Genomic DNA, 56015 nt, shown 5'->3' with positions numbered 1-56015 from the left:
AATCTCGCTGGTCAGCGCCCAGAATCCGGTGGAGAGGGTGCGCGTGCCCAGTGGAGAGAGCAGCAGCGTGGCGGTCAACTCGTTGCTGACGCCGAGGAACACCAGCGCGGCACCCGCCGCCGCACCCGGCGCGGTCAGCCGCATCGTGACGCTCCAGAGCGCCTTCGCAGGCGTGCTGCCCAGGCTGCGCGCCACGTTCTCCAGCTCAACCGGCGCCTGCGCAATCCCCGCCCGCAGGTTGATGAGCGCACGGGGCATAAACATCAGCAGATAGGCAAGGAACAGGGTAATTTCCGTCTGATAAATGGGGCGGGCGTAATGAATGGTGACCGTGACCAGCGCGAGAGCGGTGACAATCCCAGGCAGCGAGCTGGTGATATAGATACACCCTTCCAGCATCCGGAAGATACGGTGCGGATAGCGGATACCGAGCCACGCGATGGGGATCACGCACGCCGTCGTCAGGAGCGCTCCGCCCACGCCGAGCATCAGCGTCTGGCGCAGCGAGTGCCAGAGATCGGGACTCATCCAGTTTTGCACGCCGCCGAGCCAAATCCAGCGACACAGGACAATTAACGGCACGCCCAGCGCCAGCGCGATCAGCACGATGAAAAACAGCTGCCCCAGCGCGGCAGCCGCAGGCTTCAGCGGCCAGCGTTTTTGCTCGCGCGCGGCCCCGGCGCCAATGCGCGCGTAGCGTGCTTTGCCGCGCGTCACGCCTTCCAGAATCAGGATAGCCAGACAGCACAAGGCCAGCACGCCCGCCAGCATGTTCGCCGCCGGGCCGCTAAAGGTAGACTGGAACTGGTCATAAATTGCCGTGGTGAAGGTATCAAAGCGAATCATCACGTACAGGCCATATTCCGCCAGCAGGTGCAGCGCCACCAGCAGCGCGCCGCCGCAGATAGCGAGCTTAAGCTGGGGCAGTACCACGCGGAAAAAGACCCGCCACGGCGGCGTACCCAGCGAAGCGGCAACATCTTCCAGCGTCGGGTCAAGGCGACGCAGCACCGCCGCAACCGGCATATAGATAAACGGATAGTAGGCAAGAACGGAGAGGAACACGCCCGCGGAGAGCCCATGCATGGACGGGACAACGCTTACCCAGGCATAGCTTTGCACAAACGCCGGGATCGCCAGCGGAGCGACCGCCAGTGCAGACCAGATCCCGCGCCCGGCAAGCCGCGTGCGCTCCGTGAGCCAGGCTATCGCCACGCCCGTCACGATACACAGCGGAACGGCTAAAGCCGTTAACCACAGCGTGTTGCTGAGCAGCTCAGCCACGCGCGGGCGAAACACCAGCGCCTTAATGGTTTCCCAGCCGGTCTCAATGCCAATGGCAATGATAAAACCCAAAGGCAGAAGCGCCATTAATGAAAACAATACAGCTAACGCAACCATCGGCAGTGCAGGACGCCTGCGGGCAGGCTCCTGCACTCTGTTTTTTCCGATGTCGAGACTCAGACCAGACATAAGACGTTCACTTCACTCTCAGGATCACAGCAGGCCGGCTTGCGTCATCAGTTCGATAACTTTTTTACTGTTGAGCGTTGAAGGTTCAACTTTCGGTGCATCAAGATCTTTCAGCGGCACCAGTTTCGGGTTTGAGGCCGCGTTCACGCCCACGGCATACTCAAAGGCGTTGTTGGTACGCAGACTTTCCTGGCCTTCTTTACCGGTAATGTATTTGATGAAGGCCTGCGCCTGCGCTTTGTGTTTGCTGGACGCCAGCACGCCGCCGCCGGAAAAGCTCACAAACGCGCCCGGATCCTGATGTTTGAAGTAGTAGAGCTGGGTGTTTTTGCTGTTTTCACCGGTTTTGGACTGATCGACAAAACGGTAGTAGTGATAAATCACGCCGCCATCAATCTGGCCGGCATTGACCGCTTTCATCACCGTGCTGTTGCCTTTATAGGCAACGAAGTTGGCTTTCATCGCCTTGAGCCATTCCAGGGTAGCCTTTTCGCCTTTCAGAGCCAGCATCGCGCTCACGATGGCCTGGAAATCCGCGCCTGACGGTGATGCCGCCCAGCGGCCTTTCCACTCTGGCTTTGCCAGATCCATCAGCGATTCAGGCAGCTGCTGTTCGTTCAGCTTTTCCGGGTTATACACAAACACCGTGCTGCGGGCGGCAATGCCGATCCAGCGGCCGTGCGCCGGACGATATTCTGCCGGTACCTGCTTCAGGGTATCTGCATCCAGCGGCGCAAACAGGTTTGCATTATCCACCAGCACCATTGAAGGCGAGTTCTCCGTCAGGAATACGTCAGCCGGTGACGCGCTGCCTTCCTGAACCAGCTGATTACCCAGCTCGCTGTCATCGCCGTTACGCAAAGTCACTTTAATGCCGGTTTCTTTGGTAAAACCGTCAACCCACGACTTCACCAGGTTTTCGTGCTGCGCGTTATAAACAACGATACCTTCGTTGTTATCGGCGGCAACCGATTGTGTGGAAAGGAAAAGGGATGAAGACAACAAGGCAAGCGAGAAGCAGGACAGCAGGCGAGAATTCATGAACATATCCTTAATAGACCAACGGGATTAACGACTCATAGCTTTGTGGGACAGGATTAAAGCATACAACAACGCTAATGATAATTAGTATCAATCCAGTTTAGGTGTAAAAGTGTAAAATTTCATTATTGCGGGGTTTGGAATGATAAAAATCCAGATGGGAAAGACAGCTCAATTAAAAATTAAGAAAACCTTAAGACTAGCCGGAAGAAAAATTCATTAGCCTTCTATTTATTATTGCGACATTTAATGCGCAGGTGAACAACTCTCCCGCCAGAGAAGCGGGAGAATGCAATGCAGTGTGTTATTTATCGATTAAATTAAAATCACCTTGGTTATATCTTTCCCCCTGGATATTTTCAGGCGTAAAGATATGCTCAACGAACTTAATATCAGAATCGGAAAGACTCAGGCTGACCGCACCCGCATTATCCTGTAAATGCGCTATTTTTCGAGCCCCGGGAATGGGAACAATGTCCTCTCCTTTGCTCATCACCCACGCGAGAGCCAGCTGCGCGAGGGAACAGCGGTATTTATCCGCGACATCCTGCAGCTGGCCGAGAAGCTGTTGGTTTTTCTGCATCGCTGCTTGCTGGAAGCGAGGCAGGTTTCGCCGAAAATCATCCTCACCGAAGCCGGAACCGTCTGTGATTTTCCCGGTTAAAAACCCGCGTCCCAACGGGCTATAGGGCACAAACCCAACGCCCAGCTCGCGGCAAGCTTTAAGAATGCTTTCCTCCGGCTCGCGAGTCCAGAGCGAATATTCAGTTTGAACGGCGGTAATCGGATAAATTTTGCAGGCCCGGCGTAACGTGTCGGCTGACACCTCTGAAAGCCCGATGTGGCGAATTTTCCCTTCCTTGATTAAATCAGCCATTGTTCCCACAACGTCTTCAACAGGTACCGACGGGTCGACGCGATGCTGATAAAGCAGATCGATAGTCTCGATATTGAGACGTTTAAGAGAACCTTCTACCGCTTCACGAATATGTTCAGGACGGCTGTCAACGCCTGCCATACGCTCCAGCCCCTGCCCGGAGGGAAGGATGCGAAAACCAAATTTAGTCGCAATCTGTACCTTATCGCGCATGCCTTTAATCGCTTTTCCGACCAGGACTTCATTATCATAGGGACCATAGACTTCCGCGGAATCAAGGAAGGTGACGCCCAAATCCACCGCCGCATGAATGGTTTTGATCGCCTCCGATTCTTCGGCGCCACCATAGGCAAAACTCATCCCCATACAGCCCAATCCCAATGCTGACACATGGAATTTATCTTTTCCCAGATAACGTGTTTTCATCTTATATTCCTCTTTTGATAAATCGCAAGAAATATATACTTCCATTCCTGACGGATAACAATTAGTATATTTTTAATGCAGTATTTTATGAGAATTAACAATGAAAAACGCACCAGAGTTGCAACATATAGAAATATTACTTCTTATTGTAAAACATGGAAGTTTTCGTAAAGCCGCAAAAGAATTAAATGTTTCAGCGCCAACGTTAACGGTCACTATAAATAATCTTGAAGAAAAGCTTGGAGTTAGACTTTTAAATCGTTCCACCCGAAGCTTGTCTTTGACTGCCGTCGGTAAAGCGTTTCTTGACGATGTGATACCCGTCCTGAATGACTACAGGCGCGTCATTGATAATCTTAATGATTACAAAGAAAAACCAGAAGGCGTCATCAGAATCAACTTACCCCGGATCGTGGTTGATCTCTTTTTTCAAAGCCACTTCGTTAAGTTCAAAAATGATTTCCCGAATATTAACCTCGCGTTATTCACCACTGACAGAAAAATAAACATCATAGATTCAGGTTTCGACGCTGGAATACGTTATACACAAGATGTCCCTAAAGATATGGTTGCCATTCCATTTGGAGGCAAGATGTCTCTTATTCCCGTCGCCAGCCCTGATTTTCTGAAGAAATCAGGCAAGCCTGACTCACCAAAAGAGCTGGTAAAATTCAGGTGCATAAATCGCTGTTTTCCTGATGGACAGCTGTATCGCTGGGAGTTTATGGATCCACAAGGGGAAACAATGGAAGTATCTGTTCATGGCGATCTGGTTGTAGATTCAGACGCGGCAATGATTCAGGCTGCTGAATATGGGTTAGGAATTGCGTTTGTTTATGAGAATCTGGTTGAGGATAAAATAAGCGAAAACAAACTTGTCCGTTTGCTACCTGATTATACCTATCCTGCTGATAATTTTTGCGTTTACTACCCGAGCCGAAAACATCTGCCAGCACCGCTGAGAGCCTTTATATCTTGGGTTATGTCGATGAATAGAAACCTGTAGGATTCAATATTAATGCATAATAACCTGATAATATTGACCAAAACATTACCCTATAAAATCACATCCCCCCATAAGTACCCCCCTATTTGTTTGCATGGGTATGCGTGGTTATGGTTATGGTTATGGTTATGCCAATTGCAGTGCGGGAATTATTGACAAGTGCATACTGAACACCTTCTATTGTGACCTGCATGTGCGTTTCCTTTTAGACGTGAGCCTATCACACGGCAAAGCCGCCGAAAGTTAATGGTTTGCCCAAGCTCACAACTGAAAGACTTTCTTCGATGTGCGCGTGCGATACACATAAAAAGCCCCGCTGTTACGGGGCTCGGCTAACATCAAGTAATTTTAATCAGCCGTAGGGATACGAACGTTTACCCACATGTCTTCATCTTTTAGGTACATCTGAAAACCAACGCAGTATGCGATCTGATTTTCAGCGTCAATGGCCTTGATAACCATCCCGTCTGGAGCGTCAAAACGTCCTGGCGTCTCAAACTTGATCGCCATTTCGGCGCTGTAGCGCATGTTTCCCGGTAACGGTGGTAACTTAAATTCTTCTTTCATAATCACTCCTTATTAAAACCCATAGCCATTATGGGAACCGTATCCATATGGTGACTGCAGTATGAATTTACAACTAATGATTTGTTAATTAATTCAGAAAGTTGAGATGAATCATCTTTTGCTCAATTAGTGGCAAATGTACTTTAAATAAGAGGCCGAAGCCCCAGCAATAACAACAAGCGCATCGGCAATACTGCGAAAGCTGGTTTGCATCGAAAATTGCTTTTTAGCATCAGCCAAGTCCTTCGTGTATTTGGCATCTAGTGCCGCTGCATCACGCTGGCGGGTCTGCATGTCTTTGATAGTGGGGTCCGCTAGGCTGAGTTTCTCTGTGGCTTTGTCGCGGTAGTAGTTAATCGCCCAAACTATGGAAACCAGCAGGCAGATAGGCGGTACTTCAGGCGCCAGTATCTCGAATCATTCGGGTTAACTCGCAGGTACCGCCAGCTTGTAGGGCTTGTCCTGAGGCTTAGCTATGTTTATCTGGCGTGCCGTTAACTTCATTGGGCTATCTCTTTCCATTGAACCTGTACATCTCCCCACATTGGAGTGGATGTCAATACTATTTAGTAGACGTAGGGAGAGCAAGATTTAGCTTAATGGCTTGGTATTACAGGATTGAGTAGACTTTGAGAGACGTTAGTAGAAGTGATAATGGCACGCCCTGTAGGATTCGAACCTACGACCTACGGCTTAGAAGGCCGTTGCTCTATCCAACTGAGCTAAGGGCGCACTGAGAAGCGTGAACTTCGCGGCGGTGAAACGCGAAGAATTATACGGTCAATGGCAGGTGAGTCAATGCCTTTTCCGTTTTCCACGGCAATTACCGCTAGCCGATTGTAAATACGGCTATTTTCTCAACATTTCCCTCTGTTTCACCGTAAAATTTAGCGCTGCGAAAAGGCTTAGTTGCATTTAAGTAACGCCTGCTGTTTTCCTGAACGTCAGCTCGTCACACTAGGGTCAGGTATCCCGGCCGCCTGGAGGCTGACAGACAACAGGACAATGGAGTGACAGCGCAAAACCTGATCGATACGCCCCGGTTACAGTACATTTCTCAGGACATCGTCGGCATTAAGCTTGAGCCCATCGTCGCCCTTTCCTCCTTGCGCCAGGTTGGCGTGGAGGTCCTTAGCGTTCTGTCCGACACGCGGCACAGCGAGGACTTTTTTTGCGATCGGTCCGCAGACTGGTCGATAACGCTGCTTGAAGCGCAGCTTGCCGCGTTAAAAAATACGCCGCACGGTCATAACCTTTTTATTAATCTGCCGATAACCGTCCTGACCGAGCCCGCCTCTTTTCAGCGGCTTATCCGGTTGCCGTGCGTGCCGCTCAATATTGAGATTGTCGATCCGGCGTCCTTTATGGCGCTTTCCGTCGCGCAGAAGCAGCATGTGGTTCAGAATCTGCAGCAGCTTAGCAGACAGGGACACGCAATCTGGCTGGATGATGTGGATGACGTCTTAGCGCGGTCGTTTTTATCCTGCCGAATCCCGTTAAGCGGCATCAAAATAGATAAGGAAGCATTCTGGCGTTTACGCAACACCCCTGCGCTGAGGCAACTGGTTTCCCTTTGCTTTCAGCTGGCCGGGAAAGTGCTTATCGAAGGTATTGAGACTGAACGCGATCGTACCTGGGCACTGCAGGCAGGCGCAGATCTCGGCCAGGGATATTACTGGCCGTCCTGGACATGGCCGGAGGATTAAAAAGCCATTTCCAGGAGGGAGACCATGCGAATGACAGTGCGCCGTTACCGGCGGCGGCGTACAGGAAGTGATGCACTGGGATTTACGCGCTCACCTTTTGCTCCCCCCTTTTTTGACCGGCTCGAATTTTTGAGCCAGTCCATCAGCCAGCCCCGCAAAACAGACGCCCCGTTCATCCTTCTGGTGACGGAGGATCACTACCTGCGCACCGGTTTTCTCAACGGGCAGTTTCCCCTGAGCAGCTGCTGCGACTACACCACGCTGGATGACGCCCTTATCGCTCAAACCCAGTGGCCCTCAGCCCGTCTGGTCGTGGATGTTGAAAGCCGGTCCACGGGGCTTCTGGAGAAACTGGATCAGTTGAGACGGCATAGCCTGTTTCCTCCTTTCCTGACACCCTGGCTGTTAGTCCGGGCCGATAATTACGACACCCGCCTCTTCTGCAAAGCGGCAGGTCCCTTTCATGTGCTCGAGCGTCAGCTGAACGCCGCCGCGCTCCAGCACAGCCTGCTGGATCCCCTCCCTCCACCCGGTACCGATAAAGACTGGTTTTCGCGCAATGAATGGCCCATCCTGCAGGAGCTTTCCCGGGGCAAGACGCTGCGTCAGATTGCCCTGATGCAGAATCGACCCTATAGCCGCATTATCTATCGTCTCAGCTGCATCCTGCTGAAGCTGGGGCTAAGCCATCGCCAGGAATTGCTACATCTTCTTAATAACCTCTCAGACTGCACGTTTTCACTCACGTCCTAACCCCTTATTTCCTAAAGCGGTTTAGGAATTTACTTACCAATCGCGTTGCATAAATGTTAATTTTTAACAATAAAATCGATTTTATAACTATTCCTAATTTATGGGCGCGAACCTTGTGAAATGCCACAGATTAGCGGAACGGCAGCACTTTCCTCCATCCGTTAAGTGAATGCAGAAGGCGTTAACAAGATGATAATGATGTAAAAACAAGCAGCTTAGCGACAACTGCCAGGAGTAAAAAGCGAAGCGGACAGCATGTTCTCCTGTACGACAGATGCCGTTATCCGGATCGGCGGTAGCACTTTCAGATGAAGGTTTGACGGCCTGCGAGGGCAATTTTTAACCTCACTTTTGTGGGTTAGCCCCTTTAAAAGAGGTGTATTTTTGTTAACAATTAATCAACATACAGAGATATCTGTTATTTTTTGTTATTACATAAAGATGAAAATATGCGGTAAATGAGATAACAGGATATTTCCGCTAATTTTAAAAAAATAGCGATTCAGATCCAGAAGATAATACAAACCAATACCCTCATATTAATTTACAGGGTTTTCGGAAAAAACTTACCCTGTATAATAAGATGCGTATCAAATATGAATAAGAAAAACCTTTTTGCCAACACCAGCCTAATGAGATGACCGCGCTGAGGCATAGTTCTTTTCATTACGTAAACAAGGATGCTTTCGCTCTTTCCAGGGAAATACTACGGTATAGGGATCTGCACTTTATATCCTTCCGGCATTTCGAGAGTTTTACCAAACTCTGCATAACGCTTTTAACAATCTGAGGCATTAAAAATGAAACCGGCATCCGTTATCATTATGGACGAACATCCTATCGTCAGAATGTCGATAGAAGTCCTGCTACAGAAAAATAAGAATATCATAGTCAAGCTCAAGTCTGGCGATAGCCATGAAGTCCTTGACTGTATCCGCAATCACCCTATCGATCTGGTGATCCTTGACATTGAACTCACGGGCACGGATGCTTTCGCTTTACTTAAGAGAATCAGAAACTTAAACAAAGACATTAAGGTTCTGTTCCTCTCGTCTAAATCAGAGTTATTTTACGCGGGTCGCGCTATTCGCGCCGGGGCAAATGGCTTCGTCAGTAAACGAAAAGATTTAGGGGAGATCTACAACGCCGTAGAAATGATCCTGATGGGCTATTCTTTTTTCCCATCGGAAACGCTGAACTTTATAAACCATTTGGGTTCAGGGAAAGGGATGGCGGTGGATATGCCATTATCGAATCGCGAGGTGACGGTATTACGGTATCTGGCGAATGGATTATCCAACAAGGAAATTGCTGAACAGCTGCTATTAAGCAACAAGACCATTAGCGCGCATAAATCCAATATTTATTCCAAGCTGGGCGTGCAAAGCATCGTGGAATTAATTGATTACGCCAAAGCCCACGAGCTGCTATAACCTGAATTCACTCCCTGCAGTTTATCTGAGCTGCAGGGAGTGCGGTCAGTGCTAATTATAGTTAATCATGAAGGTGGCATCCGCATCGGCACGGCCGGGCTGAGGGTTATCGGCAGTGGCAATATAATTGGCATAAAACGACAGAATCGCATTCCCCTGAGCATCAACCGAGACCGGCTGGCTGGCCTGCTGGAGAGCCAGACGCGTTTTATCCGCATCCCTGATCTCCACCGCGACATGACTTGCTGTACTGGCGTCATTCAGCGCCAGCAAGCCGCTATTGCTCCCGTCGGCTTTCCCCGAAAACGTAATGGACGCCGCGCCCGGCGGGCAGCCGGTCAGCTTCAGCGTAAACGGCATGGGCTGCGTGCGGCTCCCGGTGGTGCTGAGCTGTTTCGTGGGCCAGGTGCCCAGCGTGACGGTCTTGTCGCTGTCGCTGCCCTCGGCAACGCAGGTAAAATCGACGATGTTGCCGGACATCTGAATATTGATCTCGCCAAGTGCAGTGGCTGACCACGCGTTTGCCTGAAACATCGCCAGGGCCAACGCAGCGCAATGCCATTTCCAGTTCCGCATCATTCCCCCTTAATCGTAATCCACGCGAAGATAGCCGCGAGAGGTGAAACGCCCTTCTGCGGGTTTATTCCCGGTAATGCTCACCGGCCATACCCGAATTGCTACCTGCGCCTGCGCGCTATCGTCCAGGCGGAACGGTATTTTGCTGTTCAGGTTGTTAGGCGTCAGAGGGGTACCGCTATCGTTCGCTACCACAAATCCAAGATCCGGGTTATCGGAAACCAACGCATTGCCAGTGACTTTTTCCGCCTCGATGCGCATCGTCAGATAAGCGTTGGCCTCCACGTTCGTACACTTGATGGCAATGGTTTTACTTTGCGGTGAGACTTTCTGAGGGCGATTACCGGCACCCGCCTGGCTAAACAACGATGCACCGATATCGCCAAAATCGAACTCCACCACCTGCCCGGCATTTATCGCGCAGCTTTGTGGAACCTGAATGGTACCGCTATAGCTGATGGTATACACCGGCGTATTCAGTGGGTCAGATGACGTGGTCGTCACATACACCCGGAACATGGTTTGCTGAGGGATCACCACCATATTGATAAACCGCCGGGTGACTCTCAGGCGGAAGACCAGCTTCGAGTCGGTAACCGGAAACGCCTTGTTATTCGGAACGTTCGGGTGCTGCCCCATCTGGATATAGTTGGCTGGCGGGTAGAACGTACCCGCGAAGTCATCATGGATCTGCATTGCGCCATCAAGGTAGTCATTCAGCTTCACATACTTATAGCTATCAATCACCGTCGTTATCGGCAGACTGGTGACGTAACTACGCATCGTGGACTTCCCGCTCGTTCCTTTGGGGCAGATAGCATTTACGCCGACCAGCCCGGACTTCTGCGCAAGGGTCACAATTTGCCCCGGTTTGTTATTGGAGCTGTTAAAAACGTTTGAGAGATCGTAGGAGATATCCTTCGCCACGCCAGTGGAGTTCTGGCAAACCGTTGCCCATGCAGGCATCGCGCTGCATAGCAGCGCAAAGCTCATTACGTTGCGTAAAATGCGCATCTTTGGAACCTCATTAACGATCACAGCTTGCCCCTGCCATAGTAATGGCCTGGTTCTGACTTTCAGGCGACAAGCGATAGTGCGCGCGACACTGGGACTGCGCCCCGTCGCCCCACTGGATCAGCAGTTCGCCTTCCAGCGGCAGCCCACTCAGGTATATTTGTCCGTCATCCCCCACCATGCTGGTGACGCCGCTTTTGGTCTCACGCACCACCGCGCCGAACGGCACCGGCTGGTTGCCGCGCATCACCGTCAGCAGGGCGCGCACGCCAATGCGGGTATCAAAGCTGGCGCGCACCAGCGCGCCTTTGGTCGGCACCACGCTGCTCACGTTGTTTTCGATATCGGTGTTGTTGCTCATGGTGTTGGTATCCAGCGCCACGCGGTTGTAGCGGTAGACGGTGGCATACGGCATCACCGCGTAGCCTCGCCAGTCGGTTTTCACGCCGGTCTGGTTTTCAATACTGACGCCTGATGCCCCTGGTGCTTTGATCAGCACGTTGGTGTCGCCAAGCGGCTGGCTAAAGGTCACGCCGTCGGCGTGGCCGACCACCCCGCCGGAGAGCTGCCAGTTGAGATCGTGCTGATCGCGGGAGTAGTTGTAGCCTACGCCCAGCGTGCCGTAGGTCGCCTGCCAGTTGGCGCTGGCGCTTCCGCTTGAGCCATTGTTGCTGGCGTGTCCCTGGGTCACGCTGTAGTTCAGGTTGCGGTCCTCCAGCAGCGTTCCGCTGACGCCGGTTTGCCAGCTTGTGTCACCATCGCTGTTTCGACTGGCGGATGCCGTCGCGTAGGCGCGGTCAATCGCGCTGTCCCGGCGATAGCCCTGACGGGTAAAGAGACTGAACGGCACGGAAACGTTAAATGACGCGATCCGATCGGTACCGTCTATCCCGACGGATTTGTTCCACGACCACGAGACGGAGTAGTTGATTCCCTTCACGCCTCCCGCGTAGCCCAGCTGGTACCAGAGATTCGTCTCGTCCGTTCCCCAGTAGGTCTGCTCGCTACCGGAGATATAGACCGAGCCGTAGTCCCCCAGCGACTGAGAAACGTTGAGCTGGAAGCGGCCTTTTTTATTCCACGTCAGGTTGTGGTAGCTCTGCACGTCCGGCACATCGCTGTCGTTCTGGCTATCGGCATACTGATAGCCCTCCATTGAGCGCCAGGCGACATCGTCGAGGGTGTAAAACCCTTTTGTGGAGTAGCGATAGCCCAGCAGCTGGAAGTTGGTGCCGAAGCCGTTAAGGGATTTTGCATAGAGGAAGCGCAGAGACTGCCCTTCATGCTTGCTGTCGTCCGCGAGCTGGCTGTGGGCGTGGGTAATATCGAGCGAGACCGCCCCCCAGTCCCCCAGGTTTTTCCCGGCCCCGACGGCCACCGCGGTATAGCGTGACGCCAGCTGCGTACCGCCGTATAGCGTGTAACCGTTGGCAAGACCGGTAATCAGGGTGCCCTGAGTGAAGAACGGCGTATCCTGATCGCTGTTACCGCTGCGGTAATCCCCCGCGACGAGGTCGTACTTCCAGCGCCCTTCACGCTGCAGGAGCGGCACGGTGGAGTACGGTACGGTATAACGCTGCTGGGTGCCGTCTTTCTCTTCGACCGTGACTTCCAGGTCACCGCTTGAGGAGGTCGGGTTAAGATCGGTAATGGCAAATGCGCCCGGCTGGACGTAGCTTTGATAGATCACGTAGCCATTCTGGCGAACCACCACTTTGGCAGGCGTACGGGCGATCCCGCGCACGGTCGGCGCGTAGCCCTGAAGGCTGTCCGGATACATGCTGTCGGACGAGAAGAGCCGCCCGCCGCGAAAACCGACGCTGTCGAAGACGTCATTTCCGGTATTGCTGTCGCCCAGCACCAGTTCGCTTTTAAGCGGGATGACGGTGCGCTGCGCCCAGGTGCCAATATTCTGCCACTCGCTGTGCCGCTGCCCGTTATTCTGCGTGTACCGCCACGCGCCGTTGTTACGTAAACGCCAGGCGCCATAGTTCAACCCGCTCTGCAGGTTGAGGTAATAGCTGTCGTCTTCGCTTCCCCGGTTACCGGTGAAGCTGTAGTTCACCAGCGCGGCGGGAATGCCTTCATCCCACTGTTCGGGCGGAATGTAGCCCCGGGCGCTGTTTTGCAACGCCACCTGCGGCAGGCTGACGTCCAGACGCTGGGAGGCAAAGTTGAATACCGTTTCGCTGCCGGGTATGGCCGTGGTCAACGGAACGCAGGTCTCGCCCTGCACCTTAGCCAGCTCGGGAAACGCCGCGACGTTGACGCCAAAGCGATCGAGCATCGCGCGCGTAATGCACGCCGATAAACCGCCTGCCACCGGCGGCGTGTTTTCGGCCTGCTCAAAACGCACGTCCTGGGTTCCGATAAACTCATCGTTACGCCAGATATCCACGCGATAAACGCCGGGTGCCTGCTGGTGTCCTTGTTCAAAGCGCGACAAATCCGCCACGCTGGCGGCGTCGTCGGACAAAAAGGCCGGGTTGAAATAACTTTCGCTCCAGCCAGCCTGCGGCCAGAGCGCAGCCATCAGCGCCAGTGCAATCGGGCAGTAACGTCTCTGGTGGTTTTTCATCGCCCTGACTCTGCTCACAGGTTGACGCTACGCGCCGGGGTGATGGCACCGTAGTCATTCACGCTCTGCCAGGAAAGCGTACCGCCGGCACCGGCTGGCAGCACCTGCTGAGCCGAGCTTTTCGGCGCAACCATCAGATTATCCAGCGTCTGCCCGCCCAGCTTCAGATTGACGAGGGTGATGTAGTACGGGGAAGCGTTGCTGACTTTGAGATGGTTACCCGCGCGCTCAAACCGCAGTTGGGAAAGCGCCTCTTCCGGCTGCATCGCCAGATTGTTGGGGCGCACAAAGAGCTTGATGCGCGAGAGGATCGCCAGCTGCAGCACGTTATTGTTTTCGGTTTTCGCTTTGTTCACTGACGGGATCGCCTTCACGTTCATGTAAAAGAGCGATTCGCGATCGGCAGGCAGTGCCGGCCCGGCGTAAATAATACGCAGCGTGTTTTCACTGTTCGGCTCGCTAACAAACAGGGGCGGAGTCACGGCAAAGGTTTTTTCTTTTTGCCCGCTTGCATTTTCGATCCACGCGTTAATTAAATAGCGTTCCTGTTTGTTGCTGTTGGTGATCGCCAGCGACGTTTGCTTCGCCTCTGCCGGATAAATAACGCGCGTGGCCCCCAGCGCAATACCGCCGGACGCATTTGCGCAGGCAGAAACCATCATCAAAATAAACGATAAAAAAAGTCCTGGTTTAATTTGGGTATTCATCACAACCGTACCTTTAATAATGTGTTCGCAGGTGTTATGGATAAATCAACGTAAACCAGACATCCGACTGAATTTTGCCTGGCTCGAGGTGTTCGGAAATAGCCCGATAGCGGGCGCTAAAATGGAACGCGAGCTCGTGGGTATCGATCGGCAGCCAGCTGACGGCCGTGGCATTCGGGATAATCTGACGCTGCTGTTCGTCAAAGAGGGCCAGCCCAACGCCGCTGCTGACAGGTGTTTCACCCGGCCGCGATGTCGCCAGAAAGACCTGCGGATCCTCTGCGGGTGTGACGCCCTGAAACTGGATCCCCACGGTGCGCGAAACATCAACGCTGCAGTCCAGCAGCCGCACGGTGAAGGGCACATTCACGGTGGAAAAACTGCCCACACCGGAAAATGAATTGGTTCGGTACTGCCCCATGTCGATGCGCATGTTCTGGCTGTCGGGGGCCACGGCGCAGCCGCCGTTCACCAGTTCTCCCCGGAGATGAACCTTGCCACCTTCGATCACCACGGTATGTGCCGATGCCGGGCAAGCCATCGCAAGGGTTAACAGCAGTAGTGTTCCAGTCCTTGTCATCCTTCGTTCCTGGCATTTGCGTATGACGGGCCTCATCCGTGAGGCCTGAACATCCCTGTGCGGAGGAATTACTCGTATTTCATTACGAAGGTGGCGTCAGCGTTAGCCTGGCCCGGCTCAGTGGTGGCAGCCGTTGATTTATAACGCGCGGTGAACTTCAGGGTGTTGGTCCCTTCGATCAGCGTCTGCGCCGCAGAGAAGGTCGCACCGTCTGGGGTCAGAACGCTGGATTTGCTGTCGAGGATCTCAATACCCACGCCTTTCGCGGTGTTGTCGTTGCTACCGGAGGTCACTGCCAGCAGGGTTTTGTCGGTTGGGTCGATCTGACCGGTAAACGCAACGGCGGCAGTTTTGGCAACCAGCGGATCGCAATCATTCAGTTCAATGTTGAATGGAATATTAGAGGTGGTGTCGCCCACTTTGGTAAATTTCGCGGTGCGATACTGACCCAGATTAACGGTCTGCTCGGAAGAATCAGTATTTACTGAACAAGCAGCATTAACCAGCTCACCTTTAAAATGTACGGTCCCGCCATTTACGGAAACCGGCGTAGCAGGATCTGCTGCATTTGCGGCACCTGCAACCAGGGCCAAAGTAGCAATAACAGTAGAAGCAATGTTGCTGAGTTTCATGTCTATTCCTTTAAAATGTAAATAACCCTTCCCGCGAATAATCGGGAATAAGAAATACGTTCAATTGGGTAATTGAAAGCTTATTTCGGAGGAGACAAAGTAGCTCAGGACGCAGTTTTTAAATATGTCAAAACGCTGCCATTTCGCCAGGTCACATCCTAATCCCACCTAAGAAATTGACCATCCCCTAAGAAGGGTTTTTGCGTCTCACTGATAAAAACGCGTAAAGGGTGACTGACAGCGACGCTCGCTTCTGACAAAATACACGCCATCCCCCCTTTCAAACGTTACAGACGGAATCTTCTCTCTGATGGCAGCAAAGATTATTGACGGTAAAACGATTGCGCAGCAGGTGCGCTCTGAGGTCGCGGAAAAAGTGAAGGCGCGTAAAGCGGCAGGATTTCGCGCCCCCGGGCTGGCCGTTGTGCTGGTTGGCAGCAACCCGGCATCGCAGATTTATGTCGGCAGCAAGCGCAAAGCGTGTGAAGAGGTGGGCTTCGTCTCCCGCTCTTACGATTTGCCGGAAACCACCAGCGAAGCAGAGCTGCTGGAACTTATTGACACCCTGAATGCCGATAAAGAGATCGACGGTATTCTGGTTCAGCTGCCGCTGCCGGCGGGTATCGACAACGTGAAGGTGCTGGAGCGTATCGCGCCGGATAAAGACGTGGACGGTTTCCATCCGTACAACGTTGGCCGCCTGTGCCAGCGCGCGCCGCGTCTGCGCCCGTGTACGCCGCGCGGGATTGTGACGCTGCTGGAGCGCTATAACATCGACACCTACGGTCTGAACGCCGTGGTGATTGGTGCCTCCAACATCGTGGGCCGTCCGATGAGCATGGAGCTGCTGCTGGCCGGCTGCACCACCACCGTGACCCACCGCTTCACCAAAAACCTGCGTCACCACGTCGAGAACGCCGATCTGCTGATCGTCGCGGTCGGCAAGCCGGGCTTTATTCCGGGCGAGTGGATTAAAGAGGGGGCGATTGTTGTGGACGTGGGCATCAACCGCCTGGAAAGCGGCAAAGTGGTCGGCGACGTGGTGTACGAAGACGCCGCGGCGCGTGCCTCATACATCACGCCGGTTCCGGGTGGCGTAGGCCCGATGACCGTGGCAACACTGATTCAGAATACTTTGCAGGCATGCGAAGAGTACCACGACGTAGAGGAAGCATAAGATGGCCACATTTTCATTAGGCAAACACCCGCACGTAGAGCTGTGCGATCTGCTGAAGCTGGAAGGCTGGAGCGAAAGCGGCGCGCAGGCGAAAATCGTTATCGCCGACGGGCTGGTGAAAGTCGACGGCGTGGTGGAAACGCGCAAGCGCTGCAAGATTGTCGCGGGGCAGACCGTGAGCTTTGAAGGCCAGAGCGTAACCGTTACGGCCTGAGCCGTCTGATGCCCGGTGGCGCTGCGCTTACCGGGCCTACGTACTCTCTCCGTTTGTAGGCCGGGTAAGGCGAAGCCGCCACCCGGCAATTTCTCTCACCATCCCCTTACACCCATCACGGTTATTTATCGATCAACTTCAAATAATCACTATTTCATCTGTTGAAACGTGAAAATTCAGTTGCGCGTTTTTCACTCTTTGCCCACGATAAGTAGAACGTTCTACTAAAACGTTCTACTTACAATAACAGCGCCAAAAAAAGCGCTACTCGGGGGAAATCAGCATGAGTCTGATATCAGGGTTTGTTAAATCGCTGTCTAAGTTATCGATGATTGGTCGCGCCTTAATGCTGCCAATTTCACTGCTTCCCGCTGCGGGCCTGCTGCTGGCCTTCGGCGATAAGTTTCATCTGCCGCTGATGATGAACGCGGGCGGGGTTATTTTTGATAACCTGCCGATGCTGTTTGCCATTGGCTCCGCCGTGGGCCTGGCCTCAGAATCCGGTATTGCGGCGCTGTCTGCGGCCGTTTCGGTGTTTGTCACCAATATCACCATCAGCACCGTGCTGAGCATCACGCCGGAAATGGCCTCCCAGGGCGGGAAATACGCCATGGTGGTCGGCATCCCGACGCTGCAGATGGGCGTCTTTGGCGGCCTGATCTGCGGTATTCTCGCGGCCTGGTGCTATAACCGCTTCCACACCATGCAGCTCCCGGAATTCCTGGGCTTCTTCTCCGGTAAGCGCTTCGTGGCCATTGCAACGGCGTTCCTCTCGTTCCTGATGGGGCTGCTGCTGCCGTACGTCTGGCAGCATATTCAGGCCGGTATCGACGCCCTCTCCGTGGTGGTGAACGGCGATAATCAGGCGGCGTCGACCTTTATCTTCGGTCTGGTGGAGCGCGCGCTGATCCCGCTCGGCCTGCACCACATCTGGTATCCGTCCTTCTGGTATTCGTTCGGGGATTACACCACCCAGGCGGGCCAGGTGATCCACGGCGACCAGACCATCTGGTTCAAGATGCTGGAAGAAGGGGTGAAATCCTTCAGCAGCGACACCTACCAGAACGCCGGTAAGTTCATGCAGGGGGAATTCCCGCTGATGCTGTTCGCGCTGCCCGCAGCGTGCCTGGCGATGTATCACGAAGCCCATACGAAGAATAAGAAAATCGCGGCCGGTATTCTGTTCTCCGCGGCGCTGACCTGCTTCCTGACGGGGATCACCGAACCGGTTGAGTTTACCTTTATCTTCGTGGCGCCGATCCTGTACGTCTTTAACGCCATCATGGCGGGCCTGGCCTATATGACCATGTATCTGCTGCATGCGCATATCGCCAAGTCGTTCTCCGCGGGCTTTATCGACTATCTCTCATTCGGGATCCTGCCGTCCTTTAACGGTTACAAGACCAACTTCCTGAATGCCATTATCATCGGCATTCCAATGGGCCTGATTTATTACTTCACGTTCCGCTTTGTGATCCGTCGTTTCGACGTGAAAACGCCGGGCCGCACTGAAGTGACCGCCAACGCGGATGATAAGTCTGATTCAGAACTCGCGACCGAGATCATCACCCTGCTGGGCGGGGCGCATAACATCGACTCCGTCGGCGCCTGTATCACCCGTCTGCGTCTGGAAGTGGCAAAAAGCGAGGCGGTTGATAAAGATGGCCTGAACGGACTCGGCGCGCGCGGCGTAGTCTTCGTCGGGGACAACGGTATTCAGGTGATTTTCGGTGCCAGAGCACAGTTTATCGCCCAGACCATGTCCACCATGATCGGCAAATAATAAGATGCCTGAACGACACGTCTCCTGTACGCTGGGAGACGTGTTTTATCTGGCTGATAATCGGCAAATTTCAGGGAGCGGTTTTGAAGAAAGTCAGCATTATTGATGTCGCAAAGCACGCGGGCGTGTCGGTCTCAACCGTATCGCTGGTTTTGCGCCAGAAAGGGAAAATCTCAGAGGCAACGATCGAGAAGGTCAACGCTGCCATCAATACGCTGGGCTATGTTCATAACGTCGCCGCTGCCAACCTCCGTGCCAATACGTCCAATCTGATTGGCCTGATCCTCCGTGACTTTAGCGACAGTTTCTCCATCAAGGTGATGGCGAGCATCGTCCAGGATCTTGAAAAACAGGGGTATATGGTTTTTCTCGGTCAGCCTCAGAACGACTATGACCATCTTGAGCGCTGCCTGCTGTCGTTTAAGCAGCAGGGCGTCGCCGGGGTTATCTATCTGGCCTCGGATACCCGCACCGCTACCCTGCCGGAACACATTCGCCACTGCCCGCTGCCGCTGGTGGTGGTCTCTCAGTCGCTGCTGGATGAAAAATGCAATCTGGTGATGCGCGACAACCGTCAGGCGGCCAGTCTGGCGGTGCGTTATCTTATCGAGCGCGGCCATCGCAATATCGCCTACATTGGCGGACGTGAAGGCTGCCTTATCCGCGAGCAGCGCCTGCTCGGTTTTCGCAGCGCAATGACGCAGAACGGGCTGGTCTGGCGCGATGAATACTCTCCGGCCTGTAGCGATGACACCCTTGCCGCGGGTTTCGCCACCCGCCAGCTGCTGGAAAAAAACAATACCATCACCGCCCTGCTCTGCCACTCGCCGGATGCCATGATCGGCTCCATCTCCGGTATTCATCAGGTAGGACGTACGGTGGGTAAAGATGTGTTTTTGACGCAGCAGGTCGCGCTGGTCGGTTTCGAAGATATGCTGCACGTTAACCTCACCTCGCCCTCATTTACCTACGTCTCGTCCGCCAGCGAAGAAACGGGACGTCAGGCTGCCGGGCTGATCATTCGCACGCTGAAGGAGCCGACGCTGCAAACCCAGCGCATTACGCTTTCCGGGCAGCTTATCGCGCGCGAGTCGGCGTAAAATCAGAATTTAGCACAGGTCTGTTAGCGCGAGATTACTGCTATATTTCCATGATTTGCCATGGATAATGTCAATGCCTACCGTTATTACTCACGCTGCTGTTCCGCTTTGTCTGGGCTTAGGCCTGGGAACCAAAGTGATTCCTCCCCGCCTGCTGTTTGCCGGAATTGTCCTCGCCATGCTGCCGGATGCCGACGTGCTGGCGTTCAAGTTCGGCGTCGCGTACGGCAATATTTTCGGCCATCGCGGCTTCACCCACTCCCTGCTGTTCGCCTTTGTGGTGCCGATACTTTGCGTGCTGACTGGACGACGATGGTTCCGGGCCAGCCTGACGCGGTGCTGGCTGTTTTTAACCGTGTCATTGCTGTCGCACAGCCTGCTGGATTCAATAACGACAGGCGGGAAAGGCGTCGGCTGGCTGTGGCCATGGTCTGATGAACGCTTCTTTGCGCCGTGGCAGGTCATTAAGGTCGCGCCGTTTGCGCTGTCACGCTACACCACGCCGTACGGGCATCAGGTAATCATTTCAGAACTGCTGTGGGTGTGGCTGCCGGGAGTCGTGCTGATGGGATTGTTGTGGTGGAGACGGCGGTAAAAGAAAGCCGGGTGGCGGCTACGCCTTACCCGGCCTACGGTCGTTAGTAGGCCCGGTAAGCGTAAGCGCCACCGGGCGTTACTGACTTACTTACGGCGCCAGGTGGTTCCCTGCGGGCCATCTTCCAGAATGATGCCCATCTCGGTCAGACGGTTACGCGCCGCATCTGCCGCCGCCCAGTCTTTCGCCTGACGCGCTTCCAGACGCGCTTTGATCAACGCTTCAATTTCCGCCACTTCGCCGTCGTCCGCCTGCGCACCGCTCTGCAGGAATACGTCCGGATCCTGCTCCAGCAGGCCGAGCACGGAGGAGAGCTTACGCAGATGGGACGCCAGCGCATTCGCCGCGGCCATATCTTCTGACTTCAGGCGGTTCACTTCGCGCGCCATGTCGAACAGCACGGAATAGGCTTCCGGGGTGTTGAAGTCGTCGTTCATCACCTCAACAAAGCGTGCTTCGAACGCTTCGCCGCCTGCCGCAGGAACAGACCTGTCGGTCCCGCGCAGCGCGGTGTACAGACGCTCCAGCGCCGAGCGCGCCTGCTTCAGGTTCTCTTCGCTGTAGTTAAGCTGGCTGCGATAGTGGCCGGACATCAGGAAGTAGCGCACGGTTTCCGCGTCGTAATACTTCAGCACGTCGCGCACGGTGAAGAAGTTACCCAGCGATTTAGACATCTTCTCGCGGTCAACCATTACCATCCCGGAGTGCATCCAGTAGTTAACGTACTCGCCGCCGTGGGCGCAGGTGGACTGCGCGATTTCGTTTTCGTGGTGCGGGAACATCAGGTCCGAACCGCCGCCGTGAATATCGAAGTGCTTGCCCAGCTGTTTGCAGTTCATCGCGGAACATTCAATGTGCCAGCCCGGACGGCCTTCGCCCCACGGGGATGGCCAGCTTGGTTCGCCCTCTTTGGACATTTTCCACAGCACGAAGTCCATCGGGTTACGCTTCACGTCAACCACGTCAACGCGCGCGCCGGCCTGGAGCTGGTCAAGATCCTGACGGGAAAGCGAACCGTAGGTTGGGTCCGTTGGCACCGAGAACATCACGTCACCGTTGTCCGCAACGTAGGCGTGCCCGCGTGCGATCAGCTTTTCGGTGATCTCGATGATTTCGTGAATATGGTGGGTCGCGCGCGGCTCGCTGTCCGGGCGCTGAATATTCAGGGCGTCGAAGTCTTTGTGCATTTCGACGATCATGCGATCGACCAGCGCAACGAAGCTTTCGCCGTTTTCATTAGCGCGCTTGATGATTTTATCGTCGATGTCGGTGATATTACGCACGTATTTCAGGGTATAGCCCAGAAAACGCAGGTAGCGTGACACCACGTCGAAGGCGACAAAGGTACGGCCATGGCCAATGTGACAGAGATCGTAAACCGTAATACCACACACGTACATGCCGACTTCCCCGGCATGGATAGGTTTAAATTCCTCTTTTTGGCGCGTCATTGTATTAAAGATTTTTAACATCGAAGATTCCATGTAAACACGTGTGTGGTTGAAAACCGGCTATTCTACCCGTAATTCAAACCCGAAGCAGCACACAATGCAAGGTGATCGCATCCTGTGGTTATGCTATAACAAGCCCCTATAGATGACCCGAACGCGGGTCGACGTACCACAATAACGGAACAGGATGCAAAAATGGTTACTTTCCACACTAATCATGGCGATATCGTAATCAAAACCTTTGATGACAAAGCGCCTGAAACAGTTAAAAACTTCCTGGACTACTGCCGCGAAGGTTTCTACAACAACACCATTTTCCACCGCGTGATCAACGGTTTTATGATCCAGGGCGGCGGTTTCGAACCTGGCATGAACCAGAAAGCCACCAAAGAAGCGATCAAAAACGAAGCGAACAACGGCCTGAAAAACACCCGCGGCACGCTGGCGATGGCGCGTACTCAGGCTCCTCACTCTGCTACCGCGCAGTTCTTCATCAACGTGGCTGACAACGACTTCCTGAACTTCTCCGGCGAAAGCCTGCAGGGTTGGGGCTACTGCGTATTCGCAGAAGTGGTTGAAGGTATGGACGTGGTTGACAAGATCAAAGCCGTCTCTACTGGCCGCAGCGGTATGCACCAGGACGTTCCTAAAGAAGACGTTGTGATTACAAGCGTGACCGTCAGCGAGTAATTCGTGGCGACACTCTTTATTGCGGATCTGCATCTGCAAACAGAAGAACCGGCGATTACCGCCGGTTTTCTGCGTTTTTTACGCGGTGAAGCGAAAAGCGCCGATGCGCTGTACATCCTGGGCGACCTGTTCGAAGCCTGGATTGGCGACGACGACCCTAACCCGCTGCACCGTGAAATGGCACTCGCCATTCACGCGCTGGTAGATTCCGGCGTCCCCTGCTACTTCATTCACGGCAACCGTGATTTCCTGATCGGCAAGCGCTACGCCCGCGAAAGCGGCATGACGCTGCTGCCGGAAGAGCAGGTGCTCGACCTCTATGGCCGCAGGGTCCTGATCGTGCACGGCGACACGCTCTGCACCGACGATACCGGCTACCTGGCGTTTCGCGCCAAAGTCCACACCCCGTGGATCCAAAAAGCGTTCCTTGCTCTGCCGCTGTTTATCCGCAACCGCATCGCCGCCAGAATGCGCGCGGGCAGTAAAGCCGCCAACAGCAGCAAATCCATGACCATCATGGACGTGAACCCGCAGGCCGTGGTGAGCGTGATGGAGAAGCATGGCGTCCAGTGGTTGATCCACGGTCATACCCATCGTCCCGATGTCCATACGCTGGTGGCCAACGGTGAGCCCGCCCATCGCGTGGTATTGGGCGCGTGGCACACTGAGGGGTCGATGGTCAAAGTCACGCCGGAAGGCGTCGAGCTGATCGCTTTTCCGTTTTAACGTATTCTCGTCGTTTCGCTTATTTCTCAGCCACGCAACCGTTTTCCTTGCCCGCATAACATGCTATTCTCTGTGCCCTCGAAAGCAGTGTGTTTCGCACCACAGGAGTTTTAAGACGCATGTCTTCCCGCAATAATCCGGCGCGTGTCGCCATCGTGATGGGGTCCAAAAGCGACTGGGCTACCATGCAGTTCGCCGCCGAAATCTTTGAAATCCTGAATGTTCCGCACCACGTTGAAGTGGTCTCCGCGCACCGTACACCGGACAAACTGTTCAGCTTCGCCGAAAGCGCCGAAGAGAACGGTTATGAGGTGATCATTGCCGGCGCGGGCGGCGCAGCACATCTGCCGGGCATGATTGCCGCCAAAACCCTGGTGCCGGTTCTGGGCGTTCCGGTCCAAAGCGCCGCGTTAAGCGGTGTGGATAGCCTCTACTCCATCGTCCAGATGCCGCGCGGTATTCCTGTCGGCACGCTGGCGATTGGTAAAGCGGGCGCGGCGAACGCCGCCCTGCTGGCGGCGCAAATTCTTGCGACGCACGATAACGCATTGCATCAGCGTCTGGCGGACTGGCGTAAAGCCCAGACCGACGAAGTGCTGGACAATCCGGACCCGCGGGGTGCGGCATGAAGCAGGTTTGCGTCCTCGGTAACGGCCAGCTAGGCCGCATGCTGCGTCAGGCCGGTGAGCCGCTGGGTATTGCCGTCTGGCCCGTCGGGCTGGATGCTGAACCGGAAGCCGTACCGTTCCACCAGAGCGTGATCACCGCCGAGATCGAACGCTGGCCGGAAACCGCTCTGACGCGCGAGCTGGCGCGTCATAACGCCTTCGTTAACCGCGACGTCTTCCCGATCATTGCTGACCGTCTCACGCAAAAGCAGCTGTTCGACAAGCTCGGTCTGCCGACCGCGCCGTGGCAGCTCCTGTCTGATAAAAACGAGTGGAATGACGTTTTCGCGATGCTGGGCGAGCTGGCGATCGTGAAGCGCCGCGTGGGCGGCTACGATGGCCGCGGCCAGTGGCGTCTGCGCGCGCACGACACCGCCGAGCTGCCGGACGACTGCTACGGCGAGTGCATCGTTGAGCAGGGCATTAACTTCAGCGGTGAAGTGTCGCTGGTTGGCGCACGCGGGCACGACGGGCATACCGTCTTTTATCCGCTGACGCATAACCTGCATCAGGACGGTATTCTGCGCACCAGCGTCGCCTTCCCGCACGCCAATGCTGACCAGCAGGCGCAGGCGGAAGAGATGCTCTCAGCCATCATGCATGAGCTGGGCTATGTCGGCGTGATGGCGATGGAGTGTTTCGTCACGCCATCGGGTCTGCTGATCAACGAACTAGCGCCGCGCGTGCACAACAGCGGCCACTGGACGCAAAACGGCGCGTCCATCAGCCAGTTCGAGCTGCACCTGCGCGCCATCACCGACCTGCCGCTGCCGCAGCCGGTGGTGAACAGCCCGTCGGTGATGATCAACCTGATCGGCACCGATCTGAACTACGACTGGCTGAAGCTGCCGCTGGTGCATCTGCACTGGTATGACAAAGAGGTTCGCGCGGGCCGTAAGGTCGGTCACCTGAACCTGAACGACAGTGATACCGATCGCCTGAGCGCCACGCTGGAAGCGATGATCCCTCTCCTGCCGCCGGAATACGCGAGCGGTATTGTCTGGGCACAGTCAAAGCTCAAGTAAGACATCTGCGCCGGGGAGTTGACCTTCCCCTTCCCCGGCGTACAATCCCCGCCCATTGCTGCTGAGTTTTCTTCTGGAATAACCATGAACGATGGAACGGACTATCGCGCGATCCTCGCGTCTGATACCCCTTTAATCGACGTTCGCGCGCCGATCGAATTTGCCCAGGGCGCGATGCCCGCCGCCCTTAACCTGCCGTTGATGAACGACGATGAGCGCGCCGCCGTCGGTACCTGCTATAAACGCCAGGGTCCGGACGCCGCGCTGGCGCTCGGCCATAGCCTGGTGAGCGGCGAGACGCGTGAGGCACGCATCAACGCCTGGCGGGAAGCCAGCCTGGCCCATCCTGACGGCTTTCTCTGCTGCGCGCGCGGCGGCCAGCGCTCGCATATCTCGCAGGCCTGGCTGAAAGAGGCGGGCATCGACTACCCGCTGATCCGCGGCGGCTATAAGGCCCTGCGTCAGACGGCGATTCAGGTGACCATCGAGCAGTCGCAAAAGCCGATGGTGCTTATCGGTGGCTGCACCGGCAACGGTAAAACCCTGCTGGTGAAGCAGCACGCGCAGGGGATCGATCTGGAAGGGCTGGCGCACCATCGCGGTTCGTCGTTTGGCCGCACGCTCACGCCGCAGCTTTCCCAGGCCAGCTTTGAAAACCACCTTGCGGTTGAGCTACTGAAAAAAGACGCCGGGCGCTGGGTACTGGAAGATGAGGGCCGGATGATTGGCTCCAACCACCTGCCGGAGTGCCTGCGCGACCGCATGGCTGAAGCCCCTATCGTTGTCGTCGAAGACCCGTTTGAAATTCGTCTTGAACGCCTGCGCGAAGAGTATTTCGACCACATGTGGGCGGATTTTTCTGCTGCCTACGGTGAGGAAGCGGGCTGGAAGGCGTACAGCGAGTATCTGCATCACGGCCTGTTCGCCATTCGCCGCCGTCTGGGGCTGCAGCGGTATGCAGAATTCACCGCACTGTTAGATTCCGCGCTGTTGGAACAGCAACGCTCTGGCAGCACGGACGCGCACTTTAGCTGGCTTGCGCCGCTGCTGAAGGACTATTACGACCCGATGTACGGCTATCAGCTGGAGAAGAAAGCGGAGAAGATTGTGTATCGCGGGACGTACGGCGAGGTTGCTGACTGGCTTAATCGCTAAAAGAAAGCCGGGTGGCGGCTACGCCTTACCCGGCCTACGTGTGCTTTTGTAGCCCCGGTAAGCGCAGCGCCACCGGGGAACAAACCACTTAGAAATCGTAACGCAGACGCACCAGGTTCATGTCGCCCAGGTTGTCGGTGCTGGAGGTGAACACGTGTTCGTAATCCACGCGGAAACCGTAATCCAGCTGGAAGCTGATACCCACACCGTTGTCGATGCGCTGGTAGTTACGGCCGTTCACGTACTGAATGCGGTCGCCCATGAAGTATGGCTGGATGGATTTAACCGCGTACTGACCGATTGGGAACTTGTAGCCCGCAAAGTATTCAATACCCCATGCATCACCGGCGAAGTAGTCGTTAACCGACACTTTTTTGGTGGTCAGGAAGTTCTGGTACCAGCCACCGCCTGCGGAGAAGGTCCAGTTGTCCGGCGTCCAGCTCAGCGCGGTACCGAGGATGTTCTGGTCATACGTTTTGCTGTCGCCGTTGTCCGGGTTACGCATGTCCGCACGGGTGTAGTTCCACGCGGCGCCCCAGGTCAGATCGGTGGTCAGGTGGTAATCCAGACCCAGTGAACCGCCGCCTTTACGCTTGTAACGCAGGCCGTTGCCCGGCAGGTATTCGCTGTCTTCAAACAGGTAAGATGCGTAGATGTCAGCATCGCCCACGGTTTTCTTATATTTCAGCATCTGGCGTGAACGGTAAGAACCGTCGTAATCGCCGTTGATACCGTTACCCGGAGCCTGACCGATCATGTCGTAATCCCAGATATCGGTTTTCGCACCCACCACATCATAATAAACGCTGTTCTGTTGACCGAAGGTCAGCGTACCCCAGGTGTCGCTCTTCAGACCGGTGTAGAGCATACGACGCGTGGTATCGTGTGCGCCGTCGGCGTAGTGGTGATCCCAGTTGAACTGCGCAGGAATATTCACACCCAGCTCGTAGTAGCTGATCCAGCTGATGTCATCAAACAGGTAGTAATCAGCCGCGAAACGGAAACGGGTGCCGCCGTCAAAGCCGTTGCGCTTGTAGCTGTTTTTACCGTCGTCGCCGGTCATGTTCTGGAACTGAGGACGGATACTGCCGCCAACGGTGAAGTTCAGGCGGCTCAGCGGGTTACCCGCCTGAGGATCCTGCTTAAGAACGGTGATTTCCGCCTGAGAAGCGAAGGTAGTCAATGCCACTGCCGCGCCGATCGTTGCCGCCAGCGCTGATTTTTTTATAGTCATTATTTTTCCTTAATAGACACGCTGCTAAATATTTAGCGGGTGAATATTAACTGGAAATAATCGGGCTGTGTGGTCGGGTTTTTAATGTTTTGTGCTACTAAATGAGTGGGTATTATCACTTTGTGCTATTTAAACACTGCGCGCCGGCATTAAAAACCGGCGCGCAACTATCACTGCTCTAAATCAACTCACAAACTGACGGAACAGGGCTTTCCCCTTTAACAGCCGCGTGCCGAGCCAGCCTCCGCAGAGAGAAAGCAGCACCGCGCCACAGAGAGGCAGGATCAACCACAGCCGCCAGTCAGGCTCCCACGGGAAGTCAAAGACTTTTGTCTGCAGCACCGCCAGCGCCGTCTCTGCGCCAATGGCCGCCACCAGACCGGCCACCAGCCCCAGCAGCGCAAACTCGCTCCAGAGCGTCATCCGCAGCAGCCGCTTTCCGGCCCCCAGCGTGCGGTAGACCACCAGCTCCTGATGGCGCTGGCGCATGCCCACCTGCACCTGGGCCAGCAGCAACAGCACGCCGCAGATCGTCACCAGCACCACCATGACCTCCAGCGCGCGGCTCACCTGCTCCAGCACCTGCCCCACCTGCTTCAGGATCGCCCCGATATCCAGCAGGCTGACCGTTGGAAACTCCCGGTTAAGCTGGGTCAGCATGCCGTTGCCGTTTTCCCAGCGGAAGCTGGTCAGCCAGCTCTGCGGCTGCCCGTCCAGCGCGCCCGGCGGGAAGATAAAGAAGAAGTTTGGCCGCAGGCTTTCCCAGTCCACTTTACGCAGGCTGGTGACTTTCGCGGTAAAATCCTGGGTATCGCCGGTAAAGGTCACGCTGTCACCCAGCTTCACGTTCAGCCGCGTCGCCAGCCCCTCTTCCATCGACACTTCCCCCGCTTTTGGCGGCCAGGTGCCAGCGGTTACCGGGTTGTGGTCAGGGCGTTTCTCCTGCCAGGTCAGGTTCAGCTCGCGGTTCAGCGACTCGTCCTTGTTCCCTTCCGTTGGCTGACCGTTGATCTGCGTCAGACGCGCCCGAACGATGGGATAGAACGACTCAGGAATAATGTGATGCTCCGACAGGAAGCCCTTCAGCGGCGTCACCTGCTCAGGGGCAATGTTGATCAGGAAATAGTTCGGGCTTTCCGGCGGAAGCTGCTGCTGCCAGCGATCGAGCAGATCGCCGCGCAGCACTAACAGCAGCGCCAGCAGCATAAACGACAGCGAAAAGGCCGACAGCTGGCTGAGCGTTGACCACGGCTGATGCAGCAGGCGGTTGACCGCCAGGCGCACGGGCAGGGATTTTACCGTCAGCCTCTTCAGGACGTTGAGCAGTATCCAGCCCAGCACGCCGCACAGCAGCGCCAGCACCACCGCCCCGGCCAGTACCGCCCAGAGGAGCGTACTGCCCCCCATCAGCCACGCCAGAAGCCCCACCGCCACCGCAGTAATCACCGGAAGGTAGAACTTCAGCGGCCAGACGTTCGCCACCACATCGTTGCGCAGAACGCGCAGCGGCTGCGTCGCGAGCAGCAGGCGGTACGGGCGTAGCCCTACCAGCAGCGAAATCACCGTCATCGCGCCGATAGCCCATAGCCACGGCCAGAGGCTGGCGGGCGGCAATGCGGCCGGGAGCACCGGTTTGAGCATCACCATCAGCAGTTTTTCAAACAGCAGCCCGATTATTCCGCCGGTCAGCGCCGAGAGGACCAGCACCATCAGCCACTGGCCGACAATCATCTTGCGCAGCTGCGCCCTTCCCGCCCCCAGGGTTTTGAGGATCGCCACCAGGTCGTAGCGGCTGCGGCAGTAGTGCCCCATCGCCACGGCCACCGCCGCCACCGCCAGCAGCAGGGTTAACAGCGCCGACAGCAGAAGGAACTGCTGGGAACGTTCGAGAGATTTACCGAGCGCCCCCTCGTCCTGCTCCAGCCCGTACCAGCGGTGCTCTGGTTTTAACTGCGGCAGAAGCCATTTTTCATACGCGTCAAGCTGGGCAGGCGTGCCGCCAAACTTGTAGCGCCAGGTGACGCGGCTTCCCGGCTGAACGGCATGGGTTGCCGCAACATCCGCGGTGTTCATCAGCAGGCGCGGCGCGAGCTGGAAGGGGTTAAAGCCGGAGTCAGGCTCCTGCACCACTTCCCCGGCGATTTTCAGCGTGGCGTCACCGACGTCGATACTGTCGCCGGGCTTCAGGTTCAGAAGCGCCATCAGACGTGATGCCAGCAGCACCGTACCAGGCGTCGGCTTTAACCCCGGCGGGCTGGTTTGTAAGTCACCGTACATCGGGTAGATGTCATCCACGGCCTTCACGCTGGCGAGCTGCGGCGTGTCGCCCGCAAAGGTCATGGTCTGGAAGCTTACCTGCTCCCCCACCTTCAGCCCCTCTTTGCGCGCTTCGTCAATCCAGCCCGACGGCACCGGACGGGAGCTTTGCAGCGTCCTGTCCCCCGCCATAAACTCCCGGCTCTGCTGGCTGAGCCCTTTTTCCATGCGGTCGCTGACGCTGCCGAGCGCCAGCACGCAGGCCACCGCCAGGCTTAGCGCCAGCCAGACTATCAGCAGCGAGGGGGAACGCCACTCGCGCCAGAACCAGCGGGTAATCATGCCTCCTCCTGAAGAATACCGTTGACCAGCCGCAGGCGACGGTCGCAGCGTGCGGCGAGCTGAGGATCGTGAGTCACGAGGATCAGCGTGGTGCCGTGCTCGCGGTTGAGCGAAAACAGCAGGTCGGCAATCCGGTCTCCGGTTTTACGGTCAAGGTTACCGGTGGGCTCATCGGCAAACAGGACTTCGGGACGGCCGTTGAACGCCCGCGCCAGCGCCACGCGCTGCTGCTCACCGCCGGAAAGCTGTGCGGGAAGGTGGTCGAGACGTTTACCCAGACCGAGCTGTTCCAGCAGGGCCTTCGCATGCGTGCGGCTTTCACGGCTGTTTTCACCGCGCAGCAGCGCCGGGAGTTCGACGTTTTCCAGCGCGTTCAGGGTCGGGATCAGCATGAAGGACTGGAAGACAAAACCAACGTGACGCGCGCGCAGCGCGGCCCGGGCCTCTTCATCCAGCTGATGCAGCGGTTGCCCGACAAGGTGGACCTCGCCGCTGCTGCCGTCGTCCAGACCGGCCAGAATCGCCAGCAGCGTGGACTTACCGGAACCGGATTCGCCAATCAGCGCGATGGTTTCAGCGCGTTTGACAACGAGTTCAACTCCAGTAAGGATGGAAAGCTCGTGTTCCCCCTGACCGACGGACTTCTTAAGATGATGAACTTCAACACTGTTTTCCGCTGGCATTTGCCCTTCCTGTTTTTGATTCTGATGACCTTCCGCGCGGCGGCAGCGGACACGTTACTGGTTCTCGGCGACAGCCTGAGCGCGGGCTATCGCATGGCGGCCAGCGCGGCCTGGCCCGCCCTGCTCAATGACAAATGGCAGAGCAAGACCGCTGTAATCAACGCCAGCATCAGCGGCGATACCTCGCAGCAGGGCCTGTCGCGCCTGCCTGCGCTGCTCAAACAGCATCAGCCGCGCTGGGTGCTGGTGGAGCTTGGCGGTAACGATGGACTGCGCGGTTTCCAGCCTCAGCAAACCGAGCAAACGCTGCGCACCATTTTGCAGGACATTAAGGCGGCAAACGCCCAGCCGCTGCTGATGCAAATTCGCCTGCCCGCCAACTACGGTCGTCGGTATAATGAGGCCTTTAGCGCGATCTACCCTAAGCTTGCCAAAGAGTTTGATATTCCGCTGCTGCCATTTTTCATGGAAGAGGTCTATCTCAAACCCCAGTGGATGCAAGACGACGGGATCCACCCCAATCGCGATGCTCAGCCGTTTATTGCCGACTGGATGGCAACGCGGCTGGCTCCTTTAGTTAACCATGACTCCTGATTAAGCGGAGATCCTGACAGGTAAAGTTATGCAAAAATCGGTCTTAATTACAGGATGTTCCAGTGGAATCGGCCTGGAAAGCGCGCTCGAACTGAAGCGCCAGGGGTTTCGGGTCCTGGCGGCCTGTCGCAAACCCGACGATGTCGAACGCATGAACGGGCTGGGCTTTACCGGCGTGCTGCTGGATATGGACTCGCCGGAGAGCGTTGAACGCGCCGCCGATGAAGTGATCGCGCTGACCGACAATCGTCTGTACGGGCTCTTTAACAATGCCGGCTACGGCGTGTATGGCCCGCTGGATACGCTCTCCCGCGAAACGCTGGAGAAACAGTTTTCGACCAATTTCTTCGGCGTGCATCAGCTCACCATGCGTCTGCTCCCCGCGATGCTGCCGCACGGTGAAGGGCGCATCGTGATGACATCGTCAGTGATGGGGCTGATCTCCACCCCGGGCCGCGGCGCCTACGCCGCCAGTAAATATGCGCTGGAGGCCTGGTCCGACGCCCTGCGCATGGAGCTACGCCACAGCGGCATTAAGGTCAGCCTGATTGAACCCGGCCCGATCCGCACCCGCTTTACCGAAAACGTGAACCAGACCCAGGCGGATAAACCGGTCGAGAACCCCGGCATTGCCGCACGTTTTACCCTCGGGCCAGAGGCGGTGGTGGCCAAAGTGCGCCATGCTTTTGAGAGCGAACATCCCAAAATGCGCTATCCGGTGACGCTGGTCACCCATGCCGTCGGCTGGTTAAAACGCCTGCTGCCTGGCCGGATGATGGACAAAATTTTACACGGCTGAGTTGAAGCGACGTCGCGCATCCCCATGTAAAGAACAAACCGACAAAAGAGAAAGCCGCATGTCCGTACAGAATATCGTCAATATTACAGAAGCTAACCTGCAACAGACCCTTGAACAGTCGATGACCAAACCGGTCCTGTTCTACTTTTGGTCTGAACGCAGCCAACACTGCCTGCAGCTGACGCCGGTGCTGGAAAGCCTTGCCGCCCAGTACAACGGTCAGTTCATTCTCGCTAAGCTGGACTGCGACGCCGAGCCGATGGTGGCGTCCCAGTTTGGCCTGCGCGCCATTCCAACCGTCTATCTGTTCCAGAACGGCCAGCCCGTTGACGGCTTCCAGGGGCCGCAGCCGGAAGAGGCTATCCGCGCCCTGCTGGATAAAGTGCTGCCGCGCGAAGAGGAGCTGAAAGCGCAGGAAGGCATGGCGCTGATGCAGGAAGGCAAATACGACGAGGCGCTGCCGCTGCTCAAAGAAGCGTGGCAGCTGTCGAATCAGAATAGCCAGATTGGCCTGCTGCTGGCGGAAACGCAGATCGCCCTGCACCGTTCAGAAGATGCGGAAGCCGTGCTGAAGACTATCCCGATGCAGGATCAGGACACCCGCTATCAGGGGCTGGTCGCACAAATTGAGCTGCTGAAACAGGCCGCGGACACCCCGGAAATTCAGCAGCTGCAGCAGCAGGTCGCCGACAACCCGGCCGACGCCGCGCTGGCAAGCCAGCTGGCGCTGCAGCTGCACCAGGTGGGCCGCAACGAAGAGGCGCTGGAGCTGCTGTTCAGCCATCTGCAAAAAGATTTGACAGCCGCAGACGGTCAGGCGCGTAAGATGTTCCAGGAGATCCTGGCCGCGCTGGGCACCGGTGACGCGCTGGCGTCGAAGTATCGTCGTCAGCTGTATGCGTTGTTATATTGATGGACTTTGCCCGGTGGCGGCTTCGCCTTACCGGGCCTACAAAAGCACGAATCGTAGGCCGGGCAAACGCAGTGCCGCCCGGCACAATCAGCGCACGTTTTTCAACTGCGTCACCACAAGCTGATGCCGTGAATTGTAGAACTTCCGATAGGTCAGGTAGCAGGCAATGATGGTTGACAGGCTTGCCGTGGAAAGCAGCATAAACGTCACCATGATCTGATACTTAATCGCTTTTACCGGATCGATACCGGCAAAAATCAGCCCCGACATCATGCCCGGCAGGCTCACTAGCCCTACCGTTTTGGCTGAATCGACCGTTGGGATCAGCGATGAGCGAATGCTCTCACGAATCAGCCGCGCCGAGGCTACTTTTGGCGTTGCCCCAAGGCTTAACTTCTCCTGGAGCTGCTGCTGTTCACTGCTGAAACGCTGGCCGAGATTGTTATAACACAGCCCAACGGCCACCATGGCGTTCCCCGCGATCATCCCGGAAATCGGGATCACCTGCATTGGCGTAAACGCTATCGAGCCGGAGAGCACCAGCACCGCCAGGGTAAGCGCCGTCCCGGTGGTAATGGCGATAAACGACGAGATAAACGCCTTATCAATGTATTTACTGCGCTTTTTCGCATTCCACGCCGCGTTAAAGCAGATAAAGAGCACCATCAGCAGCGTCAGCACCGCGTGGTTGACGTTGAAGATATACTTCAGCACATAGCCGACGATGATGAGCTGAATCACCGCGCGGCATATACTCCACACGATATCTTTTTCCAGCCCCAGCTTTTCCCGGTAGCTGACCACTATCGCAATCAATACCAGCACCATCGAAAACGCCAGGGATTCATTGGTAATGTTATGCTCACCCACGGTTTGCCTCCTGCATTTTTCCGCCGTGCGGCTGAAGCGTAATCACGTCATCCGCATGGGTTATTTCGTTAGCATCGTGCGTCACCCACAGCACGGCAATGTTCTGCTCCCGGGCGTAGCGATGAATAATCTCGTTAACGTTGCGTTTGTTGGCGTCATCGAGCGCGCTGGTAATTTCGTCCAGCAACAGCACCTTCGGTAAAAACTGCAGATTACGGATCAGCGAGACGCGCTGCTTTTCTCCCCCCGACAGCGCGGTGATGGATTTGCTCAGCGTCTCCTGCGCCAGGCCAAAGTGGGCCAGATCGCTGATAAATTTTTCCGGCTCCGGCGTTTTGTTGCGGATTTGCCACGGGAAAATCAGGTTGTCATAGACCGTATCGCCAAAAAGCGCGGGGGTTTGCACGCAGTAGGAGACCTGCTGGCGATAGCTTTCCGGGGACAGGGTCGCGATATCCTGTCCTTCAAACAGAATGGTACCCTCCGTCGGGCTAAGGAGTGAGGCCACAATCTTCAGCAGCGTGCTTTTACCGCAGCCTGAGGGGCCTGTGATGAGTTTAAACTCGCCCGGCGACAGGCTAAACCCGACGTGCTGAAGAATAATATTTTCACCGACACGAAATCCGATATCCCTGAGTTGTAATAGCTTTTTTTTATCGTTCATTACGCTTCCGTTAACCGCTTATTGTAAGAAACGTCTGTAGCATAATCCTTTCGCCTGCACAGAGCGAATAGCCTCACGCTTAAGCAAGTGTTAAACTTTTTGTTTGTTATTTGTCACCACCATCACTACAGGAAGTATGCGATATGGCACATATCTTTTATGAGTTTCCTTCCCTGAAGCCTGGTGTTCCTGATGTCGAAACATTAATGGAAGTCATCAAATCGTCAGAGCTCACGCGTTTTGTCATTGGTGCAGAGGTGGTGGATTTTGTTAAGAAGGCGCTCATCGTGAACACCACGATCGGCAGTTTCAAAAATTGCTATTTCGCCTTCGACAACGGGACACACTTCCTGGAATTTGACGGCAAAGGAAAATCCAAACGTTTCAATGAAGTACCCGACTGGTTCGTCTCTCCGGCTGAATTTTCTCGTACCCAGTGGCTTATTAACCACGATCTTGCGGATGTAAAGGCTACCCAATTCATTGACGTGCTGATGTCCTATCCGCTGAAAGAGCGCCGCGCGCACTGCAATTTGCTATTTGGGCTGGAGCTGGAAAAGGTGAATGCGGTTCCGGCCGCAGCGTCAGCCGCAGGGAAAATCGGCAATAAGAACGGTAAAACCACCAAACCGCGCGTGATCGATCTGGGATCGTTTGAATTGTTCAGCCAGTTCTTTGCGCGCATGAAAACCGCCGTGCTGGCCGATGAGTTCCCCACCCTGCAGGTCCTGACGGGAATGGATAACCTGACAAAAGCGCCGCATAATTTAAAGCAGGGTATTAGAACGTGGTTCAAAGCCATCGCGGGCGACCTTCCACCGAATAACAAGCGCGTAGAAGCGGGGAACGCCGTTCTGTTCTGCGCCCCTATCCGCGAACAGATCCAGCGTATTGAAGCGCTGGGGCTGGAGAAGTACTACCAGGGATTATCCAAAGCCATTGCCGAAGCGGGTGATGGCTTCATCTCTGACTTTACCTATACTTACGAGCAATAAACACACACATCTCTCGTCACAGCATGCAAAACAGGAGGTTTTTATGCTTATCGTTGTTCCTGTCCTTATTTTTGTTGCGCTGGTTACTGTGGGCGCAGGCGTCAAAATTGTCCCTCAGGGTTATCAGTGGACCGTCGAGCGTTTCGGTCGATACACCAACACGCTCCAGCCAGGCTTAAGCCTGATTGTTCCGTTCATGGACAGAATCGGTCGCAAGATCAACATGATGGAACAGGTGCTGGACATTCCTTCTCAGGAGATCATCTCCAAGGATAACGCCAACGTCACCATCGACGCCGTCTGCTTTATTCAGGTGATTGATGCGCCGAAAGCGGCCTATGAGGTCAGCAACCTGGAGCTGGCGATCGTCAACCTGACGATGACCAACATCCGTACCGTGCTCGGCTCGATGGAGCTGGACGAAATGCTTTCCCAGCGCGACAGCATCAATACCCGCCTGCTGCACATTGTCGATGAGGCAACGAACCCGTGGGGGATCAAGGTCACCCGCATTGAGATCCGCGACGTACGCCCGCCGGCGGAGCTGATCGCATCCATGAACGCCCAGATGAAGGCCGAGCGAACCAAACGCGCCTACATTCTGGAAGCCGAAGGGGTGCGTCAGGCGGAGATCCTCAAAGCGGAAGGTGAAAAACAGTCGCAGATCCTGAAAGCGGAAGGCGATCGTCAGTCCGCATTCTTACAGGCAGAAGCGCGTGAGCGTTCGGCAGAAGCGGAAGCCCGCGCGACGCAGATGGTCTCCGAGGCGATTGCCGCCGGTGATATCCAGGCCGTGAACTACTTTGTCGCGCAAAAATATACCGATGCGCTAAAACAGATCGGCTCCGCGAACAACAGCAAGGTGGTGATGATGCCGCTGGAGGCCAGCAGCCTGATGGGCTCTATCGCCGGTATTGCCGAACTGATTAAAGACAGCGGAAACGAGCGTAAAAAATGATTGAGCTGATCGTTGCACATCCTCACGCCTTCTGGCTAAGCCTCGGTGGCTTACTGCTGGCGGCGGAGATGCTGGGCGGCAACGGCTACCTGCTCTGGAGCGGTGTTGCCGCTGTCATTACTGGCCTTCTGGTCTGGATCCTTCCGCTGGACTGGGCGTGGCAGGGCGCACTGTTTGCCGCGCTCACGCTGGTGGCCGCGTGGCTGTGGTGGCGCTGGCTAAACCGGCGGGTTAACGAGCAGAAGCCGCTGGACGCGCACCTTAACCAGCGTGGACAGCAGATTGTCGGCAAGCGTTTTACGCTCGACGCCGCGCTGGTGAACGGGCGCGGGCATATGCGCGTGGGCGACAGCTCGTGGCCGGTGGTCGCCGACGACGACCTCAGCGCCGGCACGCGGGTTGAGGTCATTGCGGTGGAAGGCATTACCCTGCGGGTGAAAGCCTGCTAAGCAGAAGCCTTACGATGACAGCAGCCGGCAAGATTGTCGATAATCGGGCAGTCGGCGCTGTCATCCCCCGGACAGGTTTCCGCGAGCTGCAGCAGCTGTTCGCGCATCGCCTGCAGCTCGATGATGTGGCGTTCGATCTCGGCCACTTTTTCCAGCGTGCGTTTTTTCACGTCGGCGCTGTGACGCTTCGGATCGTTAAACAGGTTAACCAGCTCGCCGCACTCTTCCAGATTAAACCCGACCTGTCTTGCCTGACGCAGTAGCGTCAGCTCATCAATATGCAGTTTCGTATAGCTGCGGTAGCCGTTTTCGCTGCGCAGCGGTGGCGTCACCAGCCCCTTCTCTTCATAAAAGCGGATTGCCTTGCTGGTTAAGCCGGTTTTTTTTGCCACGTCACTGATATTCACATTTCCCCCTTGACCTTCCCCTTGATGGAAGGTTTAACCTTCATAACAGTTAGCGAAAAGCGTTACTCCGGTCAACTACTGACCAGTTCATTATACGGGAGTTTTGTTATGTCTCACACTATCGACCTGACGCTGGACGGCCTCTCTTGCGGCCACTGTGTCAAACGCGTTAAAGAAAGCCTGGAACAGCGCCCTGATGTTGAAAGCGCTGATGTGACTATCGATCGTGCCGTCGTGACCGGCAGCGCCAGCGCGGATGCGCTGATCGATACCATCAAGCAGGCCGGTTACGGGGCGGAGCTAAGCCACCCAAAGGCTAAACCGCTGGCAGAGTCATCATCCCCGTCGGAAGCGCTGACAGCGGCCACCCCCGAGCTTCCGGCAGCTGATGATATTGATGACAGCCAACAGCTGCTGATCAACGGCATGAGCTGCGCCAGCTGCGTCTCCCGGGTACAAAACGCCTTGCAGGCCGTACCGGGCGTCGCGCAGGCACGGGTCAACCTTGCGGAGCGTACTGCGCTGGTGATGGGCAGTGCCTCCGCTGCAGATTTAGTGCAGGCCGTTGAGAAAGCGGGCTACGGGGCGGAGGCCATCGAAGATGATGCCGAGCGCCGCGAGCGCCAGCAGGAAACGGCTATCGCCACCATGAAACGCTTCCGCTGGCAGGCGATTGTCGCTCTGCTGGTGGGTATTCCGGTGATGGTGTGGGGGATGATCGGCGACAACATGATGGTCACCGACGACAACCGTACGCTGTGGCTGGTGATTGGCCTGATTACCCTTGCGGTGATGGTGTTTGCAGGCGGACATTTCTATACCAGCGCCTGGAAGAGCCTGAAAAACCGCACCGCGACGATGGATACGCTGGTGGCGCTCGGTACCGGCGCGGCGTGGCTCTATTCGATGAGCGTGAACGTCTGGCCCCAGTGGTTCCCGATGGAAGCGCGGCATCTCTATTATGAAGCGAGCGCGATGATTATCGGCCTGATTAACCTGGGCCATATGCTGGAAGCCCGCGCCCGTCAGCGCTCCTCGAAAGCGCTGGAAAGATTGCTCGATTTAACCCCGCCGACGGCCCGCGTGGTCACGGACGAGGGGGAGAAAAGCGTCCCGCTGGCGGAAGTTCAGCCCGGCATGACGCTGCGTCTGACCACGGGCGATCGCGTTCCCGTTGACGGTAAAATAACCCAGGGCGAAGCCTGGCTCGATGAAGCGATGCTGACCGGCGAACCTATCCCCCAGCAGAAATCAGACGGCGACGCCGTTCATGCCGGCACGGTTGTACAGGACGGAAGCGTGCTGTTTACCGCCAGCGCCGTCGGCAGCCACACGACGCTGTCGCGTATTATCCGCATGGTGCGCCAGGCGCAGAGCAGCAAGCCGGAAATTGGCCAGCTTGCCGACAGAATCTCGGCCATTTTTGTGCCTGTAGTGGTCGGCATTGCCCTGCTGAGCGCGGCTATCTGGTATTTCTTCGGCCCCGCACCGCAGATTGTTTACACCCTGGTGATCGCCACCACGGTGCTGATCATCGCCTGTCCTTGCGCCCTTGGCCTGGCGACCCCAATGTCGATTATCTCCGGCGTAGGCCGCGCGGCCGAATTTGGCGTACTGGTGCGGGACGCGGACGCGCTGCAGCGGGCCAGCACCCTCGACACGCTGGTGTTTGATAAAACCGGCACGCTGACCGAAGGCAAACCGCAGGTGGTGGCCGTCACGACCGCAGGCATTGCGCAAGAGGACGCGCTGCGTCTCGCCGCCGCGCTGGAGCAAGGCTCAAGCCATCCGCTGGCGCGCGCCATTCTCGATAAAGCGAATGCCTCTGCCCTGCCGCAGGTCAGCAATTTCCGCACCCTGCGCGGGCTCGGCGTCAGCGGTGAAGCAGAAGGCCACGCGCTGCTGCTGGGCAACCAGGCATTGCTCAATGAAAACGGTATTGATACCTCCGCGCTGGAAAGCGAGCTGAAAGCGCAGGCGTCTCAGGGCGCCACGCCGGTTCTGCTGGCGGTGGATGGCAAAGCCGCCGCGCTGCTGGCCGTGCGCGATCCGCTTCGCCAGGACAGCGTGGACGCCCTGCAGCGCCTGCACCGTGCGGGCTATCGCCTGGTCATGCTGACCGGGGATAACCCGACCACCGCCAACGCCATCGCGAAAGAAGCCGGAATTGATGAGGTCATTGCGGGCGTACTGCCGGACGGTAAAGCGGACGCCATCAAGAAGCTGCAAAGTCAGGGTCGTCAGGTGGCGATGGTCGGCGACGGCATCAACGATGCCCCGGCGCTGGCCCAGGCGGACGTGGGGATTGCCATGGGCGGCGGGAGCGACGTGGCTATTGAAACCGCCGCCATTACGCTGATGCGCCATAGCCTGATGGGGGTTGCCGACGCGCTGGCCATTTCAAAAGCCACGCTGCGCAACATGAAGCAGAACCTGCTGGGAGCATTTATCTATAACTCGCTCGGTATCCCGATCGCTGCCGGTATTTTGTGGCCGCTGACCGGCACGCTGCTTAACCCGGTGGTCGCGGGTGCGGCGATGGCGCTCTCCTCCATTACCGTGGTGAGCAACGCCAACCGCCTGCTGCGGTTTAAACCGAAGGATTGAACCTTGTACCCGTACGCGCTAGCATGAACCTTTCCGTTTATGGAGCGCGTATGGGTCTGTTTAATCGTATAAAAACATCGTTTCGCGCCCTTTTCCCTCGCCGTTATGCCTGGCCCGGTCTGGATATCTCTCTTCCCGGCGGGCAACACCTGCACCTGGTCGGCAGCATCCATATGGGTACGCAGGATATGTCTCCCCTGCCACCCGGCCTGATTAAACTGCTAAAACACGCCGATGCGCTGGTCGTTGAGGCGGACATTTCAGGTCAGGAGTCACCGTTTGCCGGGCTCGAGAGCGATCTCCCCCTTACGGATCGTCTGGATGATGCCCAGCTTGCGGAACTGACGCGCGTCGCGGATGAAACGGGCGTCTCGCTCTCCATGATTGACACCCTGCCGCTCTGGCAAATTGCGATGGTGCTGCAGGCCACGCAGGCGCAGCGTCTGGGACTGCGCGGTGACTACGGTATTGATTACCAGCTGCTGAACGTGGCAAGGGCGCGCCGTCTGCCCATCATCGAGCTGGAAGGGACGGACAGCCAGATTGCGCTCCTGCGGCAGCTTCCCGACGACGGTCTGATGCTGCTGGACGATACGCTGACCCACTGGCACACCAACGCGCGCCTTCTGCAGACCATGATCGGCTGGTGGCTGGACGCGCCGCCCGCAGACGGCAGGCTGGCGTTACCGTCGACGTTCAGCGAATCGTTATATGATGTGTTGATGAATGCGCGCAACAAAGCCTGGCGGGAGACGCTGCATGCTTTACCTGCGGGGCATTACGTGGTGGCGGTCGGGGCGTTACATTTGTACGGAGAAGGGAATTTGCCGTCGCTGCTGAAATAAAAAAATGGCCAATATTTCTATTGGCCCGTCAAAGAGGAATTTCATCGTTTTTATTATGCCGAAGGAGACCTTCGGTTGAGCCGATTGTCGCTCAAAGTGACCATCACTGCCAATACTATTGCGCAAGATGGTGCTATTTTTTAGACAAACGTCAGGCGTATGCTGTTGGCATGTTTTGTCTGTCGTAAGAAGGATAGCTATGACTCCCGCCGTTAAATTACTCGAAAAAAACAACATTTCTTTCCGGATCCACACTTACGATCACGATCCGAATGAGACTAACTTTGGTGATGAAGTGGTGCGCAAGCTGGGCCTGAACGCGGACCAGGTTTATAAAACGCTGCTGGTGGCGGTGAATGGCGATATGAAACACCTCGCCGTCGCGGTTACCCCGGTGGCGGGACAGCTGGATCTGAAGAAAGTCGCCAAAGCGCTGGGGGCGAAGAAGGTGGATATGGCCGATCCGATGGTGGCGCAACGCACCACGGGCTACCTGGTAGGCGGGATCAGCCCGCTCGGGCAGAAAAAACGCCTGCCAACGCTGATCGACGCCCCTTCCCAGGAGTTTGACACCATTTTTATTTCCGGCGGCAAACGCGGGCTGGATATTGAGCTGGCCGCGAACGATCTGGCAAAAATGCTGGACGCGAAGTTTGCGGATATTGCGCGCCGGGATTGAGAAAATTGCCCGGTGGCGCTGCTGTATGACCGGATACATAGGTGACAGATCAGACCGGGAACATAGGTAACACTTTTTAGTCTATCCGGAGCACACTCTGGGTTTTTCGGTCGTAGTACGCAAGCGTTATTCCGTTAAAGATGATGGCCTCCAGGCCATCATCCTGTTCTTCCAGCATGATGTACTCATCAGTCAGCGCTTCACTCAGGAACACCGTCCCCTTTTTCCCCATATAAAGTGTCCCCCGCGATTTCACCCTGTAGACCGTACCGCCTTCCGGATACGCGTATTCAGGAACACTGCCATCCCAGTGCCGGTTCGAGGGTTTCCACACCGTTCCGGGCGTTGCACCCGCCAGGGCTTCATGCGGCCTTTCGTGGTTAAACTCCTCCCGGTAGTCACTGAACCACCGCTGTTGTTCTTCCATCGTCATGAAGGTGTTGCCCTGTTTCACCGCACTTTTCAGGGAGCGGTGCATTCGCTCATGACGGCCGTTTTCTTCCGGATGACCCTTTCTGATACGCTCCGGCCTGATGCCCAGCTTGATTAGCCAGACGGCAAGACGACTTAGTCCGCCTATCCCTGTTCCCGCGAAGGGCTGCCCGTTATCGGTTCTGAGCACTTCCGGCAGACCGTACTCCAGGAACGCATCCGTCAGGCACTGTCTGACGAAGGGCTCGCTCTCCCGGTCCGTTCCCCGGCAGCTCAGCAGATACCGGCTGTGATTGTCGGTCAGGGTGAAGGGATGGCAGTACTCTCTGCTCAGCAGCCTGAACTTGCCTTTAAAATCAGCGCTCCAGACCTGATTGTTCTCACTGATGATGGTCAGGGGCTGGCGATTGCCCGGGGTTCGGCGTTTTCGCTTTTTATCCGGAACCAGGCCTTCACGCTTGAGGATATCGCCGATAGTGCTGGCAGCAGGGACGGTAAAATCGACGTGATGATTGAGCAGCCACATCCGCAGTTTTTTCGGCCCCCAGTCAGGGTGTTTTTGCCTCAGAGCCGTAAGCTGCCCGGCGATATCATCAGGAACCGTCCGGGAGTGGGAATGCGGAGCACGCGACCGGTCAGAGAGAGATGACAGGTCAGAGGGGTCAAAACGCTGAAGCCATTTGTAACCGGTTTTTCGGCTGATGCCGAAGAGACGGCAGAGGGCTGAAAAAGAATCCGTACCTGCATGGCAGGCACGGATAAAATCAAGGCGTTGCATAGGTCGGGTCTCAGTCCAGGGCATAGCGAGTCTCCTCTTCTATGCCAGTTATAACTGTTACCCATGTATCCGGTCTAAAGTGTTACCCATGTTTCCGGTTCATACCCTGCGCTTACCGGGCCTACGATTCGAATGTAGGCCGGGTAAGGCGAAGCCGCCACCCGGCACAAAACAACAGCACTACTGCCAGCTCACCTCACCCTTAGGCTCATACGCATTCACGTCAATCGGTGAATTCTGCTCGATGAACTGCTTCAGCACTTCCGCATCAATAAAGCCGGTATTTACGTATCCCGGTTTATTATCAATATGCGGATAGCCGTCGCCGCCGGTAGCGTTAAAGCTTAACGTCGCCAGACGGTACGTTTTAGCCGGGTCAACCGGTTCGCCTTTAATCTTCAGGTCGTTGAGCTTGCCGTCTTTCGCGACGAAACTCACGTTAGCAAACTGCGGATAGGCCCCGGAATCCGGCTTCATCTGCGCCACGGCGGTCAGGTAGTCAATCACCTCTTTCCCGCTCATATCGGCATAGACCACCAGGTTGCCGAACGGCTGCACCTTCAGGACGTCTTTATAGGTGATGTTTCCGCCTTCGATAGAGTCACGAATACCGCCGCCGCTCATCACGCCAAAATCAGCGCCGGTGCGCGCCATTTGCGCCGCCAGCACCAGGTGGCCCATGTTGGTCTGCACGAAGCGAACTTTACTGCGGTCCCCTTCCAGACGACCGTTCAGCGTACCGATCTTCACGTCCAGCTGCGCCTTGCCTTTGTTCTGGAACGGCGTCAGCAGGGAGAGCATCTGCTGGTTTTCAGCGATCTCTGGCGTGTAGAGTACGCGCTCACTTTTCCCGTCCGGGTAGGTGACTTTCTTCTTCAGGTTGACCGGGATGAGCTGATAGTGCACCAGCTTCATCTCGCCGTTACGGAACTCAAAGTCCGCCCGGCCGACGTATTTGCCCCACTCGTGCGCCTGAACAATCCAGATACCGTTCTGACGGTCCGGCGCGCACGGCGTGCCCGGCACGTAGTCCACCTGTTTTTTGTTCTCCGAGGCCATACACACCGGATCCTGTGAGTGACCGCCCACAATCATCGCCAGCGAGCCCGCGGGCAGGCTGCGCGCCATCTCCACGTCGCCAGGGGCATTGGAGCCGTGCTCGCCGTTGTCGTAGTGCCCCATGTGCGTGGTGGCGATAATCACGTCCGGCTTTTCATTCTGCTGCAGCTCCTGAATCACCAGCTTCGCTTCGTCTGCCGGTTTGCGGAATTCGATATCGGTGAAGAACTCGGGGTTACCAATTTTCGCCGTATCGTCAGTGGTTAAGCCGATGACCGCGATCTTCAGATCCTGACGCTTAAACAGCGCCCACGGCTTAAACAGGCGTTCACCGGTGCTTTTCTGGTAAATATTGGCAGAGAGGAACGGGAATTTGGACCACTTCTCCTGCTGGCGCAGCACGGTCAGGGGATTATCAAACTCATGGTTACCCACGGCCATCGCGTCGTAACCGATTAAGTTCATACCGCGAAAATCGGGTTCCGCGTCCTGTAAATCGGATTCCGGCACGCCGGTATTAATATCTCCGCCAGACAGCAGCAGCACGCTGCCGCCTTCTGCGGCGACTTCTTTGCGAATGCCGTCCACCAGCGTTTTTTGTGCCGACAGGCCATATTCGCCGTATTCACTGCGCCAGAAGTGACCGTGGTGATCGTTGGTATGCAGAATGGTGATTTTATAGGTTTTGTCTTTTTCATACGCCTGCGCGGGCAGGCTTACCAGGCCCCATGCGGCGATGAGCGCCAGCGCGACGCCCCGCTTCATTAACTTCATCTTCTCTCTCCCTGACCAATAGACAAAGGCAAAAATTACAGTGACTAACAAGAATAGACAAATAAGTTTTCAGAATTGCGACTTTCTTCAAATGTCCCGGGCGGGTATGTTAGTCGGATAATAATTACACCCTGCATCTCTAATAACTAAAGACGTGGTACTTCTCTCTATGGCAATCAGTGAATCAACCCAGCCCGTTCCGGGCGCGCCGGCGTCGCGCACCTCCTTTAAAGTCTTAGGTGCAATCAGCCTCTCGCACCTGCTCAACGACATGATCCAGTCGTTGATTCTGGCCATTTATCCGCTGCTGCAGTCCGAGTTTTCGTTAACCTTCGTGCAGATCGGGATGATCACCCTGACCTTCCAGCTGGCTTCCTCGCTGCTGCAACCGGTGGTGGGCTACTGGACGGATAAATACCCGATGCCGTGGTCGCTGCCGATCGGCATGTGCTTTACCTTAAGCGGGCTGGTGCTGCTGGCCATGGCGGGGAGTTTTGAAGCGGTGCTGATTGCTGCCGCGCTGGTGGGCACTGGATCGTCCGTGTTCCATCCGGAGTCTTCCCGCGTGGCGCGTATGGCTTCCGGGGGGCGTCACGGTCTGGCGCAGTCACTGTTCCAGGTAGGCGGTAACTTTGGTAGCTCTCTCGGCCCGCTGCTGGCCGCGGTGATTATTGCCCCTTACGGCAAAGGCAACGTGGCATGGTTTGTGCTGGCCGCGCTGCTCGCGATTGTCGTGCTGGCGCAGATCAGCCGCTGGTATGCCGCTCAGCATCGCGTGAATAAAGGGAAACCTAAAGCCAGGGTTATCAATCCCCTGCCGCGCAATAAGGTTATCCTGGCCGTCTCCGTGCTGCTGGTACTGATTTTCTCGAAATACTTCTATATGGCGAGCATCAGCAGCTATTACACCTTTTATCTGATGCAAAAATTCGGATTATCGGTACAAAACGCGCAGTTCCACCTGTTTGCCTTCCTCTTTGCCGTTGCGGCCGGTACGGTCATTGGCGGGCCTGTGGGCGATAAGATTGGGCGTAAATATGTCATTTGGGGCTCTATCCTCGGCGTGGCGCCGTTTACCCTTATTTTGCCGTACGCGAGCCTTGAATGGACGGGGATTTTGACCGTGATTATTGGTTTTATCCTCGCTTCCGCGTTTTCCGCCATTCTGGTTTACGCCCAGGAGCTACTGCCTGGCCGTATCGGTATGGTTTCCGGCCTCTTTTTCGGTTTCGCCTTCGGCATGGGCGGGCTTGGCGCAGCGGTGTTAGGGATGGTAGCGGACCACACCAGCATCTTCCTGGTTTATAAAATCTGCGCTTTCCTGCCGCTTCTGGGGATGTTAACCATATTCCTGCCTGATAACCGTCATAAAGCCTGAATTACGGGTAGCCAAAGTTTTACTTTGGCTACCTGCCCCCCTGATGCCATAAGGGTTTCCTCGCCATCCCCTCTCTGAATTTATCAAAATGCGCTTTTTTACGTGCATATTGCTGTTTTATTCAAACTTCAACAATTATTCATAAACATAAGGGTAAAAATTGTCATAAACTATTACTCGGTTTTTTGGTTTTTGCCAAAAAGGAACACCCACAACGAAAGGAGACGGAATGCACCACGCCACACCGCTTATCACCACCATTGTTGGTGGACTTGTGCTCGCTTTTATCCTCGGCATGATTGCCAATAAACTGCGTATTTCTCCTCTTGTCGGCTATCTGTTAGCGGGCGTACTGGCGGGACCGTTTACGCCAGGCTTCGTGGCAGATACGAAACTGGCCCCTGAGCTGGCGGAATTGGGCGTGATTCTGCTGATGTTCGGCGTCGGCCTGCACTTCTCCCTGAAGGATCTGATGGCGGTAAAGTCGATCGCCATACCGGGAGCGATCGCCCAGATAGGGGTGGCGACGCTGCTGGGGATGGCGCTTTCGGCGGTGCTGGGCTGGTCGTTAATGACCGGTATCGTTTTTGGGCTGTGTCTCTCAACCGCCAGTACCGTGGTGCTGCTGCGCGCGCTTGAAGAGAGACAGCTGATAGACAGCCAGCGCGGGCAAATCGCGATAGGCTGGCTGATTGTGGAAGACCTGGTGATGGTGTTGACGCTGGTGCTGCTGCCTGCCGTCGCCGGGATGATGGAAAAAGACAACGTTGGCTTTGCCTCGCTGGCGCTGGATATGGGCATCACCATCGGTAAGGTGGTGGCGTTTATCGCCATCATGATGCTGGTGGGCCGCCGTCTGGTACCGTGGATCATGTCCCGCAGCGCGGCAACCGGCTCACGCGAGCTGTTTACCCTCTCCGTGCTGGCGCTGGCGCTGGGAATCGCGTTTGGTGCCGTTGAGCTGTTTGATGTCTCCTTTGCCCTGGGCGCGTTCTTCGCCGGGATGGTGCTGAACGAATCCGAGCTGAGCCACCGCGCGGCGCACGATACTCTGCCGCTGCGCGACGCCTTCGCCGTACTGTTCTTCGTCTCCGTCGGGATGCTCTTTGACCCGATGGTTCTGATTCATCAACCGCTGGCCGTGCTGGGTACGCTGGCGATCATCATCTTTGGTAAGTCGCTCGCCGCCTTCTTCCTGGTGCGGATGTTTGGCCACTCTCCGCGGACGGCGCTCACCATCGCCGCCAGCCTGGCACAAATTGGTGAGTTCGCCTTTATTCTGGCCGGTCTGGGCATGGCCCTGAACCTGCTGCCGCAGGCGGGGCAGAACCTGGTGCTGGCGGGGGCGATCCTGTCGATTATGCTGAACCCGGTGCTGTTTGCGCTGCTGGAAAAATACCTCGATAAAACCGAAACGCTGGAAGAACAGACGCTCGAAGAGGTCATAGAAGAAGAGAAGCAGATCCCGGTGGATATTTGCAATCATGCGCTGCTGGTCGGCTTTGGCCGCGTGGGCAGCCTGCTCGGTGAGAAGCTGATGGCGCAGGGCATTCCGCTGGTGGTGATTGAGACCTCCCGCACCCGCGTCGACGAGCTGCGCGAGCGCGGTATTCGTGCGGTGCTGGGCAATGCGGCAAACGAAGAGATCATGAATCTGGCGCATCTGGACTGCGCGCGCTGGCTGCTGCTGACCATTCCGAACGGCTACGAGGCAGGTGAGATTGTGGCTTCCGCGCGCGAGAAGTGCCCAACGATTGAGATTATCGCCCGGGCGCATTATGACGACGAGGTGGAGTACATTACCGAGCGCGGCGCGAATAAGGTGGTGATGGGCGAGCGCGAGATTGCGAATACGATGTTGACGCTGCTGGAGAAACCGCCGGTTGAAGAGGCGGTGACGGGGTAAGTTTGGTGCGGTCTGATCCCCTCACCCCAGCCCTATCCCCATAGGGGAGAGGGTGTTCGAGTTCCCTCTCCCCTATGGGGAGAGGGTTAGGGTGAGGGGTTTTCTTTTACCTGTCCCAATAAGCCTCTTCGAGGCTGTCTTCCCGTTCCGGCAACCCACGCGTTAAGCGCGGAGAATGCTGGTTCAGCACCTGATAGCTCACGCGGTTCGCATATTTGCACACCTGCGCCAGCGACGAATAGGTCAGCCAGTTGAACCTGTGCTTGCTGGAGTTAGGCACGTTGGTTTTGTGGTAGGCGTTAGCGGTGATGTCGTGCAGCAGCGCGGCCAGCGCGCCGTCGCCCGCACCGTTGGTGTTCATGATCTTCTCCGGTCCGCCCATGTATGGCGCGATGTGAGAGTAGATACGCAGCGGGTTCACGCAATCGTTGTAACGCATGCCGCGGCTGAACTCGTACTGGTTGAACTCGGCAATCGCACCGGGCAGCAGCGGGTGCTGGGTTTTGCGCTTGCTCTCTTCTTCCGTGAAGCCGGCCATATACAGCCCAACCGGACCGGCGGTGCAGAGCACCAGATCCACCCAGTCCAGCGCTTTGTCAGACGCCAGCAGCGGATCGCTTTCGCCGGTCAGCGCTTCGGCCTCTTCTTCGTTCATTGCCAGAATCGAGACGTGCTCTTTCAGGAAAGCCTGCCACCACTCCGGGTTATCGGCGATAACGAATTTCGTGCCCAGCGTCAGAACGACAGGCACGTTGTATTTCTTCGCGTACTCAATCGCCTTCATGGTCGCTTCCGGCATCGGCTCGCCCGGCTTACAGCGCACCAGGTAGGAGGTCAGCACCAGCGCCGAGGCACCCGCGATCACCTCTTCAGGAATACTCTCGGCGCGCAGCTTGTTCATATGACCCGGGCTGATGGCAAAAGTACGCTCGCCGGAATCGCTAATCAGCGTAAAGCAGCGGCCAATCGGCCCGTCGACGCCCTGAAGGTAGTTCAGATCGGTACGGCTGGAGGTGTTGCACAGATAGCGGTAGGCATAGCCACCGATTTCGATATTGCTGCACATCACGCCGAGCAGCACCGAACGGTCGTCTGCCAGCACGGAGTAGTTGTGCATAGTATTGCCGATAGTGCCACCGGCGAACTGATGGGTAATCAGGTTTTCGCGCACCAGTTCCTGATACAACGCTTCGGCAACGTCGTCCTCAATGACCAGCGAATGCCCGGCGCTCAGACCGTAACGCGCAACAAACGCATCATCCACTTTGGCTTCAATATCCACCAGCGTCTGATCGATACCAACGACCCATGCCGCGCTGGTTTCGTTTTCTGGCTGGATTTGCTGCAGGAGCGGATCGCGCGCGTTAACGGGGAAGTAGTGCTTGGATTTGCGTTTACCGGGAAATTTCATGGTCTGAACTGTACGAAGAATATGGGCCGGGAATGGTAGCACAAACCCGGCCCGGAGTGCGATCAGCGGCCGTTCGTTACCAGCGAGACCATCATGTCGATATGTTCAGGCGAGTCGTTAAGCGCAGGAATGTACTCGTACTTTTCGCCGCCAGCCTCAAGGAAAAATTCCCGGTTTTGTACCGCGATCTCCTCCAGCGTTTCCAGGCAGTCGGCCGAGAAGCCCGGCGACATCACCTGAATGTGCTTCACGCCCTTCTCACCGAGCATTTTGAGGGTTTCATCGGTGTATGGCGTCAGCCACGGCTCGCGGCCGAAGCGCGACTGGAAGGTCATCATCACCTTCTCCGGCGGCAGGCCAAGGGCGGAGACCAGCTCGCGCGTGGTATCGCGGCAGCGCTGCGGATAATCATCGCCTTCATTGGCGAAACGCTGTGGGATCCCGTGATAGGAAAGCAGCAGCAGATCCGGCTCGCCGTGCTTTTCAAAGGACGCGCGCGCGCTGTTGGCAAGCGCCTGGATGTAGAGATCGTTATCCGCGTAGTCGCGAATAAAGGTCACGCCCGGAATGCGGCGGCGGGTCGCCAGAATGCGGGCCAGCTCGTCCCAGACGGCGGCCACCGTCGAGCAGGAGTACTGCGGGTAGAGCGCCAGCACGACGATATGGTCCACGCCCTGCGCCAGCAGTGATTCCACCGCGCTTTTCAGGGACGGTTTTCCGTAGCTCATGCCGAGCGCAACGGGCATATCCGGCAGGCGGGCAGCCAGCGCTTTTTCCTGACGACGGCTGTAAACCATCAGCGGCGAGCCCTCTTCCATCCAGACGGACTGATAGAGTTTGGCAACGCGCGGAGAACGAATCGGCAGAATGACGCCACGCAGCAGCGGCCACCACAGCAGTCTCGGGAAATCCACGACGCGCGTGTCGCTTAAAAATTGTCGCAGGTAGCGTTTTACCGCGTCTGATGTAGGTGCTTCTGGAGTGCCCAGATTGGCAAGCAGGATGCCGGTTTTCGCCTGACTCATTCACGCCTCTTAACCATTTGATAGGTTGTCAATTGTAGCGGAAATGCGTTTAAACGAAACCCATTGCTGTAATAGGTAAGATGAGAATATTTCTCACCCGGGAGCCCGGGTGAGAGGCGCGCGATTAGCCGAGGATTTTTTCCAGCTCTGCACGTACGTCAGCCACGGCTTTGGTGCCGTCAACTTTCGCGTATTTGGTGTTACCCGCCTGCGCTTCTTTGGTGTAGTAGCCGATCAGCGGTGCAGTCATCTGATGGTATTCCACCAGGCGTTTACGCACGGTCTCTTCCTGATCGTCTTTACGGGTGGTCAGCTCTTCGCCAGTCACGTCGTCTTTGCCTTCAACCTTAGGTGGGTTGAATTTGATGTGGTAAACGCGGCCAGAAGCAGCGTGTACGCGACGGCCAACGATACGGTCAACGATCAGCTCGTCCGGTACGTCGAACTCCAGAACGTAGTCCACGTTGATGCCCGCTTCTTTCATGGCGTCAGCCTGAGGAATGGTGCGTGGGAAGCCGTCCAGCAGGAAACCGTTACGGCAGTCTTCCTGAGCAATGCGCTCTTTGACCAGAGCAATCACCAGCTCGTCGGTCACCAGCTTGCCTGCGTCCATGATGTCTTTCGCTTGTTTACCCAGCTCGGAGCCAGATTTAACAGCGGCGCGCAGCATGTCACCGGTGGAGATTTGCGGAATACCGTATTTCTCCATGATGAACTGAGCCTGAGTTCCTTTACCCGCGCCCGGAGCGCCAAGCAGAATAATACGCATTGCGAAAATCCCCTCAAAAGTCGTTTCAATTTTTCAAAAGCGCTAAACAATACCACCAGAACGGGCATCGCTCAAGGAAGGCGGGAAGGCTGAAACGGTTAACGGGGGGAGATTATTTGGGTTAGTGCGGTTGATTCCCCTCACCCTAACCCTCTCCCCAAAGGGGAGAGGGAATTTGAACACCCTCTCCCCTTTGGGGAGAGGGCAGGGTGAGGGGCAGGTGTTTAATTACGCCAGCAGCAGCGCATTCACACGTTTAATGAAGAGGTTAGGATCTTCCAGCGTGCCGCGCTCGGCCAGCAGGGACTGATCCAGCAGCAGTTCAACCCACTCGGCAAAGCGGGCGTCGTCCTGGGTATCCGCCGCGCGTTTCACCAGAGGATGATCCGGATTAAGCTCAAAGATATATTTCACTTCCGGTACCGCCTGGCCCGCCGCAGCGAACAGCTTCGCCATCTGGGTGCTCATTTCGTCGGCATCGGTGGTGACAATCGCCGGAGTGTCGGTCAGACGGTGCGTGAAGCGCACCTCTTTCACGCGCTCGCCCAGCAGGGTTTTCACGCGCTCAACGAACGGCTCCAGCGCCTTCTCGGCTTCTTTCGCGCTTTCGTCCACTTCATCCGCCAGCTTGTCGATGGATTCGTCGGCTTTGGCTACGGACTGGAACGCCTTACCGTCGAACTCGGTCAGGTAGTTCATCATCCACTCGTCGATGCGGTCAGAAAGCAGCAGCACTTCGATGCCTTTCTTACGCAGCAGCTCCAGGTGCGGGCTGCTCTTCGCCGCCGCGTAGCTGTCGGCGGTGATGTAGTAGATCTTCTCCTGCCCTTCTTTCATGCGGGAGACGTACTCTTCCAGCGACACGGTCTGCGCGGAGGAGTCGGTGTGCGTAGAGGCGAAGCGCAGTAGTTTGGCGATGGTTTCAACGTTCGCGGTGTCTTCCGCCGGGCCTTCTTTCAGCACCAGGCCGAACTGTTTCCAGAAGGTCTGATATTTTTCCGCATCGTCTTTCGCCAGTTTTTCCAGCATCTGCAGCGCACGTTTGGTCAGGGCGTTGCGCAGGTTACGGGTGACGGTGCTGTCCTGCAGAATTTCACGGGAGACGTTGAGCGGCAGATCGTTGGAATCTATCAGACCGCGCACAAAGCGCAGGTAGTTCGGCATGAACTGCTCGGCATCGTCCATGATGAACACGCGCTGCACGTACAGCTTCAGGCCGTGCTTGTGATCGCGGTTCCACATGTCCCACGGCGCCTGTGCCGGGATGTACAGCAGGCTGGTGTACTCCTGCTTACCTTCCACGCGGTTGTGGCTCCAGGTCAGCGGGTCGGTAAAGTCGTGGGCGATGTGCTTGTAGAACTCGTTGTATTCGTCGTCTTTAATTTCAGACTTGTTGCGCGTCCACAGCGCCTGCGCCTTGTTGATCTTCTCCCAGGAGACCACGGTTTCACCGTCTTTCTCTTCCTGTTTTTCAATCTCTACCGGCAGCGCGATGTGGTCGGAATACTTGCTGATGATGGAGCGTACGCGCCAGTCGTTCAGGAAATCGTCTTCCCCTTCACGCAGGTGCAGGGTGATTTCGGTCCCGCGATCCGCTTTGGTGATGTCATCAACGGTGTACTCGCCTTCCCCTTTGGATTCCCACAGCACGCCGTTCTCGGCGCTGTCGCCTGCCGCACGGGTGCGGACGGTAACTTTGTCGGCCACGATAAACGCCGAGTAGAAACCGACGCCGAACTGGCCGATGAGCTGGCTGTCTTTCGCCTGGTCTGAGCCCATGGACTCAAGGAACGCTTTGGTGCCGGATTTGGCGATGGTGCCGAGGTGGTCGATCACCTCGTCGCGGTTCATCCCGATGCCGTTATCGGCGATGGTCAGGGTGCGGTTCTCTTTATTGAACGAAACGCGCACGCGCAGCTCGCCGTCGCCTTCGTACAGGTCCGGGTTAGACAGCGCGCGGAAGCGCAGCTTGTCCGCCGCGTCCGAGGCGTTGGAAATCAGCTCGCGCAGGAAAATTTCTTTGTTGGAATACAGGGAATGGATCATCAGGTGCAGAAGCTGTTTTACTTCTGACTGGAAACCACGGGTTTCTTGTCCTTTCATCTAAGTCGACCTCAACAATGCCATTTAATGGGGTTGTAAAACGTTGAGTGAGAGATGGGGATAAGGGAGGAAATTTTCAAGCGGAGGCCGCGCGCGCAGCCTCCGTTTGGTCAGAAAATAATCTTGTGACGACCGGCCAGAGAGTGTGACAGCGTGGTGCCGTCCACCATTTCCAGCTCGCCGCCCACCGGCACGCCGTGGGCGATGCGGCTGGCGTCAACGCCGTACTGCGAGCACAGTTCGGCGATGTAGTTGGCGGTTGCCTCCCCTTCCACCGTCGGGTTGGTGGCGAGGATCACCTCTTTGATGGTTTCGGACTCAAGACGCTGTTCAAGGCGGTCAAGACCGATATCATCCGGGCCAATACCGTCCAGCGGGGAGAGATGCCCCATCAGCACGAAGTAGCGGCCGGAAAACTGCCCGGTTTGTTCGATGGCGTAGATGTCCGCCGGACTCTCCACCACGCAAATCTGACCGTTTTCCTGACGACGCGGGTTCGTACAGATGTTACACACGTCCTGCTCGGTAAAGGTGCGGCAATCCGCACAGTGACCAATTTCTGACATGGCGCGGGTTAAAGCCTGCGCCAGGCGCATCCCGCCGCTGCGGTCGCGCTGCAATAGCGTAAACGCCATGCGCTGCGCCGACTTCGGGCCAACGCCCGGCAGGCAGCGCAGTGCTTCCATTAACTGCGTGAGCAGCGGACTGGTTTGCATCAGAATGGCATCTTGAAGCCAGGCGGCAGCTGCATACCGCTGGAAACAGAGGCCATTTTCTCTTTCTGAGTTTCGTCGATACGGCGAGCGGCATCGTTAAACGCGGCTGCAACCAGATCTTCCAGCATCTCTTTGTCGTCTTCGAGCAGGCTCGGGTCGATTTCCACGCGACGGCAGTTGTGCGCACCGTTGATGGTCACTTTGACCAGACCGGCACCGGACTCACCCGTGACTTCCAGCTGAGCGATCTCTTCCTGCATCTTCTGCATTTTTTCCTGCATCTGCTGAGCCTGCTTCATCAGGCCACCCAGACCGCCTTTTCCACCAAACATAGGCTTCTCTCTTCTTTCACGTTTAAGGATTACAACCGTAAGTCAGACTCACGATCAAATGGGGCGAATACTCTCTTCATCCAGATCGGCGTCGAAGAACCGGCGCAGGGTCTGAATGTTGTTATCCGCAATAATCGCCTCGCGCGCCTGCGCGAGCTTTTCTTCATAAATGGCCTGGCGCCACTCGAGCGGCGTTTTCACTGCAGGATTATCATCTTCAATGATAGTCAATTCAACCGGCGCGCCCTGTAATGCGGTGAGCGCCTCGGCCAGCGCCTTTTGCGCGCCAGGGGAATTGAGGTGACGCTGACCCGGACGCAGGTGTAAACGCACCTGATTGCCGTCCTGCTCTTTCCAGGCATTCAGCGCGACCTGCTCGACCAGCTTCGGCAGCTGGAGTTTGCTGACCTCGGCGGCCCAGGCGTCGCGCGCAATGGACTCTTCGGCAAGCTTCGCGGAAAGCTCCGGCGTTTTCTCATGCTCCAGCGCCTTTTTCAGCGCTTTCGGCGTGGCGACCTCTTCCTTCACCGTTTCAGTGATGGTGGTTGCCTTCCAACGGTAAGCCTCTTCTTTCACCGGGGCTTTCTGCTCGAGCGCGGACGGTGCAGGACGCGACTGAACGCGCTCCGTTACCGAGGCCAGACGTTCAAGCGCGGCGTTGTTCACCGGCCGCGCTCTTCCTGGCGCTGCCGGTTCACTCTTTTTTGGTTTGGTTACTCCCTGCGCACGCTGCAGCTGGCTGCGGGCGGCAAGCACCGAACTGGTGGCATCCGACAGCGGCACGTTTTGCTGTGGCGGCGGTGTCGGCTGCGGTGGCACCTGCTGCGGCGACATCACCGCCGTAGGGGCGACCGGCGCGAAAGACTGGCGCGGTACCTCAGGCTCGGGCAACGGCATGCGCGGATGGAACGCCAGCGCGCGCAGCAGCGTCATTTCAACGCCCATCCGGGGATCCGGCGCGAACGGTAACTCTTTACGGCCAATCAGCAGCGTCTGGTAGTACAGCTGCACGTCGGCAGGCGGCACGGTGCGGGCAAGCTCACGCATCCGCTGTTCAATGGCGGCCATATCTGCGCCAATGGCGGACGGAGAAAGCTGCAGCATCGCCACGCGGTGCAGCAGGCTGAGCATCTCAACCAGCAGTCCTTCCCATTCAATACCCCGGGCCGCGGCCGCATTCACCTGCGACATCACGCGTTCCCCGTTGGCGGCAATCATCGCTTCGATAAGCGACAGCGCCTGATCGTCATCCAGCGTGCCGAGCATGGTGCTGACCGCCTCGGTGGAGAGCTGGCCGTCACCGCTGGCAATCGCCTGGTCGGTCAGGCTGAGCGCATCACGCAGGCTGCCGTCCGCCGCACGGGCCAGCAGCTGCAGGGCGCGCGGTTCATGGACAATCTTCTCTTCATCAAGAATGTGTTCAAGCTGCGCGCGGATCTGTTCAACGTCCAGCGCCTTCAGATGGAACTGCAGGCAGCGCGACAGGATCGTGACCGGCAGCTTTTGCGGATCGGTGGTCGCCAGCAGGAACTTCACGTGCGCGGGCGGCTCTTCCAGCGTTTTCAGCAGGGCGTTGAAGCTGTGGCGCGACAGCATGTGCACTTCATCGATCAGGTAGACCTTGAAGCGGCCGCGTGCCGGGGCGTACTGAACGTTGTCCAGCAGGTCGCGGGTATCTTCCACTTTGGTGCGCGAGGCGGCGTCGATCTCGATCAGATCGACAAAGCGCCCCTGCTCGATCTCCCGGCAGTTATCACACACGCCGCACGGCGTGGCGGTGATCCCGGTTTCGCAGTTGAGACCTTTTGCCAGTAAACGGGCAATAGAGGTCTTACCGACGCCGCGGGTGCCGGAGAAAAGATAGGCGTGATGGATGCGACCTAGCGACAAGCCGTTCGCCAGGGCCGTCAGCACATGTTCCTGACCGACAACGTCGGCAAAGGTTTGTGGTCGCCATTTACGGGCTAACACCTGATAACTCATGGGCAGGCTCTGCAACGCTGGAAGGTGAATTTATGGAGGGGAATGCTATCACAACCTCACCCATTGAGCGAGGTTGTGAAAACCGGGATTAATGACCCGGG

General features: G+C 56.4%; 52 protein-coding genes, 1 tRNA gene, 2 pseudogenes and 1 other annotated feature (2 of these 56 cut by a window edge). Of the genes and pseudogenes, 25 read left to right on the top strand and 30 right to left on the bottom strand.

Annotation, left to right across the window (positions count from 1 at the left end; translation table 11 throughout):
• The 3 genes from L370_RS09755 to L370_RS09765 form a co-directional block, all read right to left on the bottom strand.
• A protein-coding gene (locus tag L370_RS09755; RefSeq protein ID WP_023334782.1) for an ABC transporter permease crosses the window boundary here: on the bottom strand, positions 1–1473 show its 5' portion. Its footprint begins 102 nt before the window's first position; only the first 1473 of its 1575 coding nucleotides appear in the window; its start codon is at positions 1471–1473; its stop codon lies off the left edge, out of view.
• A gap of 24 nt (positions 1474–1497) precedes the next feature.
• Positions 1498–2514 (bottom strand): iron ABC transporter substrate-binding protein, encoded by a 1017-nt coding sequence (locus tag L370_RS09760; protein ID WP_023334781.1) that lies wholly within the window; start codon positions 2512–2514, stop codon positions 1498–1500.
• Positions 2515–2818: 304 nt separating this feature from the next.
• On the bottom strand, positions 2819–3817 hold the full coding sequence (locus tag L370_RS09765; RefSeq protein ID WP_023334780.1) for an aldo/keto reductase: 999 nt from the start codon (positions 3815–3817) through the stop codon (positions 2819–2821).
• Between the two features lie 100 nt (positions 3818–3917).
• Between L370_RS09765 and L370_RS09770 the strand changes: the two genes are divergently transcribed.
• Positions 3918–4823 carry a LysR family transcriptional regulator gene (locus tag L370_RS09770; protein WP_023334779.1) on the top strand — a complete coding sequence of 302 codons (906 nt, stop codon included), beginning with the start codon at positions 3918–3920 and terminating at the stop codon, positions 4821–4823.
• A gap of 348 nt (positions 4824–5171) precedes the next feature.
• On the opposite strand, the gene L370_RS09775 is transcribed toward L370_RS09770, so the two are convergent.
• The 4 genes and pseudogenes from L370_RS09775 to L370_RS09780 form a co-directional block, all read right to left on the bottom strand.
• Positions 5172–5390 (bottom strand): hypothetical protein, encoded by a 219-nt coding sequence (locus L370_RS09775; protein ID WP_023334778.1) that lies wholly within the window; start codon positions 5388–5390, stop codon positions 5172–5174.
• A 219-nt stretch (positions 5391–5609) separates the two neighbouring features.
• Positions 5610–5801: pseudogene (locus L370_RS0121970) on the bottom strand (lysis system i-spanin subunit Rz); the annotation flags it as partial.
• Positions 5774–5894, bottom strand: a pseudogene (locus L370_RS23705) (integrase); the annotation flags it as partial. The pseudogenes L370_RS0121970 and L370_RS23705, both read right to left, overlap by 28 nt.
• Positions 5895–6045: 151 nt before the next feature.
• A tRNA-Arg gene (locus L370_RS09780) sits at positions 6046–6122 on the bottom strand.
• Between the two features lie 278 nt (positions 6123–6400).
• On the opposite strand from L370_RS09780, the gene L370_RS09785 reads away from it, so the two are divergent.
• The 3 genes from L370_RS09785 to fimZ all read left to right on the top strand — a co-directional run bounded on the left by L370_RS09785 (position 6401) and on the right by fimZ (position 9282).
• On the top strand, positions 6401–7096 hold the full coding sequence (locus tag L370_RS09785; RefSeq protein ID WP_023334777.1) for an EAL domain-containing protein: 696 nt from the start codon (positions 6401–6403) through the stop codon (positions 7094–7096).
• A 24-nt stretch (positions 7097–7120) separates the two neighbouring features.
• A complete protein-coding gene (locus tag L370_RS09790; RefSeq protein WP_023334776.1) occupies positions 7121–7849 on the top strand; it encodes a helix-turn-helix transcriptional regulator in 729 nt (242 codons plus the stop codon).
• A gap of 800 nt (positions 7850–8649) precedes the next feature.
• Positions 8650–9282, top strand: coding sequence for a fimbria biosynthesis transcriptional regulator FimZ (fimZ, locus tag L370_RS09795; protein WP_023334775.1), 633 nt, complete (start codon positions 8650–8652; stop codon positions 9280–9282).
• Positions 9283–9333: 51 nt separating this feature from the next.
• Here fimZ and sfmF read toward each other — a convergent pair whose 3' ends face one another.
• The 6 genes from sfmF to fimA form a co-directional block, all read right to left on the bottom strand.
• On the bottom strand, positions 9334–9858 hold the full coding sequence (gene sfmF, locus L370_RS09800; RefSeq protein WP_023334774.1) for a fimbria assembly protein: 525 nt from the start codon (positions 9856–9858) through the stop codon (positions 9334–9336).
• Positions 9859–9867: 9 nt separating this feature from the next.
• On the bottom strand, positions 9868–10872 hold the full coding sequence (gene fimH, locus L370_RS09805; protein ID WP_023334773.1) for a type 1 fimbria D-mannose specific adhesin FimH: 1005 nt from the start codon (positions 10870–10872) through the stop codon (positions 9868–9870).
• Positions 10873–10885: 13 nt separating this feature from the next.
• Positions 10886–13450 carry a fimbrial biogenesis usher protein gene (locus L370_RS09810; protein WP_023334772.1) on the bottom strand — a complete coding sequence of 855 codons (2565 nt, stop codon included), beginning with the start codon at positions 13448–13450 and terminating at the stop codon, positions 10886–10888.
• Between the two features lie 14 nt (positions 13451–13464).
• Positions 13465–14157 carry a type 1 fimbria chaperone FimC gene (gene fimC / locus L370_RS09815; protein ID WP_023334771.1) on the bottom strand — a complete coding sequence of 231 codons (693 nt, stop codon included), beginning with the start codon at positions 14155–14157 and terminating at the stop codon, positions 13465–13467.
• A 34-nt stretch (positions 14158–14191) separates the two neighbouring features.
• Positions 14192–14737 carry a type 1 fimbrial protein subunit FimI gene (fimI, locus tag L370_RS09820; RefSeq protein ID WP_023334770.1) on the bottom strand — a complete coding sequence of 182 codons (546 nt, stop codon included), beginning with the start codon at positions 14735–14737 and terminating at the stop codon, positions 14192–14194.
• A gap of 68 nt (positions 14738–14805) precedes the next feature.
• A complete protein-coding gene (fimA, locus tag L370_RS09825; RefSeq protein ID WP_023334769.1) occupies positions 14806–15369 on the bottom strand; it encodes a type 1 fimbrial major subunit FimA in 564 nt (187 codons plus the stop codon).
• 310 nt (positions 15370–15679) lie between these two features.
• Between fimA and folD the strand changes: the two genes are divergently transcribed.
• The 5 genes from folD (at position 15680) to L370_RS09850 (ending at position 20238) form a co-directional block, all read left to right on the top strand.
• A complete protein-coding gene (gene folD, locus L370_RS09830) occupies positions 15680–16546 on the top strand; it encodes a bifunctional methylenetetrahydrofolate dehydrogenase/methenyltetrahydrofolate cyclohydrolase FolD (protein WP_023334768.1) in 867 nt (288 codons plus the stop codon).
• A gap of 1 nt (position 16547) precedes the next feature.
• A complete protein-coding gene (gene ybcJ / locus L370_RS09835; protein WP_023334767.1) occupies positions 16548–16760 on the top strand; it encodes a ribosome-associated protein YbcJ in 213 nt (70 codons plus the stop codon).
• A 283-nt stretch (positions 16761–17043) separates the two neighbouring features.
• Positions 17044–18543, top strand: a complete 1500-nt coding sequence (locus L370_RS09840; RefSeq protein WP_023334766.1) for a PTS transporter subunit EIIC — start codon at positions 17044–17046, stop codon at positions 18541–18543.
• Between the two features lie 83 nt (positions 18544–18626).
• Positions 18627–19643 carry a Mal regulon transcriptional regulator MalI gene (malI, locus tag L370_RS09845; protein ID WP_023334765.1) on the top strand — a complete coding sequence of 339 codons (1017 nt, stop codon included), beginning with the start codon at positions 18627–18629 and terminating at the stop codon, positions 19641–19643.
• A 73-nt stretch (positions 19644–19716) separates the two neighbouring features.
• Positions 19717–20238: a metal-dependent hydrolase gene (locus tag L370_RS09850; protein WP_023334764.1), complete on the top strand. Its 522-nt coding sequence runs from the start codon at positions 19717–19719 to the stop codon at positions 20236–20238.
• A gap of 86 nt (positions 20239–20324) precedes the next feature.
• On the opposite strand, the gene cysS is transcribed toward L370_RS09850, so the two are convergent.
• Positions 20325–21710 (bottom strand): cysteine--tRNA ligase, encoded by a 1386-nt coding sequence (gene cysS, locus L370_RS09855; RefSeq protein WP_023334763.1) that lies wholly within the window; start codon positions 21708–21710, stop codon positions 20325–20327.
• A gap of 174 nt (positions 21711–21884) precedes the next feature.
• Between cysS and ppiB the strand changes: the two genes are divergently transcribed.
• The 5 genes from ppiB (at position 21885) to mnmH (ending at position 25953) form a co-directional block, all read left to right on the top strand.
• On the top strand, positions 21885–22379 hold the full coding sequence (gene ppiB / locus L370_RS09860) for a peptidylprolyl isomerase B (protein WP_023334762.1): 495 nt from the start codon (positions 21885–21887) through the stop codon (positions 22377–22379).
• A gap of 3 nt (positions 22380–22382) precedes the next feature.
• Entirely contained in the window at positions 22383–23105 is a 723-nt protein-coding gene (gene lpxH, locus L370_RS09865; RefSeq protein WP_023334761.1) for a UDP-2,3-diacylglucosamine diphosphatase, read from the top strand.
• A gap of 119 nt (positions 23106–23224) precedes the next feature.
• A complete protein-coding gene (purE, locus tag L370_RS09870) occupies positions 23225–23734 on the top strand; it encodes a 5-(carboxyamino)imidazole ribonucleotide mutase (protein WP_023334760.1) in 510 nt (169 codons plus the stop codon).
• The gene (gene purK, locus L370_RS09875) at positions 23731–24798 is read left to right on the top strand and encodes a 5-(carboxyamino)imidazole ribonucleotide synthase (RefSeq protein ID WP_023334759.1); all 1068 of its coding nucleotides are present in this window, start codon (positions 23731–23733) and stop codon (positions 24796–24798) included. Before purE ends, purK begins: the two co-directional genes overlap by 4 nt.
• An 84-nt stretch (positions 24799–24882) precedes the next feature.
• Positions 24883–25953: a tRNA 2-selenouridine(34) synthase MnmH gene (gene mnmH / locus L370_RS09880; protein ID WP_023334758.1), complete on the top strand. Its 1071-nt coding sequence runs from the start codon at positions 24883–24885 to the stop codon at positions 25951–25953.
• 88 nt (positions 25954–26041) lie between these two features.
• Here the strand turns inward: mnmH and L370_RS09885 are convergent, their stop codons facing one another.
• The 3 genes from L370_RS09885 to ybbA form a co-directional block, all read right to left on the bottom strand.
• Positions 26042–27187 (bottom strand): porin, encoded by a 1146-nt coding sequence (locus L370_RS09885; protein ID WP_023334757.1) that lies wholly within the window; start codon positions 27185–27187, stop codon positions 26042–26044.
• A 183-nt stretch (positions 27188–27370) separates the two neighbouring features.
• Positions 27371–29785 carry a putative ABC transporter permease subunit YbbP gene (gene ybbP / locus L370_RS09890; RefSeq protein ID WP_023334756.1) on the bottom strand — a complete coding sequence of 805 codons (2415 nt, stop codon included), beginning with the start codon at positions 29783–29785 and terminating at the stop codon, positions 27371–27373.
• On the bottom strand, positions 29782–30468 hold the full coding sequence (gene ybbA, locus L370_RS0121965; protein ID WP_032642011.1) for a putative ABC transporter ATP-binding protein YbbA: 687 nt from the start codon (positions 30466–30468) through the stop codon (positions 29782–29784). The genes ybbP and ybbA overlap by 4 nt, the downstream gene beginning before the upstream one ends.
• Between ybbA and tesA the strand changes: the two genes are divergently transcribed.
• From tesA to L370_RS09900, 3 genes are read left to right on the top strand one after another with little or no spacing between them, the layout of a single operon-like run.
• Positions 30439–31062: a multifunctional acyl-CoA thioesterase I/protease I/lysophospholipase L1 gene (tesA, locus tag L370_RS0121960; RefSeq protein WP_032642013.1), complete on the top strand. Its 624-nt coding sequence runs from the start codon at positions 30439–30441 to the stop codon at positions 31060–31062. The two genes, ybbA and tesA, sit on opposite strands and share 30 nt — an antisense overlap.
• A gap of 28 nt (positions 31063–31090) precedes the next feature.
• On the top strand, positions 31091–31861 hold the full coding sequence (locus L370_RS09895; RefSeq protein ID WP_014882827.1) for an SDR family oxidoreductase: 771 nt from the start codon (positions 31091–31093) through the stop codon (positions 31859–31861).
• A 58-nt stretch (positions 31862–31919) separates the two neighbouring features.
• Positions 31920–32774 carry a co-chaperone YbbN gene (locus L370_RS09900; RefSeq protein ID WP_023334754.1) on the top strand — a complete coding sequence of 285 codons (855 nt, stop codon included), beginning with the start codon at positions 31920–31922 and terminating at the stop codon, positions 32772–32774.
• Positions 32775–32861: 87 nt separating this feature from the next.
• Here the strand turns inward: L370_RS09900 and fetB are convergent, their stop codons facing one another.
• Both fetB and fetA read right to left on the bottom strand, forming a co-directional pair.
• Entirely contained in the window at positions 32862–33644 is a 783-nt protein-coding gene (gene fetB, locus L370_RS09905; protein WP_023334753.1) for an iron efflux ABC transporter permease subunit FetB, read from the bottom strand.
• A complete protein-coding gene (gene fetA / locus L370_RS09910) occupies positions 33637–34308 on the bottom strand; it encodes an iron efflux ABC transporter ATP-binding subunit FetA (RefSeq protein ID WP_023334752.1) in 672 nt (223 codons plus the stop codon). Before fetA ends, fetB begins: the two co-directional genes overlap by 8 nt.
• A 143-nt stretch (positions 34309–34451) precedes the next feature.
• Here fetA and L370_RS09915 point away from each other — a divergent pair, with 143 nt between their 5' ends.
• The 3 genes from L370_RS09915 to L370_RS09925 are packed head-to-tail and all read left to right on the top strand — an operon-like array spanning position 34452 to position 36710.
• Positions 34452–35303 carry a hypothetical protein gene (locus L370_RS09915; protein WP_023334751.1) on the top strand — a complete coding sequence of 284 codons (852 nt, stop codon included), beginning with the start codon at positions 34452–34454 and terminating at the stop codon, positions 35301–35303.
• A gap of 43 nt (positions 35304–35346) precedes the next feature.
• Positions 35347–36261: an SPFH domain-containing protein gene (locus tag L370_RS09920; RefSeq protein ID WP_023334750.1), complete on the top strand. Its 915-nt coding sequence runs from the start codon at positions 35347–35349 to the stop codon at positions 36259–36261.
• Entirely contained in the window at positions 36258–36710 is a 453-nt protein-coding gene (locus L370_RS09925) for an NfeD family protein (RefSeq protein WP_023334749.1), read from the top strand. The genes L370_RS09920 and L370_RS09925 overlap by 4 nt, the downstream gene beginning before the upstream one ends.
• Here L370_RS09925 and cueR read toward each other — a convergent pair.
• Complete coding sequence (gene cueR, locus L370_RS09930) at positions 36707–37117, bottom strand: Cu(I)-responsive transcriptional regulator (protein WP_023334748.1); 411 nt, start codon at positions 37115–37117, stop codon at positions 36707–36709. The genes L370_RS09925 and cueR overlap by 4 nt on opposite strands.
• Before the next feature lie 108 nt (positions 37118–37225).
• Here cueR and copA point away from each other — a divergent pair, with 108 nt between their 5' ends.
• The 3 genes from copA to ybaK all read left to right on the top strand — a co-directional run bounded on the left by copA (position 37226) and on the right by ybaK (position 41248).
• Positions 37226–39724, top strand: a complete 2499-nt coding sequence (gene copA, locus L370_RS09935) for a copper-exporting P-type ATPase CopA (RefSeq protein WP_023334747.1) — start codon at positions 37226–37228, stop codon at positions 39722–39724.
• Between the two features lie 50 nt (positions 39725–39774).
• A complete protein-coding gene (locus L370_RS09940; protein ID WP_023334746.1) occupies positions 39775–40569 on the top strand; it encodes a TraB/GumN family protein in 795 nt (264 codons plus the stop codon).
• A gap of 199 nt (positions 40570–40768) precedes the next feature.
• Positions 40769–41248: a Cys-tRNA(Pro)/Cys-tRNA(Cys) deacylase YbaK gene (ybaK, locus tag L370_RS09945; RefSeq protein ID WP_023334745.1), complete on the top strand. Its 480-nt coding sequence runs from the start codon at positions 40769–40771 to the stop codon at positions 41246–41248.
• Positions 41249–41324: 76 nt separating this feature from the next.
• On the opposite strand, the gene L370_RS09950 is transcribed toward ybaK, so the two are convergent.
• Positions 41325–42482 (bottom strand): DDE-type integrase/transposase/recombinase, encoded by a 1158-nt coding sequence (locus L370_RS09950; RefSeq protein WP_023332995.1) that lies wholly within the window; start codon positions 42480–42482, stop codon positions 41325–41327.
• A 156-nt stretch (positions 42483–42638) separates the two neighbouring features.
• The gene (gene ushA / locus L370_RS09955; protein ID WP_023334744.1) at positions 42639–44291 is read right to left on the bottom strand and encodes a bifunctional UDP-sugar hydrolase/5'-nucleotidase UshA; all 1653 of its coding nucleotides are present in this window, start codon (positions 44289–44291) and stop codon (positions 42639–42641) included.
• A 169-nt stretch (positions 44292–44460) separates the two neighbouring features.
• Between ushA and L370_RS09960 the strand changes: the two genes are divergently transcribed.
• The gene (locus tag L370_RS09960; RefSeq protein WP_023334743.1) at positions 44461–45669 is read left to right on the top strand and encodes an MFS transporter; all 1209 of its coding nucleotides are present in this window, start codon (positions 44461–44463) and stop codon (positions 45667–45669) included.
• A gap of 229 nt (positions 45670–45898) precedes the next feature.
• Positions 45899–47575 (top strand): YbaL family putative K(+) efflux transporter, encoded by a 1677-nt coding sequence (gene ybaL, locus L370_RS09965; protein WP_023334742.1) that lies wholly within the window; start codon positions 45899–45901, stop codon positions 47573–47575.
• A 106-nt stretch (positions 47576–47681) separates the two neighbouring features.
• Here ybaL and L370_RS09970 read toward each other — a convergent pair whose 3' ends face one another.
• The 8 genes from L370_RS09970 to apt form a co-directional block, all read right to left on the bottom strand.
• Positions 47682–48986: an inosine/guanosine kinase gene (locus L370_RS09970; RefSeq protein ID WP_023334741.1), complete on the bottom strand. Its 1305-nt coding sequence runs from the start codon at positions 48984–48986 to the stop codon at positions 47682–47684.
• A gap of 62 nt (positions 48987–49048) precedes the next feature.
• Complete coding sequence (gene hemH, locus L370_RS09975; protein WP_023334740.1) at positions 49049–50011, bottom strand: ferrochelatase; 963 nt, start codon at positions 50009–50011, stop codon at positions 49049–49051.
• A gap of 124 nt (positions 50012–50135) precedes the next feature.
• The gene (gene adk / locus L370_RS09980) at positions 50136–50780 is read right to left on the bottom strand and encodes an adenylate kinase (RefSeq protein ID WP_006809841.1); all 645 of its coding nucleotides are present in this window, start codon (positions 50778–50780) and stop codon (positions 50136–50138) included.
• 228 nt (positions 50781–51008) lie between these two features.
• A complete protein-coding gene (htpG, locus tag L370_RS09985) occupies positions 51009–52883 on the bottom strand; it encodes a molecular chaperone HtpG (RefSeq protein WP_023310609.1) in 1875 nt (624 codons plus the stop codon).
• A 110-nt stretch (positions 52884–52993) separates the two neighbouring features.
• Positions 52994–53599, bottom strand: a complete 606-nt coding sequence (gene recR / locus L370_RS09990; protein ID WP_008499298.1) for a recombination mediator RecR — start codon at positions 53597–53599, stop codon at positions 52994–52996.
• A complete protein-coding gene (locus L370_RS09995; protein ID WP_003858972.1) occupies positions 53599–53931 on the bottom strand; it encodes a YbaB/EbfC family nucleoid-associated protein in 333 nt (110 codons plus the stop codon). The genes recR and L370_RS09995 overlap by 1 nt, the downstream gene beginning before the upstream one ends.
• A gap of 54 nt (positions 53932–53985) precedes the next feature.
• On the bottom strand, positions 53986–55914 hold the full coding sequence (dnaX, locus tag L370_RS10000; protein WP_023334739.1) for a DNA polymerase III subunit gamma/tau: 1929 nt from the start codon (positions 55912–55914) through the stop codon (positions 53986–53988).
• Positions 54592–54656 (bottom strand) — a sequence feature (DnaX frameshifting element). It overlaps the preceding gene by 65 nt.
• Positions 55915–56002: 88 nt before the next feature.
• On the bottom strand, positions 56003–56015 hold the 3' portion of the coding sequence (gene apt / locus L370_RS10005; RefSeq protein WP_000127359.1) for an adenine phosphoribosyltransferase. 539 nt of this gene lie beyond the right edge of the window; only the last 13 of its 552 coding nucleotides appear in the window; its start codon lies off the right edge, out of view — the gene reads right to left on this strand; the stop codon is at positions 56003–56005.

It is taken from the genome of Enterobacter sp. MGH 24 (genome assembly GCF_000493015.1).
Taxonomy (GTDB): domain Bacteria; phylum Pseudomonadota; class Gammaproteobacteria; order Enterobacterales; family Enterobacteriaceae; genus Enterobacter.
The sequence above is the reverse complement of the archived record's forward strand: the minus strand, read 5'-3'. Positions and strand labels throughout refer to the sequence as shown.

What these genes read in the sequence shown, in the direction of transcription:
- ybcJ (WP_023334767.1), top strand. Translation starts at nt 16,548, where the DNA reads ATGGCCACATTTTCATTAGGCAAACACCCGCACGTAGAGCTGTGCGAT.
- tesA (WP_032642013.1), top strand. Translation starts at nt 30,439, where the DNA reads ATGAACTTCAACACTGTTTTCCGCTGGCATTTGCCCTTCCTGTTTTTG.
- fetA (WP_023334752.1), bottom strand. Translation starts at nt 34,308, where the DNA reads ATGAACGATAAAAAAAAGCTATTACAACTCAGGGATATCGGATTTCGT.
- L370_RS09885 (WP_023334757.1), bottom strand. Translation starts at nt 27,187, where the DNA reads ATGACTATAAAAAAATCAGCGCTGGCGGCAACGATCGGCGCGGCAGTG.
- copA (WP_023334747.1), top strand. Translation starts at nt 37,226, where the DNA reads ATGTCTCACACTATCGACCTGACGCTGGACGGCCTCTCTTGCGGCCAC.
- purE (WP_023334760.1), top strand. Translation starts at nt 23,225, where the DNA reads ATGTCTTCCCGCAATAATCCGGCGCGTGTCGCCATCGTGATGGGGTCC.
- L370_RS09760 (WP_023334781.1), bottom strand. Translation starts at nt 2,514, where the DNA reads ATGAATTCTCGCCTGCTGTCCTGCTTCTCGCTTGCCTTGTTGTCTTCA.
- L370_RS09970 (WP_023334741.1), bottom strand. Translation starts at nt 48,986, where the DNA reads ATGAAATTTCCCGGTAAACGCAAATCCAAGCACTACTTCCCCGTTAAC.
- L370_RS09775 (WP_023334778.1), bottom strand. Translation starts at nt 5,390, where the DNA reads ATGAAAGAAGAATTTAAGTTACCACCGTTACCGGGAAACATGCGCTAC.
- hemH (WP_023334740.1), bottom strand. Translation starts at nt 50,011, where the DNA reads ATGAGTCAGGCGAAAACCGGCATCCTGCTTGCCAATCTGGGCACTCCA.
- fimZ (WP_023334775.1), top strand. Translation starts at nt 8,650, where the DNA reads ATGAAACCGGCATCCGTTATCATTATGGACGAACATCCTATCGTCAGA.
- mnmH (WP_023334758.1), top strand. Translation starts at nt 24,883, where the DNA reads ATGAACGATGGAACGGACTATCGCGCGATCCTCGCGTCTGATACCCCT.
- L370_RS09940 (WP_023334746.1), top strand. Translation starts at nt 39,775, where the DNA reads ATGGGTCTGTTTAATCGTATAAAAACATCGTTTCGCGCCCTTTTCCCT.
- ybaK (WP_023334745.1), top strand. Translation starts at nt 40,769, where the DNA reads ATGACTCCCGCCGTTAAATTACTCGAAAAAAACAACATTTCTTTCCGG.
- L370_RS09850 (WP_023334764.1), top strand. Translation starts at nt 19,717, where the DNA reads ATGCCTACCGTTATTACTCACGCTGCTGTTCCGCTTTGTCTGGGCTTA.
- fimH (WP_023334773.1), bottom strand. Translation starts at nt 10,872, where the DNA reads ATGCGCATTTTACGCAACGTAATGAGCTTTGCGCTGCTATGCAGCGCG.
- L370_RS09900 (WP_023334754.1), top strand. Translation starts at nt 31,920, where the DNA reads ATGTCCGTACAGAATATCGTCAATATTACAGAAGCTAACCTGCAACAG.
- L370_RS09925 (WP_023334749.1), top strand. Translation starts at nt 36,258, where the DNA reads ATGATTGAGCTGATCGTTGCACATCCTCACGCCTTCTGGCTAAGCCTC.
- L370_RS09960 (WP_023334743.1), top strand. Translation starts at nt 44,461, where the DNA reads ATGGCAATCAGTGAATCAACCCAGCCCGTTCCGGGCGCGCCGGCGTCG.
- L370_RS09950 (WP_023332995.1), bottom strand. Translation starts at nt 42,482, where the DNA reads ATGCCCTGGACTGAGACCCGACCTATGCAACGCCTTGATTTTATCCGT.
- ybbA (WP_032642011.1), bottom strand. Translation starts at nt 30,468, where the DNA reads ATGCCAGCGGAAAACAGTGTTGAAGTTCATCATCTTAAGAAGTCCGTC.
- fimA (WP_023334769.1), bottom strand. Translation starts at nt 15,369, where the DNA reads ATGAAACTCAGCAACATTGCTTCTACTGTTATTGCTACTTTGGCCCTG.
- L370_RS09895 (WP_014882827.1), top strand. Translation starts at nt 31,091, where the DNA reads ATGCAAAAATCGGTCTTAATTACAGGATGTTCCAGTGGAATCGGCCTG.
- cysS (WP_023334763.1), bottom strand. Translation starts at nt 21,710, where the DNA reads ATGTTAAAAATCTTTAATACAATGACGCGCCAAAAAGAGGAATTTAAA.
- L370_RS09810 (WP_023334772.1), bottom strand. Translation starts at nt 13,450, where the DNA reads ATGAAAAACCACCAGAGACGTTACTGCCCGATTGCACTGGCGCTGATG.
- purK (WP_023334759.1), top strand. Translation starts at nt 23,731, where the DNA reads ATGAAGCAGGTTTGCGTCCTCGGTAACGGCCAGCTAGGCCGCATGCTG.
- ppiB (WP_023334762.1), top strand. Translation starts at nt 21,885, where the DNA reads ATGGTTACTTTCCACACTAATCATGGCGATATCGTAATCAAAACCTTT.
- sfmF (WP_023334774.1), bottom strand. Translation starts at nt 9,858, where the DNA reads ATGCGGAACTGGAAATGGCATTGCGCTGCGTTGGCCCTGGCGATGTTT.
- L370_RS09840 (WP_023334766.1), top strand. Translation starts at nt 17,044, where the DNA reads ATGAGTCTGATATCAGGGTTTGTTAAATCGCTGTCTAAGTTATCGATG.
- ybaL (WP_023334742.1), top strand. Translation starts at nt 45,899, where the DNA reads ATGCACCACGCCACACCGCTTATCACCACCATTGTTGGTGGACTTGTG.
- L370_RS09765 (WP_023334780.1), bottom strand. Translation starts at nt 3,817, where the DNA reads ATGAAAACACGTTATCTGGGAAAAGATAAATTCCATGTGTCAGCATTG.
- L370_RS09770 (WP_023334779.1), top strand. Translation starts at nt 3,918, where the DNA reads ATGAAAAACGCACCAGAGTTGCAACATATAGAAATATTACTTCTTATT.
- adk (WP_006809841.1), bottom strand. Translation starts at nt 50,780, where the DNA reads ATGCGTATTATTCTGCTTGGCGCTCCGGGCGCGGGTAAAGGAACTCAG.
- L370_RS09995 (WP_003858972.1), bottom strand. Translation starts at nt 53,931, where the DNA reads ATGTTTGGTGGAAAAGGCGGTCTGGGTGGCCTGATGAAGCAGGCTCAG.
- folD (WP_023334768.1), top strand. Translation starts at nt 15,680, where the DNA reads ATGGCAGCAAAGATTATTGACGGTAAAACGATTGCGCAGCAGGTGCGC.
- ushA (WP_023334744.1), bottom strand. Translation starts at nt 44,291, where the DNA reads ATGAAGTTAATGAAGCGGGGCGTCGCGCTGGCGCTCATCGCCGCATGG.
- htpG (WP_023310609.1), bottom strand. Translation starts at nt 52,883, where the DNA reads ATGAAAGGACAAGAAACCCGTGGTTTCCAGTCAGAAGTAAAACAGCTT.
- L370_RS09915 (WP_023334751.1), top strand. Translation starts at nt 34,452, where the DNA reads ATGGCACATATCTTTTATGAGTTTCCTTCCCTGAAGCCTGGTGTTCCT.
- fimI (WP_023334770.1), bottom strand. Translation starts at nt 14,737, where the DNA reads ATGACAAGGACTGGAACACTACTGCTGTTAACCCTTGCGATGGCTTGC.
- L370_RS09920 (WP_023334750.1), top strand. Translation starts at nt 35,347, where the DNA reads ATGCTTATCGTTGTTCCTGTCCTTATTTTTGTTGCGCTGGTTACTGTG.
- L370_RS09790 (WP_023334776.1), top strand. Translation starts at nt 7,121, where the DNA reads ATGCGAATGACAGTGCGCCGTTACCGGCGGCGGCGTACAGGAAGTGAT.
- dnaX (WP_023334739.1), bottom strand. Translation starts at nt 55,914, where the DNA reads ATGAGTTATCAGGTGTTAGCCCGTAAATGGCGACCACAAACCTTTGCC.
- fimC (WP_023334771.1), bottom strand. Translation starts at nt 14,157, where the DNA reads ATGAATACCCAAATTAAACCAGGACTTTTTTTATCGTTTATTTTGATG.
- ybbP (WP_023334756.1), bottom strand. Translation starts at nt 29,785, where the DNA reads ATGATTACCCGCTGGTTCTGGCGCGAGTGGCGTTCCCCCTCGCTGCTG.
- recR (WP_008499298.1), bottom strand. Translation starts at nt 53,599, where the DNA reads ATGCAAACCAGTCCGCTGCTCACGCAGTTAATGGAAGCACTGCGCTGC.